This is a genomic window from Candidatus Hydrogenedentota bacterium (assembly GCA_016791475.1).
GTDB lineage: Bacteria > Hydrogenedentota > Hydrogenedentia > Hydrogenedentales > JAEUWI01 > JAEUWI01.
In genome coordinates this window covers 57672-113641 of record JAEUWI010000020.1, presented here as the reverse complement: position 1 = coordinate 113641, position 55970 = coordinate 57672, and the positions used below count along the sequence as shown (strand labels likewise).

At 61.3% G+C, this 55970-nt stretch carries 49 protein-coding genes and 1 pseudogene (1 of these 50 only partly in view); 19 read left to right on the top strand and 31 right to left on the bottom strand.

The genetic code is table 11. The features are described from left to right. Positions 1-354 precede the first annotated feature (354 nt). Positions 355-990 (bottom strand): carbohydrate-binding family 9-like protein, encoded by a 636-nt coding sequence (locus JNK74_12830; GenBank protein MBL7647063.1) that lies wholly within the window; start codon positions 988-990, stop codon positions 355-357. Then, complete coding sequence (locus tag JNK74_12825) at positions 987-2081, bottom strand: DUF4838 domain-containing protein (GenBank protein ID MBL7647062.1); 1095 nt, start codon at positions 2079-2081, stop codon at positions 987-989. The genes JNK74_12830 and JNK74_12825 overlap by 4 nt, the downstream gene beginning before the upstream one ends. A 372-nt stretch (positions 2082-2453) precedes the next feature. Here JNK74_12825 and aspS point away from each other — a divergent pair, with 372 nt between their 5' ends. Then, the gene (aspS, locus tag JNK74_12820; GenBank protein ID MBL7647061.1) at positions 2454-4238 is read left to right on the top strand and encodes an aspartate--tRNA ligase; all 1785 of its coding nucleotides are present in this window, start codon (positions 2454-2456) and stop codon (positions 4236-4238) included. Positions 4239-4320: 82 nt separating this feature from the next. Here the strand turns inward: aspS and JNK74_12815 are convergent, their stop codons facing one another. From JNK74_12815 to JNK74_12765, 11 genes are all read right to left on the bottom strand, one after another. After that, positions 4321-5094 (bottom strand): hypothetical protein, encoded by a 774-nt coding sequence (locus JNK74_12815; protein ID MBL7647060.1) that lies wholly within the window; start codon positions 5092-5094, stop codon positions 4321-4323. A gap of 36 nt (positions 5095-5130) precedes the next feature. Continuing rightward, positions 5131-5625 carry a DUF3592 domain-containing protein gene (locus JNK74_12810; GenBank protein ID MBL7647059.1) on the bottom strand — a complete coding sequence of 165 codons (495 nt, stop codon included), beginning with the start codon at positions 5623-5625 and terminating at the stop codon, positions 5131-5133. Positions 5626-5679: 54 nt separating this feature from the next. Next, positions 5680-7380 carry a tetratricopeptide repeat protein gene (locus JNK74_12805; protein ID MBL7647058.1) on the bottom strand — a complete coding sequence of 567 codons (1701 nt, stop codon included), beginning with the start codon at positions 7378-7380 and terminating at the stop codon, positions 5680-5682. Between the two features lie 24 nt (positions 7381-7404). Then, a complete protein-coding gene (locus JNK74_12800) occupies positions 7405-8067 on the bottom strand; it encodes a ribonuclease HII (GenBank protein ID MBL7647057.1) in 663 nt (220 codons plus the stop codon). A gap of 330 nt (positions 8068-8397) precedes the next feature. Continuing rightward, entirely contained in the window at positions 8398-8766 is a 369-nt protein-coding gene (rplS, locus tag JNK74_12795; GenBank protein ID MBL7647056.1) for a 50S ribosomal protein L19, read from the bottom strand. Position 8767: 1 nt separating this feature from the next. After that, a complete protein-coding gene (gene trmD, locus JNK74_12790) occupies positions 8768-9514 on the bottom strand; it encodes a tRNA (guanosine(37)-N1)-methyltransferase TrmD (GenBank protein MBL7647055.1) in 747 nt (248 codons plus the stop codon). Between the two features lie 20 nt (positions 9515-9534). Continuing rightward, entirely contained in the window at positions 9535-10056 is a 522-nt protein-coding gene (locus JNK74_12785) for a PRC-barrel domain-containing protein (protein ID MBL7647054.1), read from the bottom strand. Positions 10057-10073: 17 nt separating this feature from the next. Further along, positions 10074-10304 (bottom strand): KH domain-containing protein, encoded by a 231-nt coding sequence (locus tag JNK74_12780; GenBank protein ID MBL7647053.1) that lies wholly within the window; start codon positions 10302-10304, stop codon positions 10074-10076. Between the two features lie 6 nt (positions 10305-10310). Further along, positions 10311-10721: a 30S ribosomal protein S16 gene (gene rpsP / locus JNK74_12775; GenBank protein ID MBL7647052.1), complete on the bottom strand. Its 411-nt coding sequence runs from the start codon at positions 10719-10721 to the stop codon at positions 10311-10313. A 110-nt stretch (positions 10722-10831) separates the two neighbouring features. Then, positions 10832-12175 carry a signal recognition particle protein gene (gene ffh, locus JNK74_12770; GenBank protein ID MBL7647051.1) on the bottom strand — a complete coding sequence of 448 codons (1344 nt, stop codon included), beginning with the start codon at positions 12173-12175 and terminating at the stop codon, positions 10832-10834. Positions 12176-12203: 28 nt separating this feature from the next. Continuing rightward, entirely contained in the window at positions 12204-12800 is a 597-nt protein-coding gene (locus tag JNK74_12765; protein ID MBL7647050.1) for a hypothetical protein, read from the bottom strand. 364 nt (positions 12801-13164) lie between these two features. Between JNK74_12765 and JNK74_12760 the strand changes: the two genes are divergently transcribed. The 3 genes from JNK74_12760 to JNK74_12750 all read left to right on the top strand — a co-directional run bounded on the left by JNK74_12760 (position 13165) and on the right by JNK74_12750 (position 14589). Next, on the top strand, positions 13165-13749 hold the full coding sequence (locus JNK74_12760) for an RNA polymerase sigma factor (GenBank protein MBL7647049.1): 585 nt from the start codon (positions 13165-13167) through the stop codon (positions 13747-13749). Positions 13750-13825: 76 nt separating this feature from the next. After that, complete coding sequence (locus JNK74_12755) at positions 13826-14272, top strand: zf-HC2 domain-containing protein (GenBank protein ID MBL7647048.1); 447 nt, start codon at positions 13826-13828, stop codon at positions 14270-14272. Further along, complete coding sequence (locus JNK74_12750) at positions 14269-14589, top strand: YbjQ family protein (GenBank protein MBL7647047.1); 321 nt, start codon at positions 14269-14271, stop codon at positions 14587-14589. Before JNK74_12755 ends, JNK74_12750 begins: the two co-directional genes overlap by 4 nt. A 526-nt stretch (positions 14590-15115) precedes the next feature. Here JNK74_12750 and JNK74_12745 read toward each other — a convergent pair. Beyond that, entirely contained in the window at positions 15116-17488 is a 2373-nt protein-coding gene (locus tag JNK74_12745; GenBank protein MBL7647046.1) for a hypothetical protein, read from the bottom strand. A gap of 300 nt (positions 17489-17788) precedes the next feature. Here JNK74_12745 and JNK74_12740 point away from each other — a divergent pair, with 300 nt between their 5' ends. Further along, the gene (locus tag JNK74_12740; protein ID MBL7647045.1) at positions 17789-19309 is read left to right on the top strand and encodes a glycine hydroxymethyltransferase; all 1521 of its coding nucleotides are present in this window, start codon (positions 17789-17791) and stop codon (positions 19307-19309) included. A 205-nt stretch (positions 19310-19514) separates the two neighbouring features. Here the strand turns inward: JNK74_12740 and JNK74_12735 are convergent, their stop codons facing one another. Both JNK74_12735 and JNK74_12730 read right to left on the bottom strand, forming a co-directional pair. Next, positions 19515-19760 (bottom strand): DUF2442 domain-containing protein, encoded by a 246-nt coding sequence (locus tag JNK74_12735; GenBank protein MBL7647044.1) that lies wholly within the window; start codon positions 19758-19760, stop codon positions 19515-19517. 3 nt (positions 19761-19763) lie between these two features. Continuing rightward, positions 19764-20021 (bottom strand): DUF4160 domain-containing protein, encoded by a 258-nt coding sequence (locus JNK74_12730; protein MBL7647043.1) that lies wholly within the window; start codon positions 20019-20021, stop codon positions 19764-19766. 307 nt (positions 20022-20328) lie between these two features. On the opposite strand from JNK74_12730, the gene JNK74_12725 reads away from it, so the two are divergent. Continuing rightward, the gene (locus JNK74_12725) at positions 20329-22815 is read left to right on the top strand and encodes a hypothetical protein (protein ID MBL7647042.1); all 2487 of its coding nucleotides are present in this window, start codon (positions 20329-20331) and stop codon (positions 22813-22815) included. A 260-nt stretch (positions 22816-23075) separates the two neighbouring features. On the opposite strand, the gene JNK74_12720 is transcribed toward JNK74_12725, so the two are convergent. Then, positions 23076-24050 carry a prepilin-type N-terminal cleavage/methylation domain-containing protein gene (locus JNK74_12720; GenBank protein MBL7647041.1) on the bottom strand — a complete coding sequence of 325 codons (975 nt, stop codon included), beginning with the start codon at positions 24048-24050 and terminating at the stop codon, positions 23076-23078. A gap of 265 nt (positions 24051-24315) precedes the next feature. Between JNK74_12720 and JNK74_12715 the strand changes: the two genes are divergently transcribed. Together JNK74_12715 and JNK74_12710 are read left to right on the top strand one after the other, a co-directional pair. Then, positions 24316-25014, top strand: a complete 699-nt coding sequence (locus JNK74_12715) for an SGNH/GDSL hydrolase family protein (protein ID MBL7647040.1) — start codon at positions 24316-24318, stop codon at positions 25012-25014. Continuing rightward, on the top strand, positions 25011-25364 hold the full coding sequence (locus JNK74_12710) for a cupin domain-containing protein (GenBank protein ID MBL7647039.1): 354 nt from the start codon (positions 25011-25013) through the stop codon (positions 25362-25364). The genes JNK74_12715 and JNK74_12710 overlap by 4 nt, the downstream gene beginning before the upstream one ends. Before the next feature lie 63 nt (positions 25365-25427). On the opposite strand, the gene JNK74_12705 is transcribed toward JNK74_12710, so the two are convergent. Continuing rightward, positions 25428-26834, bottom strand: coding sequence for a DUF839 domain-containing protein (locus tag JNK74_12705; GenBank protein MBL7647038.1), 1407 nt, complete (start codon positions 26832-26834; stop codon positions 25428-25430). 95 nt (positions 26835-26929) lie between these two features. Here JNK74_12705 and JNK74_12700 point away from each other — a divergent pair. Together JNK74_12700 and JNK74_12695 are read left to right on the top strand one after the other, a co-directional pair. Beyond that, positions 26930-27088, top strand: a pseudogene (locus JNK74_12700) (hypothetical protein). Between the two features lie 101 nt (positions 27089-27189). Further along, a complete protein-coding gene (locus JNK74_12695; protein MBL7647037.1) occupies positions 27190-27957 on the top strand; it encodes a TIGR00266 family protein in 768 nt (255 codons plus the stop codon). Positions 27958-28082: 125 nt separating this feature from the next. Here the strand turns inward: JNK74_12695 and JNK74_12690 are convergent, their stop codons facing one another. From JNK74_12690 to JNK74_12665, 6 genes are all read right to left on the bottom strand, one after another. Beyond that, positions 28083-29378, bottom strand: a complete 1296-nt coding sequence (locus JNK74_12690) for a HEAT repeat domain-containing protein (protein MBL7647036.1) — start codon at positions 29376-29378, stop codon at positions 28083-28085. A gap of 87 nt (positions 29379-29465) precedes the next feature. Then, a complete protein-coding gene (locus JNK74_12685) occupies positions 29466-31487 on the bottom strand; it encodes a DUF2330 domain-containing protein (protein MBL7647035.1) in 2022 nt (673 codons plus the stop codon). 336 nt (positions 31488-31823) lie between these two features. After that, positions 31824-34052, bottom strand: coding sequence for a DUF2330 domain-containing protein (locus JNK74_12680; protein ID MBL7647034.1), 2229 nt, complete (start codon positions 34050-34052; stop codon positions 31824-31826). A gap of 595 nt (positions 34053-34647) precedes the next feature. Beyond that, positions 34648-36282, bottom strand: a complete 1635-nt coding sequence (locus JNK74_12675; protein MBL7647033.1) for a hypothetical protein — start codon at positions 36280-36282, stop codon at positions 34648-34650. Positions 36283-36387: 105 nt separating this feature from the next. Then, positions 36388-38160, bottom strand: a complete 1773-nt coding sequence (locus JNK74_12670; protein ID MBL7647032.1) for a hypothetical protein — start codon at positions 38158-38160, stop codon at positions 36388-36390. Continuing rightward, positions 38157-40364 (bottom strand): hypothetical protein, encoded by a 2208-nt coding sequence (locus JNK74_12665; protein ID MBL7647031.1) that lies wholly within the window; start codon positions 40362-40364, stop codon positions 38157-38159. The genes JNK74_12670 and JNK74_12665 overlap by 4 nt, the downstream gene beginning before the upstream one ends. Positions 40365-40648: 284 nt before the next feature. On the opposite strand from JNK74_12665, the gene JNK74_12660 reads away from it, so the two are divergent. After that, positions 40649-41629, top strand: coding sequence for a HEAT repeat domain-containing protein (locus tag JNK74_12660; GenBank protein ID MBL7647030.1), 981 nt, complete (start codon positions 40649-40651; stop codon positions 41627-41629). Between the two features lie 10 nt (positions 41630-41639). On the opposite strand, the gene JNK74_12655 is transcribed toward JNK74_12660, so the two are convergent. From JNK74_12655 to JNK74_12645, 3 genes are all read right to left on the bottom strand, one after another. After that, positions 41640-42602 carry a hypothetical protein gene (locus JNK74_12655; GenBank protein ID MBL7647029.1) on the bottom strand — a complete coding sequence of 321 codons (963 nt, stop codon included), beginning with the start codon at positions 42600-42602 and terminating at the stop codon, positions 41640-41642. A 319-nt stretch (positions 42603-42921) separates the two neighbouring features. Further along, positions 42922-43755, bottom strand: coding sequence for an intradiol ring-cleavage dioxygenase (locus tag JNK74_12650; GenBank protein MBL7647028.1), 834 nt, complete (start codon positions 43753-43755; stop codon positions 42922-42924). Positions 43756-43878: 123 nt separating this feature from the next. Continuing rightward, a complete protein-coding gene (locus tag JNK74_12645) occupies positions 43879-44787 on the bottom strand; it encodes an intradiol ring-cleavage dioxygenase (GenBank protein MBL7647027.1) in 909 nt (302 codons plus the stop codon). Positions 44788-45088: 301 nt separating this feature from the next. Between JNK74_12645 and JNK74_12640 the strand changes: the two genes are divergently transcribed. Further along, entirely contained in the window at positions 45089-46219 is a 1131-nt protein-coding gene (locus JNK74_12640; protein MBL7647026.1) for a hypothetical protein, read from the top strand. Positions 46220-46268: 49 nt separating this feature from the next. Here the strand turns inward: JNK74_12640 and JNK74_12635 are convergent, their stop codons facing one another. Continuing rightward, positions 46269-47297 (bottom strand): Gfo/Idh/MocA family oxidoreductase, encoded by a 1029-nt coding sequence (locus JNK74_12635; GenBank protein ID MBL7647025.1) that lies wholly within the window; start codon positions 47295-47297, stop codon positions 46269-46271. Between the two features lie 67 nt (positions 47298-47364). Continuing rightward, positions 47365-48873: a pectate lyase gene (locus JNK74_12630; GenBank protein MBL7647024.1), complete on the bottom strand. Its 1509-nt coding sequence runs from the start codon at positions 48871-48873 to the stop codon at positions 47365-47367. 220 nt (positions 48874-49093) lie between these two features. Between JNK74_12630 and JNK74_12625 the strand changes: the two genes are divergently transcribed. The 3 genes from JNK74_12625 to JNK74_12615 are packed head-to-tail and all read left to right on the top strand — an operon-like array spanning position 49094 to position 52133. Further along, on the top strand, positions 49094-51328 hold the full coding sequence (locus JNK74_12625) for a transglutaminase domain-containing protein (protein MBL7647023.1): 2235 nt from the start codon (positions 49094-49096) through the stop codon (positions 51326-51328). Then, complete coding sequence (locus tag JNK74_12620; protein ID MBL7647022.1) at positions 51325-51885, top strand: nucleotidyl transferase AbiEii/AbiGii toxin family protein; 561 nt, start codon at positions 51325-51327, stop codon at positions 51883-51885. The genes JNK74_12625 and JNK74_12620 overlap by 4 nt, the downstream gene beginning before the upstream one ends. After that, on the top strand, positions 51882-52133 hold the full coding sequence (locus JNK74_12615; protein MBL7647021.1) for a hypothetical protein: 252 nt from the start codon (positions 51882-51884) through the stop codon (positions 52131-52133). The genes JNK74_12620 and JNK74_12615 overlap by 4 nt, the downstream gene beginning before the upstream one ends. 12 nt (positions 52134-52145) lie before the next feature. Here the strand turns inward: JNK74_12615 and JNK74_12610 are convergent, their stop codons facing one another. Next, on the bottom strand, positions 52146-52403 hold the full coding sequence (locus tag JNK74_12610) for a hypothetical protein (GenBank protein ID MBL7647020.1): 258 nt from the start codon (positions 52401-52403) through the stop codon (positions 52146-52148). Positions 52404-52565: 162 nt separating this feature from the next. After that, entirely contained in the window at positions 52566-53465 is a 900-nt protein-coding gene (locus JNK74_12605) for a prolyl oligopeptidase family serine peptidase (protein MBL7647019.1), read from the bottom strand. A 196-nt stretch (positions 53466-53661) separates the two neighbouring features. On the opposite strand from JNK74_12605, the gene JNK74_12600 reads away from it, so the two are divergent. The 4 genes in view from JNK74_12600 to JNK74_12585 are tightly spaced (at most 15 nt apart) and all read left to right on the top strand, a layout consistent with a single transcriptional unit that may run on beyond the window. Further along, a complete protein-coding gene (locus tag JNK74_12600) occupies positions 53662-54903 on the top strand; it encodes a GTP-binding protein (GenBank protein MBL7647018.1) in 1242 nt (413 codons plus the stop codon). Positions 54904-54918: 15 nt separating this feature from the next. Then, positions 54919-55080 carry a 50S ribosomal protein L33 gene (gene rpmG, locus JNK74_12595; protein ID MBL7647017.1) on the top strand — a complete coding sequence of 54 codons (162 nt, stop codon included), beginning with the start codon at positions 54919-54921 and terminating at the stop codon, positions 55078-55080. Next, positions 55077-55553 (top strand): hypothetical protein, encoded by a 477-nt coding sequence (locus JNK74_12590; GenBank protein ID MBL7647016.1) that lies wholly within the window; start codon positions 55077-55079, stop codon positions 55551-55553. The genes rpmG and JNK74_12590 overlap by 4 nt, the downstream gene beginning before the upstream one ends. Beyond that, positions 55528-55970: the start of a hypothetical protein gene (locus tag JNK74_12585; GenBank protein ID MBL7647015.1), read on the top strand. Its footprint extends 622 nt past the window's final position; only the first 443 of its 1065 coding nucleotides appear in the window; its start codon is at positions 55528-55530; its stop codon lies beyond the right edge, outside the window. The genes JNK74_12590 and JNK74_12585 overlap by 26 nt, the downstream gene beginning before the upstream one ends.

Here is a 55970-nt window from a genome sequence, read left to right as displayed (position 1 = left end):
AGAAGAGCTACACTGAACTAGGAATGAGAAAAACTCCGAAGGATGCGCCAGAAACGGCTATTCGACACAGAAACTAACTATCTCGTGCTGCTCTTCCGGCGGCGGTATTGGAACCCCGATTCCATAAGTGTATTCGGGATAGAGTCGCAATTGGGATATCCATACGCCCTGAGACTCGCGGGGGACTTTCTTAACGAAGGCCCCCGAAGCAGGTCCGCCACAGACCAGATAAAACTCACTTTCGTACCGAAATTATTCATGAAGACTCCCGGAAGGCAGATGGCACCCTGAACACTAGGGTGCCAGATTCCCTCAAAGGATACCCGCTGGAGTCGAGAGGTGCAAACCGCCCCCTTACTCCCCCGTGCCCGGCACCTCCCACAGCCTGAACGCACTCGGCACGTGGAAATCCGGCTTCGTGGCGTCCGGCCGAACCCAGCTTATCCAGTTGTCGTTGGCTTCGCCGTGGGTGGCGGGGTTGGTGCCGTAGAATTCGGCGCGGAAGAGGCCGAGGCGGAGTTGCACGCCTTCTTTCACCGGCTGGCCGAGGAGTTCGCTGAGGGTAGCGAGAGGGATGGTGGCTTTTACCTTGTAGCCGTCCTTCGTCCGCTCGGCGGTGGTCTTGAGGCCGGGGCAGTTCCAGGTGTTGTCGAATTTGCGGTAGTGGCTGGCTTTGTAGTCGTGTACGCGGCCCTGGCTGTCGATCTCGATGCACCAGTACTCGGCGAGGCGCTCGTCTTTCGCGAAGAAGACTTCGACGCGATCTTCGCCGTCGAGGGTGTTCTCGCCGTTCCATTGTTCGGTGACGACGATGTCGGCGTCTTCGACGGTGAAGGTGAAGTGGAGCGCGTCGTCCGCCGTGTGGGCCTTCACCTCGGTGCGGGGCGCGGGTTTGTCGGCCCAGGGGTAGGTGAAGTCGGTGATGGTCTCGCTCGCGTTTGCGGCGACGCATGCGCCCGCCACGAGTGCGCAAAAAATCCCTCGTTTCATTGCAGTGCCTTTCCGTATTCGTCGAGCTGGGCTTGGGGGTCGCCGTGGAGGCGGAGGTAGTCGGCGTCGATGTAGGTGGCGAAGGTGGAGATATGCTTCACGCCGAAGGCGCGATAGGCGGTGATGTCGGCCTGGAAGACTTCGCTGTTCCAGGGCAGCTTGACAGCGGGACGGTTCCAATTGGAGAACTTGGATACGTCGAGCCAGTACTCCAGCACCTGGGTAGTGTCCGCGCCGAAGCGGACCATGTTTTCCTTGAGGATATCGAGATAGCCGCCGTTGGTGGCGGGGTCGGGGTGCTGGTCGTTGGGCCGGCTGGTGGCGGCGTCGCGATCGGCGATGGACTTCGTGTAGTCGCGCTGGAGCGGGGCGAATTCGAGGAAGATACCTTCCTCGGGTTTCACGTATTTCGGCGCGGCGAGGGTGCTGTGGTAGCTGATGTGGGAGAGCATGGCCTGGGGGTCCACCTCGCGCCGGAGCGCCCGGAGTATGTGATTTTCGACAAGCAGCGCCTGATCGCTCGCATTGAGTTCCTTCGCCTCGGGGCTGTAGTCCCACTTGGCGCCGTCGTCGGGCCAGTAGAAGTAACGGTGGGTCGTCGGGCGAAGAATCTTCGCGATGCGCACGGCCCGCTCCGCGATGATGTCGAGGGCCGCGCTGGAAAAGGGGTTGCAGTTCGCATCGACCACACGCCGCCCGGTCTCGTCCATGCGAAAGAGGGTCGGGTCTTTGTGAAAGTACTCACGCGAGAGCAACTCGCCCATGGCATGCAATTCATACTCCACCGCGATGTCCAACTTATTGCACCGTTCGAGGAAGTCCTGGCCCGCGTCACTCTGGACGAAATCGATGAGCACATCAAGGCGGATGGCGGCGTGAAGCGCGATGGTGGTGATGCCCGCGCGGTGACAACGCTCGGGCCAGTCGGTGAGTGTGAGATCAAAGGGATAGAGCACGATGCCGCGCGTGGGACGCGGCGGGGTCTTGGTGGGCGTCGTTGTGGCTTCCGCCTTTGCCTCGGCGGCGAGCAGCGCGGGCGAAATCACGGGGATGGCGGCGAGGAAGGTTCGGCGATTGAGATGGTTCGGCATGGAATCCTTGGCCTTTGTGAAAATCCAGCGGTGTATAGATTGCCGGGCTGCCCCCGGCGTTGGACTGCGCACTACGGTACCGCGTGGAGCGCAAGGATGTCATCCTCCGGCGCTCAGGCTTTCGAGTGGACTGCTAAACCCGCTTCGCGCATCAACGTGGGTTAGGCTTCCAGTTTTGAGGTATTTTCCCCGACTTTCAGACTGCTGTGGACCCCGCCGCCACGATACCGGGCGTGGTCAACTTCACGCAGCGAAACGTTCTCATGGATTTGCCCCCGCCGCCCAAAATTTGACCCAATCCGCCCCTGCCTTGTATCCTATTGGCTCCCAATTTCACGGTTTTCCCCCTTTTTTTGTATATGCGAGGCCCCCATGCATCCCTTCAGAACTCACACGTGCGGCGTATTGCGCAAGGAACAGGCTGGCGAGAAGGTCCGCCTTTCCGGCTGGGTCCACCGCAAGCGCGATCACGGCGGTGTTATTTTCATTGATCTCCGCGACCATTACGGGCTGACGCAGATTGTTATTAATCCGGACAGCCCCTGCTTTCCCGATGCGGAGCGTTCGCGGAATGAGAGCGTGCTGACGGTGACGGGCGAAGTGATCCTGCGCGCGCCGGAGGCGGTGAATCCGAACATGGTCACGGGCGAAATCGAAATTATCGCCCGCGAGCTTATTGTGGAGTCTCTTTCGGACATCCTGCCCTTCCCGGTGAACCAGGAGCTGGATTCGCCGGAGGAAATGCGCCTGGAGCACCGCTTCCTGGATCTGCGCCGGGAGCGCCTGCACAGCAACATCCTGCTGCGCTCCAAGACGGCGGCGCTGGTGCGGAAGTACATGACGGACCATGGCTTCACGGAGTTCCACACGCCGATCCTCACCAGCTCCTCGCCGGAAGGTGCGCGGGACTATCTGGTGCCGAGCCGCCATTACCCCGGCCATTTCTACGCCCTGCCTCAGGCGCCGCAGCAGTTCAAGCAGTTGCTGATGGTTTCGGGCTTCGACCGTTATTTCCAGATCGCGCCCTGTTTCCGTGATGAGGACTCCCGGGCGGACCGCAGTCCCGGCGAGTTCTATCAGATCGATATCGAGATGTCCTTCGTGACGCAGGACGAGATCTTCGCCCAGCTTGAAGGGCTGCTCTGCACGATCTTCAAGGAACTGTCGAACAAGAAAATCGTCTCCGAAGTGTTCCCGCGCATCCCCTACCTGGAGTCGATGGAGAAGTACGGCAACGACAAACCGGATATCCGCTTTGGCCTGGAGATGGTGGATTGCACGGACCTTTTCGGCCAGTGCGAGCTGAAGGTTTTCGCGAGCCAGGTGGAGACGGGCGGCGCGGTGAAGGTGATCAAAGCGAAGGGCGCGGCGGACCAGCCCCGGAAGTTCTTCGACGACGCGGAGAAGTACGCCAAGACCCAGGGTGCCAAGGGCCTCGCGTGGGTGGCGCTGCGCGACGGCGAGATGAAGGGGCCCATCGTGAAGTTCCTCAGCGAGAGCGAGAAAGCCGCGCTGGTGGAGCGTATGGGCGCGGTGGAGGGCGATGCGCTCTTCTTCGGCGCGGGCAAGCGCGCGGAGACGAACGCGCTGCTGGGCAAGGTGCGCACTTATCTGGGCGAGGCGCTCGAACTCATCGACAAGTCCCTGGCGGCCTTCTGCTGGATCGTGGACTTCCCCATGTTCGAGTACAACGAAGATCACAAGAAAGTGGACTTCAGCCACAACCCCTTCTCCATGCCCCAGGGCGGGATGGAGGCGCTGTTGACGAAGGACCCGCTGGACGTGCTGGCCTATCAGTACGACATCGTGTGCAACGGCATCGAGCTGAGCTCCGGCGCTATCCGCAACCACCGTCCGGACATCATGCTGAAGGCCTTCGAGATCGCCGGATACAATGAAGATGTGGTGAAGAACGAATTCCCGGCCTTGTGGAAGGCTTTCCACTTCGGCGCCCCGCCCCACGGTGGCATCGCGCCCGGCCTGGACCGCATCGTGATGCTGCTGGCCGACGAGCCGAACATCCGCGAGGTCATCGCCTTCCCGCTGAATCAGAAGGCGCAGGATCTGCTGATGGCCGCGCCGAACACGGTAAAGCCGGGCCAGCTCGAAGAGCTCCACCTGCAGATCAAGTATCCGCCAGAGCCGGAGAAGAAGTAAGCCCTCTTGCGATAGTGAATAATCGCGCGCCGGATTCCCTCGGGAGTCCGGCGCTGCTGTTTTCAGGGGGCCGTTACCCGGCTCAGTGGCCCTTGACCCGCGGGTACACGAAGCCGCAGTAGGCCACGAGCAGGGCGCTCGCCGTCAGGAGAAGGACAATGCCCCCGGCGCCTTCGACCACCGGCAGGCGGACGATGTAGTGATTCTGGGGATCCTCGGGATCGTAGCGGACGTATACGACGCCGCCTTCGGTGAGCTCGGCCACGCTGGGCACTTCGGGCGGGGATTCCCGGTGGGCCAGGTCGTTCATCCGCTCCGCGTAGGCCGCGTCCATGGCGTCTGCGGCCTGCTCATATTGCCCCGCGCGGACCATCTCTCGGACGTCGTCGGGAAAGTCCTGCACGCTGTTGAAGCCCTGGGCCCGCAGCGTGTCGAGCAGGGGCGCGGGCACGGCGTCAATCCGGTTGATGCCCCGCTGCCGCAGGATTTCGCGCACCTCGGGGGGCAGGTCATTGAAGCTGTGGTAGCCTTTGCGGGAGAGGAGGGTTTGCACTTCGCCCGGCAGGGCGCGGTAGCGCAGTCGGGCGAGAGGGTCCAGCGGGGTGGAGCCCTGGAAGACCCGCCCCTGAACCACGAAGCGATAGTGAATCCGGATGGCGGGGCGCGCGGCGCTGATGGGGTCGGTGTTCTCCACGAGGGAGGCCCCGATGACGCGACCGGGTACGACGGCCCAGGCGGCGGTGGGCCGCGTGACCCACCACACGACGGCGCTGCACAGCGTCAGGGCCATGAGGGCGACGGCGCAGTACTCCCAGAATCCGAAGTGGAGGTGCCGTTGTTTCTGCCTGAGTCCCATGGCGGGTAGTGCTTCCTGGCGCGGGTCGAATCCGGTCTAGTGACGAGCTTTCCAGCGCGGGTATAGCGCAAAGAGACACCACAATACTAAAACGGAGACGGCAATAGAAAGGCGTAACCACCAGACCGGGTAGTGGTTCTGCGTTGCGTGCAGGCTGTTTCTCCCCGGAAACTCGGGGTCGTAGAGCACCAGCAACGGAAAGCCCGGCTCTTCCAGACGCGACCATTCCGCTTCGGGCAGGGCGTTCGGGCTGAGACTGGTGGGCCACTCCCCCTCCCAGGCGTCGGTGTAGGTTGTGCCCCCGACCTGATACTGATACGCGACGTGAATCCGGTAGGGGGTGCCCAGGGCGCTGCTCGCGTTTTGCACCCGGTGCATGGACAGCACCGTGCCCTCGGCCTGCTGCCAGTCCGAGCCGGGCACGGAAAGGGATCCGCTCACGGCGAATACAACAAGACCGGCCAGCAGGAGAATCAGTGCGATCTCCGCCGGTCCGGTCCGGATGTGCTTCCTGTGCTGATGTAGTGCCACGATCTTGCCCTCGGCTCCAGTATAGCACGGGAGTGAGGTCAAGCTACGCGGTCGTCAGGGCTTGTGCTGGTCCAGTTTCTGCTGGAGTCCGGGCAGGTCGGGATCGAGCCGGAGCGCCCGCTGCCATTCTTCCCGCGCGCGGGTCACATCGCCCTTCAGGAGATAGGCGTCGCCCAGATGGTCGCGGAGTACCGCGTCATCGGTTTCCATGCCGTAAATCGCCTTCTGGATGAGATCCACAGCCTCGGCGCCCCGGCCCTGCTTGTAATACACCCAGCCCATGCTGTCCATATAGTAGGGATTCTCGGGATCGGCCGCCATGGCTTTGTTCAGCAGGGCGGTCGCTTCGTCGAGCTTTACCCCGTTCTCGGCGTAGAGATAGGCCAGGAAGTTCAGGATATCCGGATCGTCCGGAATGAACTGCATGTAGGCCGCCAGGTGGCGCTCGGTTTCCTCAAAATGGTCCAACTCCTCATGGCAGATGGCCAGATAGTAGTGCACCCACTGATCCGGGGTGAACTTGGCGAGGACCGCGTCCAGAATGGGCAGGGCATCCGCGTGTCGTTCCATGTTCATCAGAATCCGGGCGCGGAGGAGCTGGAGGATGCGCGAATCCGGGTGCTTGTCCGCCAGTCGCCCGGTCGCGTCCAGGAGCCAGGTCCCGGCGTCTTCCCGCCCGAAGAGGTAGAGGATATTGTTCAGGAAGGTGCCGCACTCGGCGTCGAAGTCGCCCTCGGTCGAGTCCAGGGCCTTCACGAGGAGCTGGGGGGAGGCACCGGACTCTTCATCGGCCAGCGCGCGGAAGATCATGTCGAAATAGGGCGCGCCCTGGGGCGGGGAAAGTTTGGCGACTTCGCCGAATCGCTTGGCCCGCAGGTGGAGATACATGGAGGCGATGTGGTGCTGGGGCTGGGCCTGGTTGGAACTCAGGATTCGCTGATAGAGCCCGATGGCCTGCTCGAAGCGGCCGAGACGGGCCTGGGCCCCGGCGAGGTTGTCCGCCGCGTCCATATCATTCGGGCGCCCATCCATGTAGGCGCGGAGTTGGGCGATGCATTCTTCGCTCTGGTTCGTCTCCAGATAGAGGACGCCGAGGAGGTATTGGGCGCGCATGTTGCGCCCGTCCAGCTCGAGGGTCTTGCGGAGGGCTTCAATGGCGCCCTCCTTGTCGTCGATGCGGATCAGCACGAGCGCCAGGGCGTAGCGGAGCTCGGCCTTCTCCGGCTCCAGTTCGATAAGGCGCTCGTAGATGTCGATCGCGGCGGTCAGGTCATTGCGCGACTGCTGCAGCTCCACCAGCATGCCATAACCCAGCGCACTGTCCGGCTCCAGCTTGATCGCGGTCTGGAGGGCGGTCATGGCCTCGTCGTAGCGTTTGAAGCGGTGGTAGATCTCGCCGAGCACGACATAAAGGTTGGCCTGGTCCGGCTGCTGTTTAACGGCCTTCTCACACATGGAGAGGGCCGCCTCGTAGTTCTCCTGCTTGAGATAGACCTGGATGAGCTGGATGGTCGGCGTGACCGCATCCGGATCAAGTTCGGGGATCTTGGACAGGGCCTCGATGGACTTGTCTTCCTTGCCCTGCCCCGCCAGCACGACGGCCTCGATGTAGCGGGCGATCGCCTGCGCCTTCGGGTCCGGCGCGCTCTCGTCGCGCCAATTGAGGTTTTCGAGGCCAATGGCCCGCACGGAGGAACAGCCGCAGATACCGGCAAGAAGGCACAGCCATACGATAGACTTGAAGGTTTCTCTCATGCTCTTTCGGGTCCTTCCCGGTAATTAGCTGCCTGGTTCTTCAAACAAGAGGCCGGACTCCCGCGGCCTGCTCAGCGGCGCGAAACTCATCCGGTGTATGGGGCATGGGCCAAAGCGGGCTATCGCATCCAGATGGGCGCGGGTGCCGTAACCCTTGTGCCGCGCAAACCCGTACTCCGGGTACGCCTCGTCATATTCTACCATCAGACGGTCCCGAATTACCTTCGCGATCACGCTGGCCGCCGCGATAGACTGGGAGAGGCTGTCGCCCTTCACAATTTTTCGCTGGGGCTGGGCCAGACCCGGCACCGCGAAGCCATCGATCAGCAGATAATCCGGTGTCGGGTTGAGCGCCTGAACCGCCCGCGCCATTGCGCCATAGTTGGCGCGCTGAATGCCATATTGGTCGATTTCCGCCGATGCGATGACCGCATGTCCGATGGCGTGGCCGTCAGCCATCAACTGCTCAAAATACGTCTCGCGCTGCTCGGCGGTGAGCTGCTTGGAATCGTTGATGCCGGGAACCGGCTCCGCCAGGATGACCGCCGCCGCGACGATAGGACCCGCAAGAGGCCCACGGCCGGCTTCGTCCACCCCCGCGATTCGGCTGAAGCCGAGGGCGGCGGCTTCCCGCTCAAAAGCCAGCATGGGCTCGGACTTCGGGAAGTTTGAGGAGATCGGTTTCATGAATCGGGGGTACCTGAAGATGCCTGCATCATGATGGTGAAGGGATGGGTCTTATGGGACCAATGGGACCAATGGGACCGATGGGACCGATGGAACCGATGGAACCGATGGAACTCAACCATGGTATCGCAAATGTGAATAGTGTTCGCGACCCATACGACCCATACGACCCATACGACCCATAAGACCCATAAGACCCATTAGACCCATAAGACCCATAAGACCCATACGACCCATCCAGGCCTGACGTCGCGTTTTCAAACGGAAAAAGGCGGATGGACCTCGTGTCCATCCGCCGGGCATTCCATAACTCTTTCCGCGGGGCGAAAATTACTTCGCGACGGTCTTGCGCTGCTTCGCCTTGACGCGGGAGGCCTTGCCCATGCGGTCGCGGAGGTAGTAAAGCTTCGCGCGGCGTACCTGGCCTTCGCGGGTCACTTCCACCTTTTCGACGCGGGGCGAGTGCAGGGGGAATACGCGCTCGACGCCTTCGTTGAAAGCGACGCGACGGACCGTGAAGGTGGCGTTGGGGCATTCGCCGCTCTTGCGGCTGATGACGACCCCTTCGAACACCTGGATGCGTTCCTTTTCGCCTTCCACAATGCGGAAGTGAACTTTTACCGTGTCGCCCACATTGAACTGGGGGATAGAGCCGGCGGCCTTCATCTGCTTCTTGCTGATTTCTTCTACCAGGTTCACGTTATTTCTCCCTCTCCGAAATCGGAGCTTCTTGCTCGATTTCGGCGAGCAGTTTCTTATCTTCAGGCTCAAGATCTATCAATAAATCCGGGCGCCGTGCGCGGGTGGCCCGGAGGGCTTCCCGTCTTCGCCAGCGGCGGATGGCGGCATGATTACCGTCGCGCAACACGCCCGGAACTTCCAATTCTCGAAACTTGGGCGGGCGGGTATACTGCGGCGGGCCGAGGATTCCCTGGTAAAAGGAATCCGTCTCCACCGACTCCCAGTCGCCAATCACGCCCGGAATCATCCGGCTCATGGCTTCCACCAGCACGAGCGCGGGCAATTCGCCCCCGCTGAGCACATAATCGCCGATGGAAATTTCCTCGGTCACCAGGGCCTGGGAGACCCGTTCGTCCACCCCTTCGTAGCGGGCGCAAATCAGCACCAGATCCGGCTGGACCGCCAGTTCCCGGACCTTGGCCTGGGTAAGGCGTTCGCCCCGGGGCGACATGAGGATGACCCGCTTCAGGGAATTTCGCGTTCTTAAACTTTCAACCGCCGCAAAGAGCGGCTCGCACTTCATCACCATTCCGGCGCCGCCGCCGTAGGGACTGTCGTCCACGGTGTTGTGCCGGTCCGTGGCAAAATCCCGAATATTCGTCAGCGCCACCTCCATCCGGCCATCCGAGAGGGCCTTCCCGAGCAGGCTGGCCTGCAAGGGGCCCGCCAGCATTTCGGGAAACAGGGTGAGGATATCGATTCGCATTCCTCGTCCGCTCCCGGTTGCTACGCTTCCACGATGAAGGGCGACACATCGCCCGTACTAATCGTGGCCGTTTCGCCGTCCACCGACACCATCACCGCGTCAATCGCCGGCAGTATGCATCGTGTTCCGTCGGGCCTGGCCACCGCAAAGGCATCGTTGGCGGGGCCTTCGTACACTTCACAGACGGTTCCGAGCACTTCGCCCGACGGCTGGACCACCGCCATGCCGATCAGATCGGCGAGCCGCCAGTCCGTACCGGGTCGGGCGGGCCATTCCTCCAGGGCCACCACCACCTTCACGCCCTTCAGTCGGCCCACGATATCGCGGGACACGCCGGGCGCGAGCGCCACCACCGCCACCGATTCATCGCTCTTGATCGAAGCCACCTTGCAACGCAACGGCCTGCCGGGCGATTCCTGAAAGTGGATCCAATCCAGCCCGGCAAACACATAACCCAGACCGGGCCGGATCGCTATCCGGAGTTCCCGGGTGCGCGGATTCACCGATCGCACCCGGCCCGTTTCGCGCCACGTGTCATCCATGGGCGGTCCGCCCCGAACTACTCAACGATTTCCAGGTTGGCGTAGACGTTGGTCTTCGCGGCGGCGGAACTCACCAGCGTGCGGATGGCTTTCGCCGTACGGCCATTCTTGCCGATAATCCGCCCCATGTCCTCCGGGTTTACCCGGAGTTCATAGTTCTGGCTCTCTTCGCCTTCCGCCACGAGCACCTGCACGTCGTCGGGGTGTTCCACCATCTTCCGGGCGATGAACTCGATAAGCTCTTTCACGATGGGTTATTCCGCCGCCGCTTCTTCGGTTTCGGCCGCCTCTTCCGCGGGCGCTTCGACCGCGGCGGGCTTTTCCTTAACCGGAGGCGCTGCGTTGTAACCCTTATCCGGCACTACGCCGCCCTTCACCGCAACGACGGTCTCTTCGGGCTTCGTACCTTCGGCGTGGTGTTTCATCACGCCGAGTTTGCGCAGCAGGCTCTTGGCGGTCTCGGAAGGCTGGGCGCCTTTGTTCAGCCACTCAAGGGTCTTATGAACGTCCACTTCGGAGATCGGCTCGGGGCGCGCGCAGGGATGGTACACGCCGAGACTGTCGATCTCGGGACCGCGATCCCGGTGGCGGGAGTCGATAACCACGATGCGGTAGTAGGGTTTGTGGGTGCGTCCACCCCGGCGCAAACGAATGCTGGTTGCCATGGTATTCCTCTTTGTTCGGATGGTCTCACCACCCGGTACCGAAGGCCGGACGATGCCGCCGGCTCTTCATCAAAACAGTTTCTAACTGGGTATGGAATTCGTCAATCGGATCAGCGGAAACGGGGACCGGCGCCGCGAATGCGTTTGCCGCCGACACCGCCCATGATCCGCTTCATCATCTTCTTCATCTTGTCAAAATCTTTGAGGAGCCGGTTCACCTCCTGGATGGAGGTTCCACTGCCCACGGCGATGCGCCGACGGCGGCTCCCGTTGATAATCTTGGGATGCTGCCGCTCTTTGATGGTCATCGAGAGGATAATGGCCTCGATGTACTTCATCTCCTCCTCCGCACCCTCCATCATTTCCGGCTTGGAGCCCATTACTTTGCTCATGCCGGGAATCTTCTTCATCAGATCGCCCACCGAGCCCATCTTGCGCACCTGGCGCATCTGGGCAAGGTAGTCCTCCAGATCCATCGTGCCTTTTTTGATCTTCTTCTGGAAGGCAACCGCCTGCTCCTTGTCCACCACCTCCTGCGCCTTTTCCACCAGCGACACCACGTCGCCCATGCCCAGAATCTGGTCGGCCATGCGGCGCGGATGGAAGGTGTCCAGCGCATCCAGCTTTTCGCCGGTACCCACGAACTTCACCGGGCAACCGGTGACTTCAATCAGGCTGATGGCCGCGCCACCACGGGCGTCGCCATCCATCTGGGTAAGAATCACACCCGTAAGGGGCAGGGCATCATGGAACTGCTTCGCGGAGTTCACCGCGTCCTGGCCGGTCATGGCGTTGGCCACGAAAAGGATTTCGTGGGGCGTCACCTGCGTCTGGATCCGGCGCACTTCGTCCATCATCGCCGTGTCCACGTGGAGACGGCCCGCCGTGTCCAGAATAATCACGTCGCAACCGCGCATCTGGGCTTCGCCTCGGGCCATCAGGCAGGTATCCACCGGATCCGCCTTCTCGCCGAGGCTGAAGAATTCCGCGCCCGCCTGCTCCGCCACCACTTCCAACTGCTTGATGGCCGCGGGACGGTACACGTCCGCGCCGACCAGCAGGGGCTTGCGTCCTTTTTTCTTCAACTGCAGGGCCAGCTTGCCGGCCGTCGTCGTCTTGCCCTGGCCCTGAAGGCCCACCAGCATGATGATCGTCGGCGCCTTGTCCGCCATTTTCAGGGGCGCACCGGAGGTACCCATGATCTTGACGAGTTCGTCGTGAACGATCTTGACAATCTGCTGTCCCGGCGCGATGCTGTCGAGCACCTTCTCGCCGACCGCCGCCTCCTTCACTTCATCGATAAACTTCTTCACCACCTTGAAGTTGACGTCAGCCTCCAGGAGGGCCAGGCGGATCTCCTTCAGGGCCTCTTCCATGTTCGCTTCCGTCAGGCGACCCTGACCGCGAATATTCTTGAAGGCGGATTCTAGCTTTTTGGAAAGACTTTCAAACATAACGCCACGCTCTATCCGTTACCGCGCCCTAACCGAGGACTGCGGGCCGGCCTCCATGCGGATCCGTGCCGGGTTCGCCCCAGCCCAGATACCGGATCAGGCGGTTGATCTGCTCACCATCTATACGCGCATCATGCCGGTCGGCACTCTGCATCTTGCCACAGGCCTCAAAGCGGCGGCTGCGGCGAAGGTCGACGGCGCCCAAAAGGCGGCGCTCGCTCGCCAGGCCCAAAGCTCGCCGCAGGCGGCTGAGGGAGGCCAGGTTAAATCCTGCTATACTGTTGTCCAACTCTTTCATATCCCAGCGAGATGTCGCGGGGGCCGAAAGGGTGGCGTCCTGCCAGGCATCGTGATGAATTCCGTCGCTGTGAAGTCCAGGAGTCTCGCTCAGCAGGGAGCGGAGTTGTCGCGCAAGCCCGCAACCACTCATGGCGGGCTCCGCCGCAAAGCGATCCAGCGTGGTGTCTGTAATATGGCGAATGCAGCCCGCGTTCACTTCGGCTTCCACCAGGCAGGCTTCCAACGCGGAAAGGCAGCGACCCAGCACGGCCATGGTGACCGTCTCGGCGCTGCGCAGCGCGGCGAGGATACCCTCAACTTTGGAATAGAACGCCTGATTAAACACGTGTATGCATGACTCTTCGGCCGGAAGCCTTTGGGAACGTTGCCAATAGACAGATCACACCTGTGACCGGTCGGGAAGTATAGCATGGGGCGGGACGGTCAATCAACCGGTGAACGTGCGAAATTGGAGGAGCCGAGTCGGACGTCTTATGGGTCCGACGGGTCGTATGGGTCCGACGAGTAGGGCAGTGACAATTTCATACCGACCTATACGACCCATAAGACCCATAACGACCCATTCTTCCTGGCTGCGGACTCCAACTTCCCTCCCCTAAGATCGCGCTCTGCAACAAGTTGCAACGCCCGGCCCAAAACAGTAGCATAACGGGTGAATAAACCGGCGGGACAGGGGTACTACGATCATTATGATGGAGCAATCGATTCACAACGAAACCGAAGTGATTGCGGCCGCCGCGCGCGGTGACCGCAGGGCCTTCGGGCAATTGGTTCGGGCCTATCAACGGCGCGCCTATGCCGCCGCCTATAGCCTTGTCGGCAACCGGGACGACGCCTTGGAGCTGTCGCAAGATGCTTTCGTGAAAGCCTTTAAGGCCATGAAGCGTTTCGACTTATCCATGCCCTTCTACCCGTGGCTGCACCGGATCGTGCGCAACACGAGCCTGAACCATCTGAAAAAGAAGAAGCGCCGGGGGGAGTCGTCTCTCAATGAGATGATGGAAAGTGGCTTTGACGCCCACGACCCGGCTCTGACTCCGGACGACAGCGCGTCGCGCGTGGAACTGCTCAAGCATATCCAGCGCGCGATGGATGAGTTGACGCCCGAACAACAGGAGATACTCCGCCTCCGCCATTTCATGGAGCTGTCCTATGGCGAAATCGCGGCGTCGCTCGAAATTCCCCAGGGTACCGTAATGTCGCGATTGCACGGCGCCCGCAAGAAATTGCGCACGATCATGGAATCGCTCAACCAGGAGGCCGCCGCAGTCTGATCATGAACAGCTTTACCCGAAAACATCAACCCGCAGCGCGGGAACCCATGGCCCCAACCCGTCGGGAGGTGACGCCATGAGCCGGAGCGATGAAGAATTCCGCGTGTTGATTTCCGGCTATCTGGACAACGAACTGGAGCCCGAAGTCCGGGCCGAGCTGGAGGCCCATCTGGAAGAGTGCCCAAGGTGCCAGCGGGAGCTGGACACGATGAAGCGACTCTTCTGGGGAACGTCGGCGGCCTTCGCCGCGGACGATCTGCCTGAGGAAACCTGGGACGAGTTCCTCGACAACGTATACAACCGGCTCGAACGTAAAACCGGGTGGGTGGTGTTCGTTTTCGGCGTGCTCGGCCTGGCTGTCTTCGGGGCCTACGTGTTCGTCATGGAACCGTGGACCTCAGCGGTGCTCAAGCTGATGCTTGCGACGCCAGTCGCCGGTCTGGCAATCTTGTTTGTTTCCGTGCTGCGCCAGCGGCTGGAAAACCTCAAGACTGACCGCTATACCAGGGAGATACACCGTTGATCGTCGCCACTACGCCCGATGTGCATGGCAAGAGAATTGTCGAGACCCTCGGCCTCGTCCGGGGAAGCACCGTGCGCGGCAAGCACCTCGGCAAGGATATCCTCGCATTTCTGCGCAACCTGGTGGGCGGCGAGATCCCCGAGTACTCCAAGATGCTCGCCGAATCCCGCGAACAGGCCCTGGACCGCATGATGGATGCCGCGGAGCGAATCGGCGCGAATGCCGTCCTGGCCGTCCGCTTCACCACGGTCCACATCACCCCCGGCGCGGCGGAAATCCTGGTTTACGGCACCGCCGTGCGCCTGGAAGACGTATAGATCGTGGAGCGTTCGAGCACTACCTGAAGGGGGCCGTGCAATGCTGAAACCTGTATCGGATAACACGCTGCGCAACGTTGCCGCAGGTTCTATAATCGTCGGCGCACTTTCGTCTTTATTCTTCATTGGTAGATCGAATGGTGCCGTTGTTGTCATCCTATTGGTGTCGTTGTACGCAGGAATGGCGATAAACTCTCTTCGCGTTGCCAAGCCCACCGCCCCGTCCAGCCTGACTGCTCTCAACCCGAGCACGGTTTGGTGGCGACGTCCTGCTTGGATCGTTTTCCTGTTTTGTCTTTCGTACGCCCTGTACCATAGATACGGGCACTGACAGCGTGGTGAAGTTGGGTCTGCTGAGAGTCTGTGATTTAATTGCCCTGCGGGAGCACGGACTTTCCAGTCCGTGATATTCGTACGACGGAGTCGCACGAAACGCGGGTAAGAAAACCCGCGCTCCCGATGTCGCGTTCGCTTTGGTGAATCATTAACTTCCGCTGAACCTTTCTGCCCCGCGGTCCACCACGAATCACTTTGGAATTTCTTCGGGCTTTCCACGCTCCACGATGAGCAGGCGCTTGCCGTCCGACAGAGTCATGGTGTTGTGGGCGGGGTTGAACTCGCTGATGCTCCACTCCCCGTGGAGCTTATCGCCCAGCACGAACTGCTCGCGCCGCTCGGTGCCGTCCGGCTGCGTGATAATGAGGGAAAACTTCGGCTGGGAAGCTTCGCCGTCCACTACGCCGCGCAATTCCACCATGACGCCGGAACCCGACGTGGTTGCGCTCCCAGTTCCCTCGCCTTCCGGGGGGAAGAAGGTTTCCAGATCCACCGCGAAGGGCTCCAACTGGAAGGTCTGCTCCAGTACGGTCCCGTCTCCCCATTCCGGTCGAAACTGGACGCGGTAGGTGCCGGGAACGAGCTGGTGGTGCACGGCCACCTGGCTGCCCGCAGCCACGGGGACACCAACGTCGAGGTTGATCCCGGAGTTGACCTCGCCCACGGTGACACCCGGGGGCGCGCCGGCATCGATCCAGGCATTATCCGGACCCTGGAGTTCCATGACGTAGTCCGATGCCCGGGGAACGCTGACCCGGTCACCCCCAAGCCAGAAAGCGCGATTACCCCGGTTGCGAAGGGGGACGGTCACCGCGTAGGCGCCGGACGCGGCGTCGGGCTCCATAGTGACGGCTTCGAGGACGGGGAGTGCGCGAAGATAGCCCGCGTAATCGTTTAGAATTCCCAGGGCAAGCGCCGTACCGGCGGCGACCAGCACCGGTCCCATCCAGCGGAGTCCGGGAAGGGCCGCGTAGGAAACCAACACCGCGATTGCCGCCACACCCCAACCGCACAACAGCATCTGTCCGCCCAGGGAAGCCCACCAGGGCTCTCCGGCACGAAGGGTCGACCCTGCGGGCCCTACCGCGCCCAACTCGTACTGAAAATAGGCGGCACCGGCGAGGGTCAGAATCAGCCACATGGCGCCCAGCGCCAGGGCCCTGGGACCGCGCGCTGCGAGGGTGACCGAAAGGCCCAGAAATGCCCCACCGACGAAAAGGCCCAGCGTCAAGCCCTGAAAAACGGCCGGATTGCCGCCGGGCACATTGTCGCCCAGGGGGACGAAGATCACCGAAAGCAACAGCGCGCTGCCGAGCCAGCCGAGCCAGGAATCGACGCCGAGACCCCGCTGCTGGGTGCCGGGGCGCGCCAGGCGCTCGAGGAAGGTGCCCCGGGGATTGGGCACATCGGATATGGTATTGGCGTTCAACGCCCGAGTCGCCAGGTTGCGGGCGCGCTTGATGTCCAGTTGCGCCCGAAACAGGGACTCTTCGAGAACCTCGTAGGCCGCTTTCGTTATCGCGCCGGATTCAAGCTGGCGGCGCTTCAAGTCCAGGTGGGCCTGGATGGCGCTGGAATCTTCTTCACAATCCTGTATCACCTGCTGGAGACGGGCGCGATAAAAGGCCACCCCCGTCCTGGCCCGCTCGCGCTCGGCGTCCGTGTCCGCGCGCTGCGCCTTCATCTCCTCAGCCGGTATTTTCCCATCGAGATTGGCCCGGTGCAGCTCGTTCAGGCGCCGGTCTGCCTTTTCCCGTTGCCGGAGGGCCTCTTCCAACTTGAGCACGGAATGCTCGATCGGCAGGCTGTCCAGCTCGCGCGCCAGGGGGAATGGGGCGTCGATGGAATCCACGGGCACATCGGCCAGCGCCACATCGGCGTGCCCCCCGGCCATGTGGGGATCTTCCGTGGAAAGCCAGCCGCGCAGATTCTGGTGGCGACAGGCCAGGACCTCGCGCCGTTTGCGAAGGGGAAGGACGCGCTTGCTGAACTCGGGGTAATCCGTTTCCGCTCCGCGGAGCGCGGCCGTCTCGCGGGCCAGCCCCTCCCGGAGGGACTGCAACTCGGACGCCACGTCGATCAGTTCGTCGCGCATCTTCTTTTCGAGCGTCTGGCGGGCTTTTCGCGCCAGCCCCCGGTAACTCATCAAGGTCGTCTGGTCGAGTTCCGACGCCTTGCCGCCCCGCAGATCGGCCAACTGGGCGTTGACCTTGGCTTCATAGTTGCACAGCCGCCCGAGGGGCTCATAGAGCACGAAGGGCACCGGCGCAAGGTCGTCCGCTTCGCCCGAAAGCACGACATCGTCCCCTTCCGCCTCGGAATTCGTTTCGCTGACGGGCTCCGGCAGGGCAATGACGTCGCGCTGAGATGCCCGCAGGTATTCGGGGTGATCCTTGAGGTACAGGGTGTGGGTGCCCTCGGGCAGTTCTTCCCGCGACGGAATGCGGATCTTCTGTCGGCAGGCCACGCATTTTCCGGGCTTGCCAAGCATGTTGCTCGTGATTTTCATCTTCTGCCCGCAAAGGCAATAGAGTCGGAGTTCTGTAGAACGGGCTTCAGACATGCTGGGGTTCCTCGACGGCTCGGCATACGATATCGCGTGGCCCGGATAAAAGCAAACCGCCCATCGCGGGGAGTCATCAGACGGATCAGACTGATCAGACGGATCGGTTCGGCCCGATCAGTCGGATCGGTCTGATCGGTCTGAAAGTCCACCACCCATAGCACAGCGACCACTGTTCCACCTGCGGCGGCTCAACTCTCAACGGTCCAGTATCGCGTCGGCCCGCCACCGGGACTTTAACTTGCGCCCCAAAACGCGGTACCATAGCGCCTCTGACCCCCAAACCAAAGGAAGCCCCCCGTGTCCCATCCCGCTCTCACCGCCTATTTGTCGAAAACGGCCCCCGAATCCATCGATACCGGCTTTCTGGGCTATATCGCCAACCTTGCCGAGACGGCCAAAGTCGCCCCGCAGATTTCCGCCGCCATCGTGCAGGAACTGGCCGATCAGCGCGCCTACCTGAAGCTGATCGCCAGCGAGAACTACTGCTCACTGAGCACCCAGCTCGCCATGGGTAATCTGCTGACCGATAAATACGCCGAAGGCTTCGCCGGCCAGCGCTTCTATGAAGGCTGCGACAACGTGGACGCGGTGGAGGCCTACGCCTGCGAGCAGGCCTGCAAACTTTTCGGCGCGGAACATGCCTATGTCCAGCCCCACTCCGGCGCGGACGCGAACATGATCGCCTTCTGGGCCATTCTCACGGCGAAGGTGGAAGTGCCCGAGCTGGAAGCGCTCGGCTCGAAGGATCCTTCCAAACTCTCCCAGGAAGACTGGAGCAAGGTGCGCGCGGCCCTGGGCAATCAGCGTCTGCTGGGCATGGACTACTACTCCGGCGGCCACCTGACCCACGGCTATCGCCGCAATCTGTCCGCCAAGATGTTCGACGCCTACAGCTACGCGGTCGACCCCGCGAATGGATTGCTGAACTACGACGCGATCGAAGCCCAGGCCAAGGAAATCAAGCCCCTCATCCTCCTCGCGGGCTACAGCGCCTATCCCCGCACCATTGATTTCAAACGCATGCGCGCCATCGCCGACAGCGTGGGCGCGGTGCTCATGGTGGACATGGCCCACTTCGCGGGCCTCGTGGCGGGCGGCGTGTTTGAAGGCGACTTCAATCCCATCGCCCACGCGCACGTCGTGACTTCCACCACCCACAAGACCCTGCGCGGACCGCGCGGCGGCATCGTGCTGTGCAAGAAGGAATTCGCGGAATACGTGGACAAGGGCTGCCCCCTCGTCATCGGTGGCCCCCTCCCCCACGTCATGGCGGCCAAGGCCATCGCCTTCACCGAGTCCAACAAGCCCGAGTTCAAGGACTACGCGAAGAAGATCGCCTCCAACGCGAAGGCCCTCGCAGCCGCCTGCATTGACGAGGGCCTCACCCTCGCCACCGGCGGCACGGACAACCACCTCATGCTCATCGACGTGCGCACGAGCTGTGGTCTCACAGGACGCCAGGCGGCCGGCGCGCTCCGTGAATGCGGCATCACGCTGAACTACAACTCCCTGCCGAACGACCCCAACGGCCCCCTCATCACCAGCGGCCTCCGCATCGGCACGCCCGCGACGACCACGCTCGGCATGGGCCCGGATGAGATGAAAGAAATCGCGACGATCATCAAGTTGGTCATCAGCGGCACCCAGGCCGCAGTGCTCACCTCGGGCCCCAACGCCGGCGAACCCAGCAAGCGCCTCCACACGCTGGATGCGAAGGTGCGCGATGAAGCCCGTGGGATGGTGAAGGCGCTGCTGGATCGATTCCCGGTGTATCCGCAGTTGGATTTAGCGTTTTTGCAGGAACACTTCGGGAAGTAATTTCCCACACATCAACGAATTATGTCGCCCCCGGATTGCATCACGATCCGAGGGCGTTTTTGTTGGAGGAGGAAAAGGATTTTGAAACCACAAAGAACCCAAAGAGCACAAAGAATGTTCTTCTTTCTCTGTGCTCTTTGCGTTCTTTGTGGTTCCGATTCCGGTAGGACGATCAAAGTGCAATCAGGTTAAGTCGATGGCACGCTTATGCGAAAACGGTCATGTTTTCATGGAGAAATTCCGGGGCAAAATCCGCCCCATTCTCCCAGACGATGGTGTTCAGTTCCGGGTCCACGCGGAAACGCCGAAATTGCTCCAGATCCGCCAATGGACCGAAGACTTCGCCCTCCAACTCACCCCCGAGGTCGATTTCCCCTTGCGCGCCGTCATTGAAGCGCAGCCAGATCGTGTGGTCGTGCAGATATTTCGCTTCGGTCACGTGCAGAAACATGGCTTACTCCAATGGCGCAATGCCGAGAAGCGCTCGCTTGTTGGTTGACCGCTCCCAGTTTTCTTCCAGCTCGTTTTGGTGTAAAACCCGCCACTCTTCAATCATAGCCAAGGCTCTACGTGACATGCTGCCCGTAATATCTCCCGTCAGAATCTCGACGGTAACCTCGTCGCCCTGATACTTCGCATGAAAATGCGGCGGCGCATGATCGTTCCAATACATATAAACTGCGATACCGTAGAAGCGGCTCAAGATTGGCAAGTCTATGAGTCCCTATCTGATAGTCGGGGAAGTGAATCACAATAATGGAAGTCGCGCTTCAGGCCCATCGACGATCCGTTCGACTCACGGTTTCGCAGGGTGTTTCGTTACAATCTAATTTCAACGCCTAGATTATCGCATTTTTGGTGCGATTCGACAACCACACTGGAACTTAATCCAAATGCGACCAAATACTGGATCCCGACTTGCAATATTCTTGAAGGTGACTGCCTTTTCTTTGGTCATCTTGTGTTCCGTCCCAACTCCCGCAGCCCCGATCCCCACACCGCCCGCGGACTACTCTTACATGTGGTTCAATTATGGCGTACGTGATCCCCGGATGGTCTTCAGCATTCAGACGAACCACTATGCGCTGTCGTATGACCTGAACAACATGCTCTTGACGCACCTCCATCCGCTGGCCGCGCCGTTGTCGCAGGAAGCGGCCTTGATGCAGCCGAATGAAGAACTCTTCGGCGCGAATACCGCGTCGCTGGGAATCAAGGTCACCGTGGACGGCACGGAGCTTGCCCTCACGGGCGCGGGGACGCGGGCGACGCGGGACAACGCCCCGGGCGAGACGCCGCTGGTGGAGAATGTCATCCCGGAAGTGGAGCATGCCCATCTGGTGGACAGTGGGCGCTTTTTTCAACGACGCTGGATCGAGGATCTCAAGTGGAGCGCGGAAGCGCCCGCGATCTCGAAGAAGAGCGGCCTGGAGATCAGCTCGTGGCCGGATCGGGTGTCGTTCGTCTTGCGCGTGGTTTCGGAGTCGACCATCGAAAAAGGCAGCCTCGAAATGACGCTGGATCTGGAGGACGTATATCACCAGCTTTCTTCGAATGGCGAGGCGCGGGCGCTGCTATCATCGCAGGGCGCGGGCTATGTGCTTTTGCCCGTCACCGAGGGCACGTCGATCCGCACGGAGCCCGCTTCGGGCCGGATAACGCTTCGCGCGGAGGTGTCGGCCTTGGAAGCGGGTGCGGAACGCGCCTTGGGCCTTGCGGTCTATCCCGTAGCGGCGGCGGGCGCCGCTGCGCTCGATGCAGTGGCATCAGAGCGTGGCGGGATCACGATCACATCGAAGCAATTCGCGCCACAGGAGGCGGCGTTGACGACCACGTACGACGCTGCCCACGGCTGGCATCGCGTGGGCCTGCGCAATGACATTGAAGGCAATAACAAGGACCCGATGAACTTTGATCGAATGGAACGGGTGGCGCTGTCGCTGACGAACAACGGCGATACTCCGCGCGTTGCCCGCCTGCTCTTCGAGAAAGATAAGGCCACGGGGGTCTTTGGCATCGTGGGTATCTCCCCCATGATCCGCGACTTGGCGGGTAATCCCACGGGGATTCCCGTGCAGATTTCGAAGAACTGGCACCAGCGTGCGGAAGCTCCGCAGCGTTTCGAGGGCGGCTGGTACCACGGCTTCACCATGATCGAAGTACCCCCGAAAAGCTCCGTGGATTTGGAGTACACGAGCGTCAACGCCCATTGGGGCGGCGCGCCCGCCGCGTCCCACGCCCAACTCAGCCTGGTGGGCTGGGGCGCGAACCAGCTCTGGGATCAGGCGGCCATGGGTTCGTGGGGCGAGCAGCTCTGCTTCGAGCCGGACCAGACGCAGATCGGTGGAGCGGTATTGGACACGCGTCCGCTTATGGTGCGCGGCTTTCGGGAGAACTCGCTCCAGTGGGGCTTCGGCGTGAATGTGGGCGGCGCGGATTTCCTGGTCTATTACGACAAAGAGCGTAATAAACAGTGGAACAGCCGCATGCGCACCCAGTATCGGCGCGTGGGGCCGAACCTGACCGAAGTGACCTATGGGGGCCAGAGTTACGACGGCAAGATCGACACGCGCGCGACCGTGAGCCTCTACCGCAGCGACGATATCACCCGGGGCATCTACCGCTTCCGCCACGATGTGCGCCAGCCGGTGGATTTCTCGCGCATCGTGTTGTTCCAGTGCGGCGGCGATGACTACAGCTACACCTCGGAACGAAAGTTCGCCTGGGGCAACGAGAATGGCCTCGTAAAAGAATGGGACACCCAATGGGGTGGCGACCGCTATCGCACCGAGCCCTTCGAGGTCACGGGGCGCACGCCCTGGTTCTCCATGCACGAAGTGGATTACCACCATATTCCCGAAGACCTGCCGAACAACGCGAATCGCGGCATTATCCTCCGCGAGTGGAAGGCGCAACTCGGCGGCGAGCCGGCGCAGCCCTGGGCGGCGGAGCGGGGCGCGCACGTGCGCGGCGCGGATACCTCGCTGATCGACATTCTCCCGCCGCCGACGGTGACGCAGTTGCTTCCGGGCGACTTTGTCGAGGCGGTAGTGGAGCATGTGGTGGTGGCGGAGAAAGCGGAGGAGTACTACGGGCCCAACGAGGCACTGAAAGCCGCGCTTGCGCAGCATGCGAACACCTGGCGCATGATCGAGCGCGAAGCGAAGGGAAACGACTTGACCGTGGAGGTGACTGTGGGCTCGGCGGAGCTCGCCCGTCCCACGCGGGTGCGCACCCTGGACAACAGGGCAGAATTGCGCATCGAAGGCGGCCTGGGATTCGTGCCGGTGACCTTTACCGGGCTCTCAACGCATGCGACGCCGACACTGGAGATCAGCGAGGACGGCTTGGCTTGGGTAGTTGTGGATCAATCGGTCCACGGCAAGGATTTCTGGCAAACCGATTTCGATCAGGCGACAAAGACGTGGGAGATCACCTACACACTGCCCTTCGACACGCCGGGGGACGCGCGGAAGGTGCGGTGGTTGCGGTTTTCGCTGGAGTAGTGCGACGGGGTGTATTGTGGGCTGGGGGCGAAGGGCTGATCTATTTCTTGCGGACGTCAGATGATCGACCGCAATACATTGTGCGTGACACAAAAGGGCCGTTCACGTTAACGCTGGTTCCAGGATCACCTCGCCGCGGGCACACGAACCGGCGTTGCCGGATCGCGTGGCACGCTTGAAGTGATACGTTGACTGTCGAGGACGCCTCTTAAAGAAAATGGCGGACCGAAGTCCGCCATTCATCTTGACAGGCCGCTCCCTCAGAATTTCGTGTAGATCCCGATCAACGTGCCCACGGGTTCATTCAGCGGCTGCTCGCCCGTCGGGGAATACTTGATAAAGTTCACGTGTCCGTCCATGTACAGCACATTGGAACCACCGGGGATGTGGTTGTACGCGCGGGGGTGGATGGAGATGCCGTCAAACATAACGTAGATGTTCGACTGGCCTTTGGCACTTGCGCCGGGGTTGTTGATGTCCGTAATTACGAAGCGTTCCACGCCCTCGCGCAGGCGCAGGATGCTGTTGCCGCCGCCGGAGCCGTTGCCCGGCGCCGTAGAGGAGACGTCGACGTCCTTGTTGATCCCCGCCAGGGGACCCAGCGGCATCGGCGCGCCACCCCAGTACGGCAAGAACGTTGCAAAGAAGTTGTTCATTACCCAGGCCCATTGGACGGGCACCGGTTTGGTCGTATCCGCGCCGTAGGCCGACGCCGCCATGGCGAGGGTGGGAACGGCGCTGATGGCCACCTGAGGATCGTCCACATCGTTGCGGTCCAGCAGCCACCCGAAGTACTGATAGCTCGTGTCCACGCCGCGGGCGCAGTTTCGAAAGCCCGTGCTGCCGTAGTGGAGGCACCAGTTTCCGCTGGCATCCTTCATGGCGGCCTCGGCCGTCGTCAGGTCCGCCGTGGACGGGCAGAGAAGAGTACCGGGATCCGACAGGTACTCGGGGTAGATCTGGGGGGGGAAGGGGCCCGCGTCGAAGGCACCGGCCCGGGTGCCGGTCGCGGTATCGATGCCGCCCAGGGCGATGTTGGGGTATATTTCCCCGTCGGACTCGTTGGCGTACATCTTGAACACGAGGCCAAGCTGCTTAAGGTTGTTCTGGCAACTCGCACGGCGGGCCGCTTCCCGGGCCCGGGCCAGTGCGGGCAGCAGAATGGCCGCCAGGATACCGATGATAGCGATAACCACCAGCAGCTCGATCAGGGTGAAACCATTATTCTTTTTCATTTTCTGAATCTCTCTTGCCGAAGCACGAAAACATAGGTTTATTATACAGAACATCCGGATCATATACTATCCATTTCTCAATGCAATTTTCAATAAAGTTTCATCTCGTAACATCGGGACTATATAGATTGCCGCCGCTCTACCAGCAATGGCGTTGCATGGTCCGATCTTGAGGCCCGGTCCATCTTTCGCGTAGGCTGGTCCTGCCGACAGGCGACACGAAGCCTGCCGCGACTTGACGCTTTCACGAATTCGGGAGAACCTCATGCTCACGCGCACCCTTGCCACCGCCCTGCTGGCCGCCACCTCGCTCCTCACAGCCACCACCCCTGCGGACGAAATCGTCCATGAAAAGTACGAGTGGAGCGATATGTGGGTGACGAATGCCGACGTGGAAAACGGCGCACCCCGGGTGCTGCTGGTGGGCGATTCCATTGTGCGGGGCTACTACGGCGGCGTGGAAAAAAATCTGGGCGAAGGCGTGAACTGTGCGCGCTATTCCACGTCGAAATTTTTGAGTCACCCGGACTTCCTCACGGAACTCGGGGTAATGATCAAACGATTCCACTTTGACGTGATCCACGTGAACAACGGTCTGCACGGCTGGGGTTACACCGAGGAACAGTATGAGGCGGGCGTGGAAGCGCTCATCGCCTTTCTGAAGAAGGAATCTCCCGACTCGACCATCGTTTGGTGCATGACGACGCCCGTGCGCGACAGCAAGGATCTCTCCAAGCCCGACGCGGACAAGCAGGCACGGGTGGAAGCGCGCAACGCCATCGCCGCCGCCATTATGAAAAAGCACGAGATCGCCGTCGATGACCTCTACGCGGTGGTGGTCGAGGACGATGCGAATTTTTCGCCGGACGGCGTTCACTTCAGCGAGGCGGGCAAAGAGAAGCAGGCGAAGCAGGTGGCCGACGTGGTCCGCCCGCTGCTGCCGGCCGCGAAGGTCGCACCATGAGCGCCGCAAGCGCACTTGTCCGCCACGAGGGCCACACGCCGCGAGAGCGCAGCGCCTGCGGCTGGCGCGACCGCCTCATCAGCCATGAAGATGCGCCGCTGCACCCGGCGGCCTGGGCCCACGCGGTGGACATCGACGGCGCCAAACTCCATTTCCACAAGGTGGCCACGGAGCTGTATTACGTGCTGGAGGGCGAGGGGACCGTCACCCTGGATGGCGAAGCGCACGCGGTGCAAAAAGGCTCCCTCGTCCATATACCGCCGGGCGTCGTCCATGGCGCGAAGGGAAAGATGCGCGTGCTGGTGGTGGGGATTCCCGACATCGCAGATGGAGACTATTTTGAGGCCTGAAAACGCCAAGGCCACACGGGGTGCGAAATCCGGGCGGCCTCGGCGCTGGAGAGAGATTGGTACTTATGCGATGCGACGTTCCCACGGGCCCGTGATGGCCAGGGTGATGCCGTCGTGCTGGATGTTCACGAAAAGCGTGGTTCCGTCCGGCGAGAAGGTCGCGCCCGCCAGTTCGGAATTCCGTGCCGTGGCGTTGCGCCCGAACTTGTAGATCCGGCCCTCGGGGGTCACGCCCACGAGAAACTGCTCGCCCGATCCGTCTTCGCAGACCACCAGATCGCCCCAGGGGCTCACCGTGATATTGTCGGCGTTGTCCAGCAGCCCCGCGCTCTGGGACTCGATGGCGAGTTGCAGGTAGCCCGGCGATACGTGCTCCGCGTCGGTGCCTTCGGCCGGACTCGGATGATAGCGCCAGATTTGCCCCTTCTGGATCGGCCCGCCGTTCGTGCAGGCGAAGTAGATGGAGTCGTTGCCGTACCACATGCCCTCGCCGCGCGCGAAGCGGGCCGCACCGGCGGTAAATCCCACCTGGCGCATGTCGTCGTTCGGCGACAGGGGATCGGCGATGTCGATCCACTGGACGGCGATGTTCTCGCCCATTTTCACCTGGATGTCCTGATTCCAGTTGCGCGAATCGGCGCTGGGGCGCTCCTTGAACATGAGCGCCTGGAGGCGACCACCTTGCGCCAATTGTCCGGGAACGTTGGGAATGAACCGGTAAAGCAGACCATCGGGGCGATCTTCGGTCAGGTATACGCAGCCGCTCTTCGGGTCCACCGCGATCGCCTCATGATTGAAGCGGCCCATATCCGTCAAAGGCACAGGCGCCACCAAGCCGCTCGCCGACGCGGGCACTTCAAAGCAGAAACCGTGATCCTTCTCGCAGAGATCACCAGCCCGCAACACCGTCTCTTCGCAGGTAATCCAGGAGTTCCACGGCGTCGGCCCACCCGCGCAATTGCGCGCCGTCCCCGCCAGGCTCATGAACTGGCGCTTCACTTCCCCCGTGCGCGTGTCAAAGTGGACGGTGCTCGTGCCGCCGAGGCCGGGGGTGGCGCCGAAGCCCGCGTCGTAGAGGAGGGCCGTATTCAACTGGCCGAGGCGCTCATTCTCCTCGCCGAAGGCTCCGATCTTGTTGTCGCCGGGCGAGATCTCGTGATTGCGGATCAACACCGTGAGCCCGTCCGGGCCGGGAAAGGCCGCCATGCCATCGGAATCGCCGGGAACCAGCAGACCGTCGTCCATGGAATCACCTACCCACGACACCACGCGATACGTAAAGCCTTCGGGCAGGTCCATGATCCGGTGTGGGTCGCGCAACAGTGGCCCGAAGCCGACGGGGATATCCTCAGCGGGCACACCAGCAAAGGCAGTGCGCTGGAACAGGCTTTCCAGCCCGCCAAAGCCGAGGGAAACGGCGGCCGCCTGCTTGAGAAAATTGCGGCGGGAATGAATAAGTTTCTGGGACATGAGGTACTCTCCGGTGGTTTTCGGAGAGTGTACGGCGTAGGCGTTTTGCGGCGGTGAGGGCGTTGTTAGAATCGGGTAAGTGGCCCAGGGACAGAATGGGTCTTATGGGTCTTATGGGTCTTATGGGTCTTATGGGTCTTATGGGTCTTATGGGTCTTATGGGTCTTATGGGGCCTATGGGGCCTATGGGGCCTATGGGGCCTATGGGGCCTATGGGGCCTATGGGGCCTATGGGGCCTATGGGGCCTATGGGGCCTATTCATACTGACCCATTCCCGATTCCGCACTTGCCCACCACATCGCAAACACGCTACATTCAACCCTCAACAACCCACCTGAAAAAGGAGCCCCAACCATGGCACACGAAATCGATTACAGAATTTTTGGCGACGACATGCAGGCGGTGGAGATCGAGCTGGATCCGGGCGAGGCGGTCCGCGCGGAAGCAGGCGCGATGCTCTACATGGAGCAGGGCATCGAAATGCAGACGTCCACGGGCGGCGGTATCTTCGGCGGACTCAAGCGCATGGTCACGGGCGAGAGCTTCTTCATCACGTCCTTCATGCACAACGGCTCGGGCAAGAGCCACGTCACCTTCGCCGCGCCCTACCCCGGCCGGATTATCCCCCTGCACCTGGCCCAATTTGGCGGCGAATTCCTCTGCCAGAAGGACGCCTTCCTCTGCGCGGCCCAGGGCATCGAGGTGAACGTGGCCTTCACCAAGCGCATCGGCGCGGGCCTCTTCGGCGGCGAGGGATTCATCCTCCAGAAACTCGAAGGCAACGGCCTCGCCTTCGTCCACATCGGCGGAACGGTCATAGAAAAAGACCTGGCCCCCGGTGAAAAACTCCGCGTGGACACCGGTTGCGTCGCCGCCTTCCAGACCAGCGTGGACTACAACATCCAGATGGCCGGTGGCTTCAAAAACGCACTCTTCGGTGGCGAAGGACTCTTCCTGGCCACCCTCACCGGCCCAGGAAAAGTCTATCTGCAGACGCTCCCCTTCTCGCGCCTGGCGGATCGCATTGTGGTGGCTTCCCGCACCAACAAAGGCGAGTCCCCCGGCGTCGCGGGCATCGGCGGCAGCGTGCTGGGCGGATTGCTCGGCGGCGACCGATCCTGAATCTTCCGGGCCTGTTTCCCGGATTACAGGGACGGCAGGGACGACAGCGACAGCAGGAAAAGTGATTCGTTCCTGCTGTCTCTGTAGTCCCTGCCGTCCCTGAAGGGCTTTGGAAGTGGGCGTTTCTATTCGGCAATGCACCACTCGATGCTTTGCACAAGCCCTGGCTCCAATTCGCCACGGGTACGATTCAAAAGCGTTGCGATCCGTTCACGCTGGCCCGCCGCAGGCGAGGCATAGGAATAGTTGGCATGGCGAACCCACCCGGCCAACAAGAATCGCACCTTCTTCCGCAGTGCCGCATCTGACCCGCCGTGTGAATCAACCATCAGCAAAAGCAGTATCAGTGCGTCCCACTTGGGAAGCCGCCGACCGAGCCACAACACCGCTTCCACGCTATGCGCGTCCTGAGCGATTTCCAAAATCAGTTCCAGCTCTTCAAGCAGCGGTCGAGTCCGGTGGCGGCTTAAACGGCGATGCGCGGCCCGCACCACCGGTGGGGACTCGTCCATCAGGGCCTCCAGGAGAAACTCCCGGGCGCGCTCGGCATCGAGCCGACACAGCCCCGCGAGCGCACACAAACGCAGAGCGCTCTCGGTCGAACGGAAATAGGAAACCAGCAAGTCCCAATCACCGGGATCGCCCAACTCCGAAAGGCTGATTAGTGCGTATCGAATCGGGCGGCCCCTGGCGTCACGCTGCGCCAAGACCCGGCGATAAGGCGCCGCCGGGTCGTGTCCCTGTGACGCATGAAGCCGTTGCGCCGCTCGCCGGACGATGGAACTGCGATCAAAAAGTCGCGCCTCAAATTCTTCAGCGGATTGATCCGGATACTGTTCCACCAGACGCTCCAGTGCGAGTCGTCGCAAAGGAGCATAGTGGTGACCGAGCAGGCGCCTGAGCAAGGCCAGGGCCAGGCAACCGGACTTCGCGAGAGATTGCTCAAAGCGCCTGTGCACCACCACGTCGGAGGTGTAAAAGGCATAGGCCCAGAGGGATTCATCCCAAGTGTCCGATGCAGAGCAACGGATGAGAAAGCAATAGCGGCGAATCCGGCTATCGGCAGACAGCAAGCCCTGCTCCAGCGCGGCGGCGCACTCGGGACGGGCGAGCAAAGCCTCTACGCGTTCCAGAAGCGGTGCATGGTTGGCGCGACGGCATCCCCGCAGCCGCCGAAGGGCGGGCAGCGCCTCCACCCAGAGAGCGGCGTTCTCCACCGTGACGAACGGATTCAACCCAGCCGCTGCGGCCGCGCGAACCTGCGGCACCCAGTCGTTGACGCGCACCAGAAGCAGCGCGAGCGCCTCGGGCCCACCCAGATCGGCGAGCTCGACCACGGCCTCCTCACGGATGAACCCGTCCCAGTGCTCGCTCGCCGTCCTGAGCCAATCAAGGCGCTTTTTGTGGGATTCGTCTAGCATGATTCTTACATTCTATTCCAGATGGTGACGCGTGCCCGCCGCGACCACGCTACATCAAGGAAGCTATGCGCACTCGCTCGCGCCACTTCAACTGCGCGTCGGCTTCCACTTCACCACGACATCGCCTTTCACCGTGGCCGTGCCGCTCGCCCATCCGTACTGGACGACCTCTTCCGCCCCGGCGCTCAGGCGATTCTCGATGATACCCATACCTCCCATTTCCCGCTCCAAATCGGCGAGGGTCATGCCCTTGTTGACCACCGGCGGCCTCGTGCGCAGGCGATTGACCAGCAGGTTCCTCGCGAGAGAGGCCGCCGACGGCATTTGGTACTCAAGACAGTGCCCCTCCATCTGCCGGACCAACGTGTCCGTACGGGGATCGTTGAGCGTCCACAGGCCCACGAGGCAACTCGACAGCTCTCGCTCGTTCAGCGCGTCGCGGTGCTGGGCGAAAATCTCGCGATACAGTCCCGCCAACGTCGGCCCGCTGGTGTGGCGGAGGGCCATGAGCGCCATTTCCTGGCGACCATTGCGCGCCTGCCCTCCGTCCTGGTCCAGCGAGCCCCGGGCCGCTTCGAACAGCAACTTCGTACCTTCCTCCGTGTTCAAGGCCGCCAACATCTTGGCCACCTCGAGGTCCGGGTCGCCCGTGCGAAAAAGCTCGGCCAGCACGGCGTCATCGGCGAATTGCCCCGCGCCCGGCAACGCGTCGATGCGGAAGTGACAGCCTCTCGTCTGCTCCGTTGCTGTGACATACTGCTTGTGCGCCCATTCGCACCGAGGTTCTTCGAGGACCTGGTCGACGACGGGGTTTACGGTACCCTCCTCAAACCACACGGCTCTCAGATGTTCTTTGACGGCCTCGCGACCTGCCGCCTTCGCCTGCCGAACCGCCGAAATGAGCACCTCCGTACCTTGTGCCCCATCCACTTGCAGGGCCATCCGCAACATGACATTCAACCAGGAGGTAATGGAATTCAGCTCACTGGAGGCAAGATCGCTGCTCAGCTTCGCCGTGATAGCCTCGGGCATCCGAAGATAGAGTGAGTCCGCGTTACCGTGTGAGGACTCCAGGCCCGTAGCGATGAATTTCACTTGCTCATCCAGCCCCCACCGTTCCGGTGCCTTGAAGATTACATCCTCTTCCATTTCCTCCGGCTCGAAAGATTGCTGGAGCGCCGTAAGATATAGCGTGCGATTGCCCCATCGGGCAAAAGCGGCGCGAGTCCGCTCCAACTCGGCGGGCGCGACATTTCGATAGGTGAACCTGGCACCGTCGAAGTGGGCGTCGAATTGCGCGCGCCATTCAGCGTGGCCCTTCGACCCAGTCAACGCGCGCAATCGCTCGAAGGGATAGAGCGATGCCGGATGCCGCTGCACGAGGGAAGGGTGGATCATCGTGTCGTCGGCAATCACATAAACCAGCACATCGGTCGTGCCCCGATTGATGGAAGAGATGCGCAGCGGATAGATGGCCTCCTCGGTGGAGAAGGTAAACCGCATCGCCTGGATGGTGCCGGCTTCCTGTGCGGGCGCGCTCTCCTTCCCCTGCACCGCCGGATCGACGCGCATGACCGTGAAAATCCATCCCCGATCCACATACGAACCGAGTACCTCCCGCACCTTGCCCTTCACCTTGTAGCCATGACCCTCGCACCACCGGACGAGGTCCTCCGCCGTATTGGCCTCCAGCACGGCCACGTCGAAGACGCCCACCCGCTTTCGCTCAAGCACGTTGACACCGTCCGAATCCGAAGAATCGCCCGGCCCACCGAACCCGCCCGACCGATATCCCGAAAAAAGCTCCTCGTCCAACCACGTGCTCCGCGCAAACGTGTAGTCCCGAAGCTCCCCGAAAATCGCATCATCCGCGAGCGACACCTCCGGTTTCGACGGCAGCGGCACCAGCCAGGCAAAGTCCCCCTCGGCGCCATCGTACTTCGCCTGGATAATGAGATCCTCCACGCCGTCGGCGAAAAAGATTGCGGCCTTCTGCTCCGGCTCGTAAAGGTCACGCTTGCCGATGAATCCCCCGTCGGCCCACGAACGGGCACTTGACAACGACGCAAGTAACCCGATGGCGAGCGCGCACCAACTCCGAATTTTCATAGCATTGATCCTCGTGCCTGTGTACCGCATATTCACAACCCACTGTCTTATCCGTGCCCGTCCGTGAAATTCCGTGGTCAAAAAAAGAGCATTGACCACGGAAGGGCACGGAAATTCACGGAAATAGATAGGTTCAAATCAATCTGGCCAGCGCCTTGCACACTGCAAGTGCAACCGAGTTTTCAAGCCATGAATAGAATTTGCGCTAATTTGCGTAAATTTGCGGTTCAACGCTTTTGGGTTGCGGCCAACGGCTGCTCTAAGATAATTCATGGTCAACAAAACAACAACGCAGGGCCACCGAACGAAGGAAGATGCAACCGAAGCGATTGCGCCTCACTCATCGTCTGAGATTGCCCGCGCGCGGACTACGCGCTCCGGTGAGGACACTGGCATGTACCACTCCCGGTCGATTTCATAGTCGGGCACATAAGCACCGGCCTTCCAAGACACCAACGCGTCGCGCTTGAACGTGGCGGCCCCCGAGCCCCACTGGCATACCGCGATGTCAAGATTCGCGGGCAAATCTGGCAGTGCGCTGTTCACCCCGCCCGACCTCCGAGACACCACTTGCACAAAGTTAGAAATTTTGTCACCATCCTCTTCGTCCGCCCAATATCGCTTCCACTCTGCCCCAGACGAGTAGACGCAAGACAATACGATGCCCTTCCCGCCCATCTCCGCCTCCAGCGCATCCCGGCTCATTCCCACTTCGACTTTGGGCACTTCCACTCCCAATCCATTCACCAGTAAGTTCCGGGCCAAGGCCTGGCCTGAGGGCATGTCCGATACTCGGCAGTGCTCGCCGATACTTCGGACCAGGGGTTCCATGTTCGGATCCAGGTTGTTCCACAACCCAACCAGGCACGCGTTGATCTCGTTCTCGCTCAACCAGGAACGTTGGGTTTCCAGTGTGTCGATGTACAACTCACGCACGGCGGGATCTTTCACGTGCCGCAGTGCGAGCAATGCCTGATTCTGGTGGACCGAGCCCACGCCCAGTGGATTTCGAACAGCCCCGATGAGCAATGCGATGGACTCTTTCGTGCCGAGTGCTGCGAGCAGTTTTGCCACCTCGATATCGGGGTCTGGGTGACGAAACAGTTCGACCAGAGCCCGCTGGACGACGAATTGCGGCGCACCCGGTGTGGAACTAAAGCGAATGCCGCTGGACCACCCGCCACCACCTCGGTACAGCCCCGGACTCCGATAGTCCTTGCCGTAGTCCTCTATGGCCAGGTCATAAGGCGCGACGATCGCCTCCCGATCGAAATACGCCTGCCACAGGAAGCTGCTCAGGAGTCTTCGAACCCTGGGAACGGGATGTCTGGCCGCCTTCTCAAGGTGTGCACCCCTATCGTATTCGGCCAGGAAGATGAATTGGTCGCTGTATTGCATCCAAGTGGAACTGTTCACGGACTTGCCGTCTGTGATCCGAGCGAGTTTTTTATCGAGGACGCTGAAGAATGCATCGGGCATGCGCACCACGGCCGACTGGGCAGTTCCATAAGCACTTTCAACAAAGTCCAGTTGCTCTTTAGGCCCCATTTGGCTGACCAACTTGAAGTAGACATCCTCGACCATCTGTTCCGGCAGGAAATTCCGCTTCGCCGTGGTTATGTGTAACTGCGAATCTGCCCATCGAGGAAGCGACTTCGCGACAACGGGCAATTCACTGGATGAGACGGCCCGGTACGTGAAGCGGTCTGCGTCAAAATACTGGGCGAACTCCGCTTCCAGTTTGGTCGAATTTCCGACCGCGAGCGCAAGTTTCCTCGCTTGAAATTCCTCCAATGAGGGGCCCAACTGAAAAAACTCCGGATTCACCAGCGTATCCTTCGCCAGCAGGTACAGCTCCACATTGGTCGCGCCCTCGTTGATCGAACTGATGCGGAGCGGGTAGACCGCCTCGTGCGTCGGAAAGGTGAAGTGGACCGGCTGGATGGTACCCCGGCTCAGCCCCCGGTCGGCTTTCCGACCTGACGCTTCGGGGTGAATCCGCATGGCCGTGAAGATCCAGCCCTTGTCCACATAGGACTTCAGCACCTCCCGCGCCTTGGTGTTCACATGATAGCCGTGGTCCTTGCACCAGCGGAGGAGGTCCTCGGCGCTATCCGCCTCCAGCACAGCGATTTCGTAGACCCCAACTCGCTTGAATTCGTGTACCGTGACCGCCTCTTCCGCCGCCCCAATTCTTCCGCCACCAAGCATGCCGCGTGAAAGGTATCGGGGCGGATCGTAGTAGACCTTCCACTTGCTTCGTTCGGCCACATAGGCTTCGATCTCTTCGAAGAGGCCTTCCTCCGCTACTGTCACTTCCGGCCTCGCGGGCAGGGGCACCAGCCACGCGAATTCGTCGCCCTCGCCCTCGTACTTCACCTGGAGGATGAGATCCTCAACGCCATCGCGAAACAGGAGAACCGCCTTTTGCACCGGCTCCGCCATGGCCGCCTTCTCGGCTTTGGAAAGGAATCCCCCGTCCGCCCACGCCACTGGAGACAGTACAAAGATGCAAAGCCCCAATGCGCTCAATCGATACTTGCCGCCGAATCCCATGCCGCGCATCCTCTCTCCGCGTTCAATATAGCCGCTGTTTCGCAGATCAGTATCGCCATGATACAACATCAAATCGGATACGTAAACAGGCATTGAAAAACCGAGTGCGAAGAACATGAAAAGAAAGAATTTTGCGGCGTAAAGCCTTCCCGGCGACGGGACACCCACCCTTTATTAGGCTCATCTGGTTTGAGCGTACATCTTTTGCGTTTATCGAAAGGCGGTCGGTCAATTCTCGCTGTAATCTGGCCCGAAGGGCCAAAGCATGTTAGTTCGCCGCGGCGAACTAATATGTCGGTGGCCCTTCGGGCCGGAAGTCGATACGCCAATCGTTTGAAAGAATGCCTGTCATTAACCGATGCTATTCCTTGACGCCCATGGAATTCTCAGCCCGAACAACTAAGTACGCTCAAACCGGATGTACCCTTTACTAGCCGACTCCTCGGTATTTTACACGCAAGAGCGCAGCGTCGAAACGAACGGCGGGAAGCCAAGGCATCGTGTTTCGCTTGGATTGCAGCGAAAATTCAACATTACGCAACGATTTCTTACCGCCTTCTTCTTCGTGCTCTTCGTGGCCTTCGTGGTGAAAACAACCCACCGATTACAAATTCAAATCGTGCTCGCGGAAGAACACCCCCACGAGCACTTCTTCCAGGCTCGCCTCGGGCACTCCTTCCAGCACGATCCGCAATGTGTTCTTGCCGTGATAGAGCGCGGCGAGGTCGCTGATTTCGCTCTGAAAATACACCAGTGCGCCCTGGGTCTCGATCAGCTTCTGGTCCACCGGTCCTTTGTGGAGCACCATGCCGTTGGCCTGCAGCTCCATGGACCAACCCGTCAGCGGAATGCCCTTCTTGAAGCCGAGGCGGATGGCGCAATGGTCCACCGCAGCCTTGCGCGCGGGGTCGCTGTAGTCTTCGCCAATTTGGATGGTGAAGGTGCTGGGCTCGCCTACCTTGATGATTGCGGGAATCTGCTTTTTGTACTCGTAGGTGTCGGTGTGGTCGAGGTAGTAGCCGGGGGTGATGGCGAAGATTTTGTTCGCGCGGCTGGCCAGATTCGTCGGCAGGGGCGACGCGGTGTCGCGTAGGATTGTGTGGGTCCATTCATCGGCGGGCAGGTTGAAGTTGAAGAGCTGAAATCCGCTCGCGCCCTGCTGCCAGTAATTCGCGACGGCCCCGCGCCACAGCTCGGGCGTTACATCGCGCGAGGGCAGCCTGGGGTAGTCCTCGGCCTTCGGATTCTTCAGAAAAGGCCACATATAGGAGGTGCGCGGGTAGAGGCTGGGCATCACCGCCACGCCGGCGGGCTTACAGATATCGACCAGTTCCCGCACCGGCATGTCGTGAGCCAGGGTCATGAGTTGGGACGGCAGGATCACATCGACAATGCGGGGATTCATCCAGTCCTCGATGCGGTAGCCCATGCGATGGCAGTCGGCGAGGCTCGGGGGCACGCGCACGAAGAGGTAGAGCGGTCGCCCCTGGCGCTCTGCGGCTTCGTCGAGCCGCTTGCGTACCTGCCCGATCATTTCAGTCACCAGGTGGCCGCGCTCGAAACCCTTGTCCTTCGGGAAGATCATCTGGAAACGGTTGAAGTCGAGCTCTATGCCGTCCAGGTTATCCTCGTAGCGTTCAATGACCTCGAAGATGACGTCCAGTCGATAGTGGCGCACCTCGGGGTGGGTGAAGTCGAGGAGATTGCCATAGTGCGCGTCGGCGGGCTGGGGCGACTCGCCGATCTTCATCTTGTCGTGGTTATCGATCCAGAACTTGCCCGTGAGCGGATAATCCACGGGATCGAAGATGAAGTGGTCGTCGTTCATGCGGTAGGACGGCACGAAAAACATCCCAAGGGCCTTCGCCCGCTCGCCCGCGATGCGGATGGGGTCCACGCCCGCATCCAGGCCCGCGGCGGCCTTGCGCTGCCAGGAGCCGAACTCCATTTCGTAGGCCGGCGCGATGGGACGCCAGCGCCAGTCGTTCGCGACTTTCGTGGGATAGTAGAGAATCTCCGAGCCCGCGCCCACGCTCCACATGAGGGTCTTGACCGAAGTGCCCGCCAGGGAATCCACCTGCGCCAGGACATTGCGCGCAGACTCCTGGGGATCGAGGCTGGTGAAGGAGAGGTCGCCGTCGTCGTTCAACATCACGCCGAAATCGGGGAGGGGCTCGGCGGCTTGTACGGCTGAGATCGCGAAAGCGATGGCAAAAAGTGGAAAGAGCAATCGAAGCATGTAACCTCCTGATTCCAGCCTGAATCGCTTAGGACGGATAAGACGAATAGGACCGATTTTTGCAATCGGTCCTATCGGTCGAATCCGTCTTATCGCACCAACGCGTTATCGTCCCCAGCGCTGTTCCAGGGGCTGGGTGAGTACCTTGCTGGCGTCGATGATCGTCTGGTAGCGCTGCGGGTCTTTGCCGAGGTGGAAGGGTACGAAGGCCATCTTCTCCACATAGGTCGAACCCGGGCGTACGGTGATAATCGGACCGCGCTGGTAATCGCTGAAGGGGTACACGAGGCCGCGCGTGAAGTACGTCAACGGCGTGCCCCAGAAGTGGTGGTAATAGAGGTAGTTGGCCGAGCGGTGCATGTTCGCCTCGCCCGAGTCGGGGTTGAAGGTGGTGAGATCCACGGTCACCGCGCCGATGCCGTAGTCCTTTTCTTCATTGGTCAGAGCGAGCCAGGGCACATCGGCGTCGATGCGCGTGGCCCATTCATCCTGCCAGTTCGGGCCGTGCATGGTGCGCATGCGCTTCAATTGGCCGCTTTTTTCCTGCCACACGAAATGATCGACCAGATGGGTGTCGAGCACCACTTCGCCATTGCGGATGGCGGAGGCGTTCAGGGGCTCGCGCACCTCCATGCTCGTGGTGGATTTCACGTAGGGCGTCCACGCGTAGAAGGTGTAGGTCACCGAAGCCCAGACCTGGGGCGTCCAGCCGGGCATGCGACCGCTGTTGGTGATGCGGAACATGAGGGGCCCGCGCGCGGTAACCACGGTGCGCTCCGGCGGATCCCAGGAGAAGGTGTGTCCCCAGAAACCGTTGTCGGAGAAGGAGTCCGGATTCCAGTGGAGGGCGCCGCTCTGGCTGTTGGTCAGCACGGGCTCCTCATCGCCGCCCTTCAGGGTGAAGGCCGCGATCTGGCCGGATTTCTTGTCCAGTTGCGCGATGAAGAAGTCGTTCTCCACCGTTGCGCTCAGGGACTCGCCCGTGACTTTCAGGTCGGAGCGGGGCGCGGCGGGCGCTTCGGCGGCGGGGTTGTCGTAGCACACGAGCAGCACGCGCTGCTGGTTCGCCGCGACCGTGGCAAAGGCCACCACCTCGATGAACTGGCTCGGGTGCTGGAGATAGTTGTCGTTGCTGGTGCCGTTCGGCGTACCGGGGAAGACGCCGTGGTTGAAGGTCTGGAAGGGAACCGCCACGGGCTCCTGCTCGAGCTCGTCCACAACGTAGACCCGAAGTTCCTTCGCCAGATCACCGCAGTGTTCCTTGCGGGCGGTGATGGAGAATTCGACCGGCTCTTTTGCGCGATCAACGCCTGCCTTTTCCTGCACGACAACGCTCTGGTAGCGCCGCCAGCCTTCCGGGCCGCCGCCCTTTGCGGGCGCTTTCGCGGTGTAGCTCTTTTCCACCACTTTCGCGGTGCCGTCCTCGTTCTGCGCGTCCAGCGTGAGGTCGATCTTCACGTCCTCGTTGTTGTGCCAGAGCATCCGGGCCACCAGCACCACGTTCTTGGCGGTGGCGCTTTCCTTCGTAAGCCAACTGCTGCTTTGCACATGGGCGAAGCCGTCCTTGAAGATGTAGTACGACTCGCATTCGAGCCCGTTAACCACCACCTTCTTGAAGGAAGCCGCCTTGCCCTCGGTCCAGTCGCCCAAGGGCACCACGATCTCATAGACCGGGTGGGCGGCCGTCGGCGCGACGAAGGTAATTTCCTTCACCGCCTTCGGGTCATAGGGCGTGTTGTAGAGCACCTGGCCGTCGCCCACATCCCGGCCCAGCTCCGCGTCGAGGGGAATCTGTGCGGCGACGGGAGCAACGGCGTAGAGGCCGGCAAGGGCCAACAGGGCCAGGGCGCTTTTGAGTTTCGTGACGGGGCGCATCATTCTTTCCCTTCCTCTTTGGTATCCTTGTGACCACTGACCGCACCGGCCACGCCCTCATCGAAGGGCATGGTGAGGATGGGCATGATCCACGAGAGCGGCGCGCGCTCGTTCGTGGGCATCCACTCCATCAGGTGCAGGGGCGAGCGCAGTTTCTTGTTCAGCTTCTCGATCTCCGCGAAGGGATTGTCCCCTTCGGCGAAGCGGAAGGGCACCCAGGCGTTTTCTTCGTAATAGGTGCTGCCCTTGCGTACCTTCATCAGGCGCGTCATGTTGTTGCCCGCGAAGGGATAGACCAGCGGACGCGCCCAGTAGACCCAGGGACCGTTCTGCACGTAGAAATAGGGCTGTCCGACGCTGGCCGGGTCGCCGTAGCGGTTCGTGTTCTCGTAAGACAGGGCGATGTTCGCAAAGCCGATCTTCTTTTCACGGTTGATGAAGGCCATCCAGGGCGTGTCCGCCGGAATGTCCAGGGCGTGAACCGGGTGCTGCTTCGATCCCTCAATGGGCATGTGCCTGATCACGCCCAGTTCGTCCTGCCATACGAACTCATTCAGGATGGCCTTGTTAAAGACCATCTCGCCGTTGCGCATGGCGGAGACGAAAACGTCTTCGAGAATCTCCATCAACGAGGTCTGAAGGATATAGGGCTGTCCCGCATAGAAGGTGTAGGAAACGTGGGCGCTCGCATTGTCCACCATGGGCTGAAGACCGTGGCGGCGCGTGCGGTGCATGATCGGGCCGGTCTTCTCCGAATAGTCTGGTGCTTCCCAGTCACTCGTGTGCACCCAGGGAGTCGGGGGCGTGTAGATATCGGGATTCCAATGGACCGCGCCGTTGGTTTCCAGCTTGTGCTCCAGCAGCACCGGCTCGCCCTCGCCCAAAATGGTCACCGTCTCCACCGAGCCGCTGTTGGGCGACGTAAAGATGCTGAAGTTGCTGTTGCTCACCGTCTGGCTCAGCCGCTCGTGCTGCTCCACCTTCAGGTCGCTCTCCACCACGTTGGTGTGCTCGGCGGCATTGCCATAGACCACGAAATAGACTTTCTTTTCGTACTGCTGCACGTCCGCCAGGAACACCAGCTCCACCGTGGTAGTGGGGTCGTAGCGGTGAATCAGCGCGCCGGTCTCCGGATCCTTTTCCTCGTGGGTAAGCATGGCCTCGTCGCGCCATTCCGTGGATTCGATGATCTGATGGGGTGCCACCACATAGCCATCCGCCCCGGCTTTCGGGTGGGTCGGATCATAGGTCACCACGCGAATCTGGCTGTCCGCGGGGCCGAAGTCATCGGCATAGGGACCAACCATCGCGTGCACCGGCTCGCCGATGCGCTGGATGCCGGCCGTCTCGTGAACAATCAGCGAGATTGCATGGGGCCACGCCGCGCTCCAGTAACCGCCTTTGTCCGGCGCCTTGCCCGCACCCTCATACACCGTTTCTTTTTCGTCCGCTCCCTTGACCGTCACTTTCATGGTGTGGTCGGTGGCATTGAGCCACTGGACGGGCGCCACGATCCGAAAATCTTTGGAACCATCGATCACACCGGTGTAGGTCTCGCCCTGCAGGCCCGGGCTTTCCTTCGCCGTGGCGGGATCCACGATCCCCTCGTTGTAGAAACGCGCATCGCGGTTCCACTTGCCATCCGTCTCCACCTTCACCACCGTCCCCGCGCCGATGGCCTCTTTCGCGAGGGTCAGCGTCACATGGTGGTAGGGCAGGTCGGCCGTCGGCATGCCGAAGCCCAGCCCGCCCGTGGCGCTGCGCTCGGCGGGCGTCGTGCCCGATGCGGCGAGCTTCACTTCTTTGCCGTCGGCCGCGGCCAGGGTAACTTCGACTTTGTACTCCTGGCCCGGCTGCCAGCCTTCATAAACCGAGACGCTCAGGTCCTCGCCGGCGTGAACCTCGCGATTGCCGTTGAAGATATTCGCGTTCTTCACCAGGAAGGTCTCGTGGGCCTTGCCGTTCACCGTCACGCCGGTAACCTTCGCGGGCACTACGTCCTGCCGGGGAAAGGTGGCCGTCATATCCACGGTGAACTTTGCATCCTCGCGTACCGCGCCAAAGGTCACCGATGCGGGCGCGCCGGGAATTCCCGGCTCCGCATAGCCCGAGGGTCGGGGATGGCGCACGGTATCCCCGTGGGCATAACCCGCGAGGATGCAGAGCATCGACGCGGCAATCGAGACGAGCGTGGTCTTTCTCTTCATGGCGTGTTCCTTCGTTGGCCTTGGATTCGTCTGTCAAAAGCACGATTCGGTCGCGGCGCGCTTCAACCCCGAGTGTTGCGGCCCCAACCCGTCAACAGAAACCATCATGCTGCCATTTAGCGGGAGGAGTATTCAATATCGGGAGTTGCGCAGATTGCGCAGTTGGGTCATCGGCGCGACTTGGCGGGGCAGGTCCCGGTAAAATAGCGGGATAGGACGGATTGGACCGATAAGACCGATAATTCGTCCTATCTGTCGCATCCGTCCAATCCCCAGGAGGTCCCATGCCGAAGAAAGATCCCAGCCAGGATGGCCTCCGCGAACTTCGCGCCATGGAGGCCGACGACCCGAGCCCCGAGGGCATCGCGAAGCTGCACACCCTCATTGCGCACCGGAGCAACCATGTTGTCGGGCGCGCGGCGCGGCTGGCGGGGCTGTGGCAGGCGGAGTCCCTGATTCCCGAGCTGATTACGGCTTTCCGGCGATTCCTGCAGGATCCCGTAAAGACGGACCCCGGCTGCGCGGCCAAGCAGCCCATCATCGAAGCACTGGACCTGCTGGGCAATGGGGACGCATCGGTCTATTTCGAAGCCGTTCGCCATATCCAGCGCGAGCCCGCCTTTGGCCCGCCCATCGATACGGCGGCGAGCGTGCGGGGCGCCGGGGGCCACGCCCTACTGAACCTGCGCCACCCGGATGCCTGGCTCGTCATGGCGGCCCTGCTGAACGACCGCGAACACCCCACACGGCGCATGGCGGTGGAAAGCCTGGGCCTTTCCGAAACCCATGAAGCGGAACTGCTCCTGCGAATGAAGGTCCACGGGGGCGATGAGGAGCCGGACATTTCGTCGCTCGCGCTCCAGTCGCTGATGAAATGCGCGCCGGACCGTTCTCTCGATTTCGTGAAGCGTTACCTGCGCGGAGACGAACCCGACATGCTCTCGGGCGCGGCGATGGCCATCGGCGAGGCGCGCCTGCCGGATTCCTTTGCCATATTGCGGGCCGCGATGGAGGGGCCCGGCGCCCGGCACCACCGCTACGCCTTTTATCTGCCTCTGGCGCTGACCCGCGAGCCGGAAGCCTTCGAGGTGCTGCTGGAAGCCCTGCGCGAGGAGCGGCGCCACGAGGCCCTCGCGGCGGTGAAGGCCCTGGCCGTTTTCTTTGGCGATCCCGAGCGCGTTGCCCGCGTGGAGGCGGTCGTGTCGGCCCGGGGGGAACGGGATCTGGTGGAACTGTTCGAGCGCCTGCGGGACGGCGACGCGTGAGAGGTGCGCTTCAGGACGTCGAGACCGCCCTTCTGTAGCGGCGCATTCGCAGCACCATGATCAGCATACAGACGGCGAAGACGAACTCCCGAGCCTCGCTCAAGCGCCAGGGCGGGTTACCCCAGAGTTGGGCAATCCGATCATGTTCATCGAGGGTGGTGGCGAAAAGAACGACCGGCAGCAGGGCGATGGGCGCAATCGGTAGAGAGAGGCGGTCGAGCCCGTAGTGCACCTGAGAGTAGAGGTAGCCCAGGGCCGGGATGACTCCCGCGAAGCCCAGCAACAGCGCCAGTTGGGCATGGTTTACCCAGTAGCTGCCGATGTTGTGGAGGTTGAATTCGCCCTGAACGTTTACCGCCGCAATCGATTCGGGCGTTTCGAAGCCGAGCCAGTGCTGGCCCCAACTGATCTCCTCCCCCGCGCCGACAATCATCAACAGCCCGTACAGAACGCCGACGACCGCGAAAGGCCGCCCCGCTCTCCGAAAATCGCACCACGATTGCCGGATCAGCAACGCCCCGGCGGTCAGGAGCAGAAGGGCCTGGGCGTTCTCCACCGCGCCACTTTCGAGCGCCAGGCGGCCAAACCAGGGCTTCTCGATGTGATTGAAGCTCAGGAAAATCAGCGCGACCATGGCCAGCGACGCGATGATCGCCGCGCCAAAAGCGATCACTTCCCAGCGGCGCCCGCCCGGTTCAGGCGGACTCACGGGGCTGTGCCATGAACTGAAATCGGATTCCACCAGGGCAACCCACCGGGTACCCCTCCCGAATCGCCACAATGCGCACGCGGCGACCAGGGCCAGACTGGCAATCCCCACCACGATCCGCCAGGCCTGAATCTCCCAGACGGTGTGGCTCTCGATGGCCCCATCGGCGGACAGCGCTCGGGCCATCAGCCCCGGGGACAGCAACACCGCCGCCCCCAGCCCCAAGCCACCCACGAGCATTACGACACGTTCAAACGACGCCAAAACCCGCCATCCCATTGCGGGTGTCTTGTCACATTTCATTATGGATGTTCTCGATACCTGTCCGGCAGGCGCTACCGATTCGCACAGAGATTCCCCCGCACACGTGAAACCATTCAGGGACGCCCAGCCAAAGGGCGATGCCGACGACGACCTACCGCGCAACAATCTGCATGATGGCGATCCGGTCTGTCAAGGTTGTACTCGAATCGCGTTTGGATCTTGTAACGTGCGAAGTGAAGCACCGACATCGGAATACACGCAGGGCCGCGGCAATCAACCGTACCGCGGCCCCGTCTGGTGATTCAGGTTGGTGGATGGCTCAAGCCCGAGGCGCGGGGCCCGGCGGACGTCCTCCGGGACCTCCGGGACCTCCGGGACCTCCGGGACCATGCTCCTCGCGCGTGACCGGTCGGGTGGGGTCAATGGCGATGTCGAAGGCGGCGGAGTATCTTCCGTCCTTCTCGGCTACGGTCAACAGCAACTGATCGCCACCGCGTTTGAAGATGCCATCCGTATCATTGCGCTGGTTTCGCTCGCCCTTGGACGCGTAGGGCTCGCTGCGATAGACCCGATCGCTCAGACTGTCATCGAAGAATAACTGGGAGGTGAACTCGTAGGCCTGGGGCGCGCCGTCGGCCGAGCGAATTTTGAAATGGATATGCACCGCCCGGCCCGGATACCAGCCCGGATAGATGGTGGTAAATCGAGCCAGACCGTTGGCATCGGTGATCTGGTGGCCCCGCAGAAACTTCTGCCCTTCGGTGTTGGCGTTCCTGTCGCGGACGCCGGAATAGACGCCGAGGGCGTCACAATGCCAGACATCCACCACGGCGCCGGCCAGGGGCGCGCAGGACTCGCCCGCAAGCTGGGATACATTGAAGTAGAGCTCGAGCTCCGCTCCGGGTCGAGCCGAGCCATCCGACGGCTCGATACGGATATCGCTTCGCTCGAGATCGGTATCTACATAGAACGGCCCCGCGGTCATTTCCGGCCGGGCCACGCAGATTCGCGCCGCAGCGCTTTCCTCCGCGGCGCCGGCAAAGCGCCCGCCCGCGACGAAGAGCGCGCCGGTCATTACGGCCAGCGCTTCTTTACGTGAGAGCAGCAGCCCCCGGGGGGCATCGTCATCTTCCGGAGCCTCAACACCGGGCATCCGCCCGCCCCGAAGCGGATCTTTTTCTGAAACTGGCGCCATGCCTTGTTCTCCTTTCATTCACTGCGGCCTTTGCCCGCCAACATAGTAGCTGAACCCTGCACGTCGTTGTACAGTCTGGTTTCAAGTTTTTTCGCCGGAGAAACGCAACAGCGCCAGCAAACCGGCCAGAATTCCGAGCGTGCCCATGTCCCCCTGTGCCCGCGCGCTCTTGCTGGCATCCGGGGCCGTGCAATCAACACTGGTCTCCGCGCTCCCATTCAACTCCAGCGCGATGTTGAATACGCTCAGGTAGCCGTCGGTGCTGTTACCCGTGATATCCAGCAACAACTGGTCGCCCCCGCCCTGGAAAATGCCGTCGTCGCTGTTCAATGTGTCCCGATAGCCTTTGTCGGCGTAGGGCGACTCTGCATGCACATCGTCCGTCAGCACATCGTCAAAGAAAAGCTGCGACGTGAATTCAAAGGCCTCGCTGGAGCTGGCGCTTGAGCGCACCTTGAAATGGATGTGGACGGCCCGCCCGCTGTACCAGCCGGGATAAATGGTGGTAAATCCAACCGTGCCGTTTTCGTCGGTGATCTGGTAGCCGCGGAGAAAGTTCCGGCCTATGGTGTTGAAACCGCCGTCGGACACACCGGAGTATTCTCCGGCCGCGTCGCAGTGCCAGATTTCCACAATGGCCCCCTCCAGCGGCACGCAGACGCCATCGATCAGCTCGGTGACCTCGAATGCGAGATTCAACACCGCCCCCGCCCGCACGGAGCCATCCGTGGTGTCGAAGCGAATATCGGAACGCTCCAGCTCGTCTTCCACATAATAGGGCCCTTCGGTCAATTCGGGACGGACCACGCAGGTGTCTTCCTGACCAAAGGCCACACGGCCTACGAGCATGAAGGCTCCCGCTCCGGCGAGCAAGTGCATCGCCTCTTTCCGGGAGAGGAGTTGCCCCCGGGGAATATCATCTCGATGCTGGTCTGGGGCGGACGCCGTGTTCTGCGGTCCCGAGTTCGTGAGTTGCACGCGTCGTTTCATGGTCTGGTACCTCCTGCGCTATGGCTGACGCCTTGTCCCGGGCGTCGTACCCCGCCTGGGGCTTGAGCACCTCTGACTATACGAACTATACGAGGCCCGTTCGGCACGACCATAAACTTCGGATTACGAACTTGTAATCCGGCCCCTTGGGGCACTCGGGCAGTTTTGTATACTAAACAAAAGATTGATCTTTATTCATAAATTGTATAGACTAATCATAAGTATTAAAAACAACTCACCTGTATACAAAATTAGCCCAGGGCAGCTCCGGGGCTTGGACAACTCAGTAAAGGAACCCGAAATGAGAAATATAATCAAAGTGCTCGCCGCCTGTAGCGTGGGCGTACTCGCCGCACACGCCGACGAGAACGTGACACCGAGACCAGCCTACATCGCCACGGCGGTGTATCAGACTGCTGGCATCAACCTGAACGGCGAAGGCTTTCCCGGCGAGGGTGTCGAGGCCTGGTTGTCGAGACCGGCGGACCAGGTCGCTTTCCTCAAGAACGACTGGGAAGCCCTGCTCACGAGCATCAAGCGCCTGGGCGACATCAGTGTGCTCACCGGCAATGAGACGGTGATGCACCTGTCCACAGGGCGCTATGACGACTTCAAGGGCCGCGAGGGCAGCGGCCTGGTGGTGAGCAAAGGGGTGGACCTGCGTCTCTTCATGAGCAAGTGGCGCTATGGCGCGGCGATTCTTCCCGGCAGCGGGAGCACGCCGGGCTTTGTATTTTTCGATGGCGCCGGAAAGCCGGTCCACCGCATCCTGCTGACCGAAAGCAGCAACGCCGCTGAATTCGACGCGCTGGTAACCGAATTCAAGGGCGAGACCCCGACCTTCAGCGCAAGCCCTGAAGCGCCCGAGGCGGTGGAAACGCCGAGGGAAGAAACGAAAGCGGCTTTCCTCGCCGGATGGCGCGCGTTGAAGGATACCCACGAGTTCAGCGGCCTGTTGCGGGACCACAAGCTTTCTCGCATCGACGCGGTACGCCTGGCGGAGGGCGAGTTCTCCGCGCAACTGGACCCGGCGGCCTACAGCGCGGTGTTCGGCCAGCTTGTGGAACAGGAGGTATCGATCCTCCTTTTTGCGCTCAACGACGGCTGCGTGCAGATCAGTACCGGGGCAATCACGGAAATGAACCAGACCAAGGGGACGCTTCAACTGGTGGAAGAAGACAGCCGTACCGTCATTTCGCTGCCGCGTATCAAACAGGTCTGGCGCGTGAGCAAGCCGACGGAAGACGGTCTCGTTCACTCCCTGGAGCTTTATGACGCGAACGGAGAGCCCGTGGCCTATATCTTCGGCTCCGAGAAGGGCGATTCGACCAGCATCGTCAAGTGGAAAAACCTCCTCTTCGCCCTGCCGTTGAATGGCGAAGGCGCGGTGAAAGTCGCCGGCGAAGCTACTCCGGATAGCCCCTCCCTCTGACCCCACCAGAACGGGGCCCGCCGGTCCCTTCGGGGGCCGGCGGAACGTCTCAGAGAATGGTTGGCGCCACCCTCTCCACGCCACCCGTTTCAGCCGCGCGGTGCAACGCATCCAACACCGACGTTACGCGCCAGCCATCCCGGGCGGTGACGTAGGGCTCGCGATTCTCCTCAATCGCATCGAAGAAACTGGAGATGCAGTTCGCAAAGGCGCCGCCCCAGCGGTCGAAGATCTGAAAATTCAGGAGTGATCGGGGCCAGGTGAAGCCGCCTTCATGGCTCATTTCCACCGCCTCGTCCTTCCGGTCCACTTGAAGGTGACCGTGCTCCCCCACCACCGACATGAAGGAGTCGGGCATGGAGGGGTGCCCCTCGGGATAAATCCACGCGGCCTCAAAGGTCGCCACGCCCCCCTGCGCAAATCGTACCTGGCCCTGCAGCGCGTCCCACGTGTCCCAGCCGTACTTCGCCTTCAACACGGACTTCACGCCCGTGCAGGTAACCTCCACGGGCTCGTCGTCGAACCACCACAACATCAAATCGATATCATGGGATGACTGAAACCACATGGGCGAGCTGTCCTTCGCCCAGCTCGCCAGCATCTTCGTGGGCACGGTGATGGGGTTGTTCTTCCGCGCGTAGCCGATCAGCGGACGGCCGATGACGCCGTCGCGAATCTTGCGGTAGGTCAGGTGATAGGGCGCAAGCCAGCGGTGGTTATAGGAAATCTGGAGCTTCAGCCCCGTCTCCGCCACCTTGCGCGTGATGGCTTCCGCCTCGGCCACGTCCGTCGTCAGGGGCTTCTCCACGAACACATGGATACCCCGCTCCAGGCAGGCCATCACCGGATCCAGATGCGCCCAGTCCGGCGTGGCGATGAAGACCACATCGGGCTTCTCCGCATCCAGCATCACGCGGTAATCGTTGTAGATGTTGATGGGATACTGGGCCTTCAGCTTTTCCAGCGACTCATTGCTGCGATTGCAGGCCGCCGTGAGTGTGGCGCGCGGTTCACGCGCGAGCACATGGGCCACGGCGCTGCCCATGATTCCGGTTCCGATGATGTTGGCTTTCAGCAAGGGAAATCTCCGTTGGGTCTTGTGGGTCTTATGGGTCTTGTAGGTCTTATCGGTGCCAGGAGGTCAATCAATTGATCAGGTCCCCCCCGCTTGCGGGGGGGCAGGGGGGGGTAATCGCGTCAGTCCCTGCGTTCAAAAAATTCACCAATCTGTACATCCGCGCGATATACCCGCCCACAATATACGCTTCCGCCTTCATCGGCGGCGCGGTAAAAGGCGAGAAGGGATCGAGCTGCACCACGTCGTCGCGCCAGCCACCGCGCTCATCGAGGCCATTCACAATCGATGCGATGCCCTCGGGAGTCTGGGGCACCTTATTCAGCGCCACGGCGAGATGTCCGCCTTTGATATCCTCGGGCAGGGACTTCTTCGCTTCCCCCGCCGCGTACTCCGACCGGGCCGCTGCCGGGCTCAGCGCGGCCAGTCGCCCGTATTCCCGGCGCAGTCCCTCCACATCGACGGTCACCTCGTGGGCATAGGGATAACAGCCTTCTTTTTCATAAGTCTCCGTATAGCGCACATCGTCGATCGTGGTGCCGGTCTGTTTGATATAGATCGGACGGTTCGTGCCCATCTCGTAGAAACCCGTGTGCGTGAACCCGCTGGCGCCCGGTATCCGCGAAGCTTCCAGCCAGTCCAGCGCCGCAGGCACCGCAGCGAGGTACTTCATGTCGCCGGTGATCGTGAAAAACTCGAAGAGATGGGCGATGTTCTCCAGTGTTTGCGTGGAGCAAACGGTGCCAATTTCGAAGGGCCGACCCCATACGGGCTTGAGATCCGCGCCGTACTGCTGGGCCCAGCCCGCCTGGGGCACGGGCAACTGGGCGCGCAGGTAGAACTGCATACCTTCTGTCGCCGCCGTGTGGTAGCGCTCCTCCCCAAGCCGCGCATGGGCCTCAAGCAGGATCTTGATGCAGTCGTAGGTCACATCGTCGTTGAAGGTGCGGGCGGCGCTGTAGTCGTGGTCCGCTTCGGCGTTCGGGAATCGCTGGGGCCACGCGCCATCGGGATACTGGGCGCGCAGGATATGGTCCAGCGCCTTGGTCAGCACCGCGCGGTAACGCGCCTCCTTCGTCACGTCATACAGGCGCAGAAAAAAGCGAGTAGCCTCTGTTGTGCTGTAATCGTCGAAAGTCGCGTTGCTGCGCGGCTTCAGATACTCCTGCCAGCCCCAGCACTTCGAGAAGAAGCTTTCGTAGTAGGCGGGCAATCCCTCGGGATCGAAGTCGATGAAATAGTTCCAACCACCCGAAGGATGCTGACCCTGCGCGAGGGCGTCCGCCACCTGTGCCGCACGGTGAAGGTAGTACTCGTCCTTCGTGGCCCCATAGGCCTCCAGCAGGACCAGCCCCACCGAAGGTGTGCCCGGAGGCTCCACCCAGATCATGCTCGGCCGCGCCTTGAGCTCGCCCCAGGGCTCCAGGTCCATGGTGTAGAACCAGACAAAGCCACCGCGATTGGACAGCGTGTCGAACATGAAGTCTGTGGCCTCGCGCATGACGGAGATCGCGGTTTCGCGCGAAGGCACGGCGTCCTGCGCGGGGACAATGCAACAGACGACCGCGGCATACGACAAAACAATGTTCCGTAGAGTTTTCATAGAGCCATAATAGCGGCAATACGACTCGGGTTCAACGGAATGTGCCCCGAGCTGTCAACTGTCAATTGTCAACTGTCCATTGTCAATTGTCTTTGACTTCCCCGACCCCGCCGCCGTATTCTGGGACTGGTTCGTCGGGGAACCAACGCAGCAGTATTACGCCCGCCAACTCCGAACCATATAAAGGACGGACCCGATGCCCGCAGTTGCCATTCGAGCCTTGATTCCCGCCCTCGCGCTGTCCCTTTTCTCCTCCTTTGCGCTCGCGGAAGAGGTTAAGACCAGCACGGAACTCACCGCGCTCACGCTCTACGATTCCGGCCAGGCCTATGATGTCATGCGGGCGCCCGACGGCGTGGTGCTCAACGACCTAACCCTGATCGAGAACGACGGACCCGGCGCGGGACTCAGCGAGAAGGGTGTCCATTTCGAGCCGCTGCACGCCGGCGTCCAGATCCGTAAAGTCCTGCGCCTAGACGACACCCGCGCCCGCTCGGCCCACGTGGTCGTGTATATGGAACCGCAAGCACCCCAGAACACGCCCCCCTGGTATCTCGTCGTGAATGGTCACCGCGTCGAAGGCGTCCCACAATCGTGGCACGAGCGCGTCTGGTGGTGGGTGCCGGTTCCGGTGGAGTTTCTGGTGCAGGGGGACAACGAGATCCGCGTCGCCTGCGACGCACCGGAGGGCCAGGGCTACAAGGTGCTTTTCGCCCGCTCGGACGAGTACGAACGGGGTGGCGGGGCCTTCAGCCTGAAAGGGCATACGGGCCTGCTCACCTCGGGCTTCGTGGAAAGGCCCGACAGCGGCGTCCTGGAAGGACTCACGCCCATCGAAGTGGGCGAGAGCTCGGACCGCTCCCTCGACGGCGGTCAGTCCTGGGTCCCCGGACTGCTCGGGCCCCAGGCGGACACCCCCGGCGAATATGTCATCCGCCTCAACCTGAACCAGACCCAGCCCACGGGCTCCCTCGTATCACCGCCCATCGACCTCTGGACCGAGGAGCACGGCATCGCCAGCCGGAGCACCGCAACGCAACTCCACCTTTCCGGCAGCGGCGATACGCCCGAGGGCACCAGCATCGCCTGGGCGGTGCGCTTTGCGGACACCCCTGATCCGACGGACGCCTCCTGGGGCGACTTTCAGACGGTGGCCGAAGGGGCCAACGCGGACGCCGGGCTCGCGGACACGGCCCAGCGCTTCATGCAGGTGCGAGTGACGCTCAACAGCACGTCGCCCCTGGCCACGCCGATCTTTCATGGCCTGCGCATTGAGCGCGTGTTGCAGCAGTCGCCACCGCTGAAAAAAACCTTTTACGCCCGCAACGTGGTGAACCCCAATCTGCTTTATCCTTCCCACACGATGCACTTTGAGAATACGGGAGCACTGCAGTTTGCAGAGCTGCGCAACAACCTCCCCGAGTCGCTCTTGATCCGCAAGACCCAGGGCCAGTTCGCGGAGATCAACCAGATCCGGCACTACGTCTCCCAATTGTGGTACCACGGCAGCCCCCACCCCGAGTATCCCGAGTGGAACGCCGTCGACATCCTGAAGCGCAAACTCCAGTATGGTCATGGTGGCATGTGCATCCAGTTCACCATCGTCTTCATCCAGTCCCTTCAGGCCCTGGGCTATCAGGCCCGCCACGTGAATGTTTTCAACCACGAAACCGCCGAAGTCTACATCGACGAACTGGAAAAGTGGGTCGTCGTCGATCCCGAAAGCGTCTTCGACTCCTACGAGTTCAACACGGACACCGGCGAACCCATCAGCGTCAAGGAACAGCACGAGTACTTCCTCAAACGCTATGGCTTTACGGCGGAAAACCCCATCCCCTGGGCCAGCCCGGAGCCCTGGAACAACTGGAGCAACAGCGGCCGTACCGAGACACCCCAGCCCCTCGAGATCTCCACCTTCACGGACTGGATCAACAACCCGGACCCGGCGCGGAAACCCCCGCAGCACAACCTGGCCGGTTTCTTCCGCCTCATTCCCCGCAACGATTTCCTGACGCGACCGACGCCGCGACCCGTGTCACAGGGCTCCACCCACTGGCCCTGGAGCGGCTACCTCTGCTGGTACGACGCCGCCACCCCGCGCAAACTGCAATACGCCCTGCATAGCGACCGCGAAGCCGATTTCTATCCCACCATCAACCGCGTCCACTTCACCGCGACCCACGGCGCCACCCCCGGCACGGTGGATATCCGCATGACCAGCCAGACGCCCAACTTCGAGACCTACGAGATCAACCTCAACGGCGCCGGCTGGAGCCCGAGCCCGGCCGACTTCACCTGGACCCTCCAGCCCGCAGGTCTGAACCGCCTCCAAATGCGCACGAAAAACGCCTTCGGCATGGAAGGGGCCCCCAGCCAGATCGAAGTCTTCTATCACTACCGCGAGCCGTATAAGCCAAAGGAAGTGAAATGAACAAGCTGCTGGAAGCGGCGGGCGAAGTCTGCGCGTTCATGGCGGAACGCAACTGGAAGTTCTGCATCATCGGTGGACTTGCCGTACAACAGTGGGGCGAACCGCGGACCACACTGGACGCGGATTTTACACTGCTGACTGGCTGGGGCGGCGAGGAGTACTATGTCAAAGAAATCCTCGGGCACTTTGCGTCTAGAATTCCAGGCAATTTTGACTACTTCGTAGCGCAGCGCATTTTGCTCGTTCGCGCTTCTAACGGCATCGATATTGATATCGCCCTCGGCGCGTTGCCCTTCGAAGAAGCCATGATAGAACGGGCCGTAACGAAAGAATTTTCGCCCAATTTATCATTGCCCTGCTGCACTGCGGAAGATCTGGTCGTCATGAAAGCTTTCGCCGGGCGCTCGCGCGACTGGATGGATGTGGAGGGCGTGATTAAACGGCAGGCTAGCCTTGATGTAGACTACGTTCTTGACCATATCTCCGATTTTAACGAATTGAGCAATGAGCCCGATTTGTTTGGACGGGTGAAACGTCTATTGGGAGGCGCAGGGTGAATCGACCGACAATTGAAGAACAGCGCGCGCTGGTCCGTCAGTGGAAAGAAACCGGTCGCATGCTCGAACAACTTCGCGATGAGAAATTGCGTGGCAAGCCTTACGATTGGGAGGAAGTGGATGCACTCCTTTCCCTCGGCGAAAGCTACTATGGACCGCCGCGCTTGACCAGCGGGCTCCAGGAACAGCAGCGCCTGTTCATGAAGCTCGCGCCGGACTGGTATAAGAAACTGCGGGGCATCGAGTAGCCCCCGCCGCGCTTACTCCACCCTCTTACGCGCCAGCAGGTGTCGGACAAACGAAGTGAGCCCCGAAAACCGATACGAATCGTCGATGTACTTCTCCACCACGTAAAAGGCGAAGTAGTAGGCCCGCGCGAAGGCCCAGATCATCAAGGTGAGATACACCGCCGTCGCAATCGTGGGATTTTCCAGCCACACGAGGGCGAAGCAGATCACGCCGATGCCAACCAGCAGTGCCGCCTTCAAGTACATCCACTTCGGATTCTGGAGATCCATAACCGCACCTGCTCGAATCCCATGCTTGAAACATGACGGGAAGAAATTGTTCGCCACGAAGAAACGAAGAACACGAAGCAAGCGGAGGTTCAGAGCGCTTTCTTCCCTCTTACTTCTTCGTGCTCTTCGTGGCCTTCGTGGTGAAACATTTGGTGCAACGACTCAGCCCTTATTCAATTGCGTGTTGAACCATTCGCACATGACGGCGACTTCTTCGGGGATGGTGGGCCAGGGGTGGCCGCCACCGGCTTTCACAATCAGCTCCGCGCTGTGGCCTTTGTCCTTCAACGCCTTTACCATGATCTCGGACTGCTCCAGTTTCACTACTTCGTCGGCGTCGCCGTGGATAAACAACATGGGCGGCGCGGTCTCATCCACCTGTTGCGCTGGTGAAAGCTCTTTCGAGCGGGCTGCAATTTCCTCCGGCGTCTTCCCGTCGAAACCGTCCTCGAAGAAGAAGCGCTCCAGTCGGCGCAGGGGCCCCTGGGACCAATCGACCAGCGTGAAGTCGGTGGGCGGGAAAAAGACGGCGGCGGCGGCGACTTCTGTGCCGTACTTGCCCAGCTCGCCCTCGCCGGTGGCGCCTTCGGCGGTCACGGCGGCAAAGGTGGCCAGGTAACCACCCGCGGAGGCCCCTGTCAGACCGAGGCGCTCGGGATCGACGCCATACTTCTCCGCCTGACTCTTCACCCAGCGGATTCCGGTCTTCACGTTCTCGTTCATCTCCATGCCGGTATACTTTGTGATGGAGCCCGGCCGGATGGCGAACACCGTGTAGCCCTGGGCGCAATAGATGTCGTACATCTTCGCCTTCTTGTGGTCGTTGATCTTGCCCCGATCCGAGTAGAAGGCCCCACTGGCCACGTCCACAATGCCCAGGCCGTGGCCCGGCAGATCGGCCGAGGTATTCGTGGGCGTAAACACATCCGCCAGCAACCCGGTGCCGTGCACTTCGGCATACACGATGTTCTCGTGCTGCACATAGGGGATATCTTCCGCCTGAATCGGCAGAAGCGCAAAAAGGGCAATACCAACAAGGGTGAAAAGGGCGCAGAATTTCATCGAAGGTCCTCGCGTGGATTGGTGCTTCTCTCAAAGGGTCCGGCCATTCTATGCGACATCCCGCCCTCCAAACCACCGGGCCCTGACCGCACCCTGATAATGATAATGCGTTTGCATTTACATTTTGATTTCGATACAATTCCCTTTCGTCGGCTGCGGCGACGACCGCCGCGCCTCTGATTGGAGAAGAACGCTCATGAAAAAGCTCCCGGTAACGGTACTCTCGGGATTCCTCGGCGCGGGAAAGACCACGCTGCTGAACCATGTCCTCAACAACCGACAGGGAATGCGGGTCGCCGTCATCGTCAACGACATGAGCGAGATCAATATCGATGCCGCCCTGGTGCGCGGTGGCGAAGCGGCGCTCCACCGTGAAGAAGAGCGTCTCGTGGAGATGTCCAACGGCTGCATCTGCTGTACCCTGCGCGAAGACCTGCTGGTGGCGGTGGCGAAGCTGGCCCGGGAGCAGCGCTTCGACTATCTCCTGATCGAGTCCACCGGCATCGCCGAACCCCTGCCCGTCGCCGAGACTTTTTCATTCGAAGACGACGAGGGCGTTTCTCTTTCCGACCATGCCACGCTCGACACCCTGGTCACCGTGGTTGATGCGGCAAACTTCATGGCGGACTACGAATCCTGGGACGAACTTCCGGATCGGGACATGGGCCTAGATGAATCGGACGACCGCAGCATCGTCGACCTCCTGACCGACCAGGTCGAATTCGCCAACGTGATCATTCTGAACAAGTGCGATCTCGTTGAGGCCGACCGGCTGAATCGGCTTGAGGCCTTTCTACGCCATCTGAATCCCTCGGCGCGACTGTTGCGCGCCGTGAAGGGTGCGGTGCCCGCCGGGGATATCCTCAACACGGGCCTCTTCCGCGTCGACGAAGCCTCCCAGCACCAGGACTGGCTGGCGGTGCCCCGGGGCTCCGAGTCCCCGGAAACGGAGGAGTACGGCATACGCTCCATGGTTTTCAAGGCGGATCGTCCCTTTCACCCGGTGCGGTTGTGGTTTCTCCTGAATGACAGCGAGACCTTTTTCGGGCCGATTCTGCGCTCCAAGGGCTTCGCCTGGCTGGCCACACGGCCGGACCAGGTGTATGAGTGGTCTCAGGCGGGTGTCGCAGTGCACCTGACCCCGGCGGGCTACTGGTGGGATGCCCTCCCCCTGCCCGAGTGGGAAGTGGCCGAGGAAGATCTGGAGGATGCCCGGACCTCGCTTCGGGAAGCCTTCGGCGAGCGGGGCCAAACGCTCGTACTTATCGGCCAAGGCTTGAACGAAGCACGGGCAAGGCGCCAGCTATCCGAGTGTCTGCTCACCGATGTTGAATGGGCGGCCGGCCCGGAATCCTGGGCCTTACTGCCCGATCCCATCCCCAACGAGACCGAAGAGGAAGCGGCGCTTCAACACGACGCCGCGGCGCGAAACAACTGACGGAGCACTACGCACATGGCAAAAAAGATCGGGCGTGAACTGGTGATTCTTCAAAGTACCGAGAGCGCTTTCCGCTACACCACCACGAAAAACACGCGAACGAAGACGCAGCGGCTCCAACTGAAAAAGTACGACCCGGTGGTGCGGAAGCATGTTCTCTTCAAGGAGCACCGGTGAGTACCGGCGTGCCGGGCTGGCGAGCCCTCCTGGCGGACACGTTTCGCAGGCGGGACGTGAAGCAGCTTGTGGCGATCCTGTTGATCACGGCGGTGGCGACCCTCTACTCGCGATGGGACCTTGCCCGGAAGGACGCCCTCCTGGTTCCCGAAGGCGTCCGGCACGAATCCGAACTGCTGCCGCCCGATTCAAAGGCGGATTTTGATTGCCTGACCGAAGTCCGCTCTGGTCGGGAGTACGGCTGGTTTGGCAAGTTCTGGGGCACGGTGCGCGTATACATCCGTGAAAAGGATGATCGCGCCATGGCCAGCTTCCGGGGCTTTGAGTTTTTCTATCGACTTGAGGACGGCGCCTGGACGCAAACAGACTCGGCCAGCATCGTGACGCCCGAACATATTCTGGAAGCCTATACTACCTTTGAGGAAGCGGGACTTGAGGTGGACGAAAATGCCTATTTGCTCAAGAGACCTTAACAGAACCGGCCTTTTCATCGCCATGGCGTTTCTGGCGGGATGCTCCGCGCCGCTCGACCAGCCCCTCGACACGGCCGATCCGACGCTGAATCGCAGCGATCTGCAGGCCCGGGCCGAGTCGCGCGCGGGTCAAAGTTCCAGCAGCGCCAAAGACTTCGCGCCCGGATTGCTGGCGGCGGCGGAAATGTACCTCCAGCGCGCAAAACAGACTACCGAGGACGAAAAAAATCGGGAGCTGCTGGCCGCCGGAGACCAGTGCCTGCGCGATGCGGAAAGCGTGGCGGATATAAAGTCCCGCGAGCATACGATTGCCTTTCCGGCGGATCGAAGCCTGGGGAAGATCTCCTTCTCCCCCTGGGGAGAGAACCACTGGCGATTCGCCGCCCAGGCGCGGGGGGATATCGCCGTCAGCGCGAA

Bases quoted from the DNA above. Each gene is read 5' to 3' on its own strand.
- JNK74_12830 (MBL7647063.1), bottom strand. From the start codon at position 990: ATGAAACGAGGGATTTTTTGCGCACTCGTGGCGGGCGCATGCGTCGCC.
- JNK74_12825 (MBL7647062.1), bottom strand. From the start codon at position 2,081: ATGCCGAACCATCTCAATCGCCGAACCTTCCTCGCCGCCATCCCCGTG.
- aspS (MBL7647061.1), top strand. From the start codon at position 2,454: ATGCATCCCTTCAGAACTCACACGTGCGGCGTATTGCGCAAGGAACAG.
- JNK74_12815 (MBL7647060.1), bottom strand. From the start codon at position 5,094: ATGGGACTCAGGCAGAAACAACGGCACCTCCACTTCGGATTCTGGGAG.
- JNK74_12805 (MBL7647058.1), bottom strand. From the start codon at position 7,380: ATGAGAGAAACCTTCAAGTCTATCGTATGGCTGTGCCTTCTTGCCGGT.
- JNK74_12800 (MBL7647057.1), bottom strand. From the start codon at position 8,067: ATGAAACCGATCTCCTCAAACTTCCCGAAGTCCGAGCCCATGCTGGCT.
- trmD (MBL7647055.1), bottom strand. From the start codon at position 9,514: ATGCGAATCGATATCCTCACCCTGTTTCCCGAAATGCTGGCGGGCCCC.
- JNK74_12785 (MBL7647054.1), bottom strand. From the start codon at position 10,056: ATGGATGACACGTGGCGCGAAACGGGCCGGGTGCGATCGGTGAATCCG.
- rpsP (MBL7647052.1), bottom strand. From the start codon at position 10,721: ATGGCAACCAGCATTCGTTTGCGCCGGGGTGGACGCACCCACAAACCC.
- ffh (MBL7647051.1), bottom strand. From the start codon at position 12,175: ATGTTTGAAAGTCTTTCCAAAAAGCTAGAATCCGCCTTCAAGAATATT.
- JNK74_12760 (MBL7647049.1), top strand. From the start codon at position 13,165: ATGATGGAGCAATCGATTCACAACGAAACCGAAGTGATTGCGGCCGCC.
- JNK74_12755 (MBL7647048.1), top strand. From the start codon at position 13,826: ATGAGCCGGAGCGATGAAGAATTCCGCGTGTTGATTTCCGGCTATCTG.
- JNK74_12745 (MBL7647046.1), bottom strand. From the start codon at position 17,488: ATGTCTGAAGCCCGTTCTACAGAACTCCGACTCTATTGCCTTTGCGGG.
- JNK74_12735 (MBL7647044.1), bottom strand. From the start codon at position 19,760: ATGTTTCTGCACGTGACCGAAGCGAAATATCTGCACGACCACACGATC.
- JNK74_12725 (MBL7647042.1), top strand. From the start codon at position 20,329: ATGTGGTTCAATTATGGCGTACGTGATCCCCGGATGGTCTTCAGCATT.
- JNK74_12720 (MBL7647041.1), bottom strand. From the start codon at position 24,050: ATGAAAAAGAATAATGGTTTCACCCTGATCGAGCTGCTGGTGGTTATC.
- JNK74_12715 (MBL7647040.1), top strand. From the start codon at position 24,316: ATGCTCACGCGCACCCTTGCCACCGCCCTGCTGGCCGCCACCTCGCTC.
- JNK74_12710 (MBL7647039.1), top strand. From the start codon at position 25,011: ATGAGCGCCGCAAGCGCACTTGTCCGCCACGAGGGCCACACGCCGCGA.
- JNK74_12705 (MBL7647038.1), bottom strand. From the start codon at position 26,834: ATGTCCCAGAAACTTATTCATTCCCGCCGCAATTTTCTCAAGCAGGCG.
- JNK74_12695 (MBL7647037.1), top strand. From the start codon at position 27,190: ATGGCACACGAAATCGATTACAGAATTTTTGGCGACGACATGCAGGCG.
- JNK74_12690 (MBL7647036.1), bottom strand. From the start codon at position 29,378: ATGCTAGACGAATCCCACAAAAAGCGCCTTGATTGGCTCAGGACGGCG.
- JNK74_12685 (MBL7647035.1), bottom strand. From the start codon at position 31,487: ATGAAAATTCGGAGTTGGTGCGCGCTCGCCATCGGGTTACTTGCGTCG.
- JNK74_12680 (MBL7647034.1), bottom strand. From the start codon at position 34,052: ATGCGCGGCATGGGATTCGGCGGCAAGTATCGATTGAGCGCATTGGGG.
- JNK74_12675 (MBL7647033.1), bottom strand. From the start codon at position 36,282: ATGCTTCGATTGCTCTTTCCACTTTTTGCCATCGCTTTCGCGATCTCA.
- JNK74_12670 (MBL7647032.1), bottom strand. From the start codon at position 38,160: ATGATGCGCCCCGTCACGAAACTCAAAAGCGCCCTGGCCCTGTTGGCC.
- JNK74_12665 (MBL7647031.1), bottom strand. From the start codon at position 40,364: ATGAAGAGAAAGACCACGCTCGTCTCGATTGCCGCGTCGATGCTCTGC.
- JNK74_12660 (MBL7647030.1), top strand. From the start codon at position 40,649: ATGCCGAAGAAAGATCCCAGCCAGGATGGCCTCCGCGAACTTCGCGCC.
- JNK74_12650 (MBL7647028.1), bottom strand. From the start codon at position 43,755: ATGCCCGGTGTTGAGGCTCCGGAAGATGACGATGCCCCCCGGGGGCTG.
- JNK74_12645 (MBL7647027.1), bottom strand. From the start codon at position 44,787: ATGAAACGACGCGTGCAACTCACGAACTCGGGACCGCAGAACACGGCG.
- JNK74_12640 (MBL7647026.1), top strand. From the start codon at position 45,089: ATGAGAAATATAATCAAAGTGCTCGCCGCCTGTAGCGTGGGCGTACTC.
- JNK74_12625 (MBL7647023.1), top strand. From the start codon at position 49,094: ATGCCCGCAGTTGCCATTCGAGCCTTGATTCCCGCCCTCGCGCTGTCC.
- JNK74_12620 (MBL7647022.1), top strand. From the start codon at position 51,325: ATGAACAAGCTGCTGGAAGCGGCGGGCGAAGTCTGCGCGTTCATGGCG.
- JNK74_12610 (MBL7647020.1), bottom strand. From the start codon at position 52,403: ATGGATCTCCAGAATCCGAAGTGGATGTACTTGAAGGCGGCACTGCTG.
- JNK74_12605 (MBL7647019.1), bottom strand. From the start codon at position 53,465: ATGAAATTCTGCGCCCTTTTCACCCTTGTTGGTATTGCCCTTTTTGCG.
- JNK74_12600 (MBL7647018.1), top strand. From the start codon at position 53,662: ATGAAAAAGCTCCCGGTAACGGTACTCTCGGGATTCCTCGGCGCGGGA.
- rpmG (MBL7647017.1), top strand. From the start codon at position 54,919: ATGGCAAAAAAGATCGGGCGTGAACTGGTGATTCTTCAAAGTACCGAG.